Source organism: Synechococcus sp. MIT S9504 (assembly GCF_047497135.1).
Taxonomy (GTDB): Bacteria; Cyanobacteriota; Cyanobacteriia; order PCC-6307; family Cyanobiaceae; genus Synechococcus_C.
Map to the genome: position 1 here is coordinate 2,842,918 of NZ_CP138942.1, position 57,671 is coordinate 2,900,588.

At 52.9% G+C, this 57,671-nt stretch carries 29 protein-coding genes (1 of these 29 running past the window's edge); 12 read left to right on the plus strand and 17 right to left on the minus strand.

What is annotated here, in order from left to right; translation table 11 throughout:
* The first annotated feature begins 13 nt into the window (after window positions 1-13).
* The 4 genes from SIB58_RS15470 (at window position 14) to SIB58_RS15485 (ending at window position 6,439) form a co-directional block, all read left to right on the plus strand.
* On the plus strand, window positions 14-2,188 hold the full coding sequence (locus tag SIB58_RS15470; RefSeq protein ID WP_067326891.1) for a glycosyl transferase family protein: 2,175 nt from the start codon (window positions 14-16) through the stop codon (window positions 2,186-2,188).
* On the plus strand, window positions 2,188-4,734 hold the full coding sequence (locus SIB58_RS15475; RefSeq protein WP_082823408.1) for an NfrA family protein: 2,547 nt from the start codon (window positions 2,188-2,190) through the stop codon (window positions 4,732-4,734). The genes SIB58_RS15470 and SIB58_RS15475 overlap by 1 nt, the downstream gene beginning before the upstream one ends.
* The gene (locus SIB58_RS15480) at window positions 4,731-5,612 is read left to right on the plus strand and encodes a DUF4434 domain-containing protein (protein WP_074159368.1); all 882 of its coding nucleotides are present in this window, start codon (window positions 4,731-4,733) and stop codon (window positions 5,610-5,612) included. The genes SIB58_RS15475 and SIB58_RS15480 overlap by 4 nt, the downstream gene beginning before the upstream one ends.
* A 491-nt stretch (window positions 5,613-6,103) precedes the next feature.
* On the plus strand, window positions 6,104-6,439 hold the full coding sequence (locus SIB58_RS15485; RefSeq protein WP_067326894.1) for a hypothetical protein: 336 nt from the start codon (window positions 6,104-6,106) through the stop codon (window positions 6,437-6,439).
* Between the two features lie 140 nt (window positions 6,440-6,579).
* Here SIB58_RS15485 and SIB58_RS15490 read toward each other — a convergent pair whose 3' ends face one another.
* The gene (locus SIB58_RS15490; RefSeq protein WP_066910620.1) at window positions 6,580-8,961 is read right to left on the minus strand and encodes a putative bifunctional diguanylate cyclase/phosphodiesterase; all 2,382 of its coding nucleotides are present in this window, start codon (window positions 8,959-8,961) and stop codon (window positions 6,580-6,582) included.
* On the minus strand, window positions 8,958-9,875 hold the full coding sequence (locus SIB58_RS15495; RefSeq protein ID WP_197461176.1) for a phosphate/phosphite/phosphonate ABC transporter substrate-binding protein: 918 nt from the start codon (window positions 9,873-9,875) through the stop codon (window positions 8,958-8,960). Before SIB58_RS15495 ends, SIB58_RS15490 begins: the two co-directional genes overlap by 4 nt.
* A 233-nt stretch (window positions 9,876-10,108) precedes the next feature.
* Here SIB58_RS15495 and SIB58_RS15500 point away from each other — a divergent pair, with 233 nt between their 5' ends.
* From SIB58_RS15500 to SIB58_RS15510, 3 genes are read left to right on the plus strand one after another with little or no spacing between them, the layout of a single operon-like run.
* The gene (locus SIB58_RS15500; protein WP_067326912.1) at window positions 10,109-11,083 is read left to right on the plus strand and encodes an ATP-binding cassette domain-containing protein; all 975 of its coding nucleotides are present in this window, start codon (window positions 10,109-10,111) and stop codon (window positions 11,081-11,083) included.
* Window positions 11,083-11,880: an ABC transporter permease gene (locus tag SIB58_RS15505; RefSeq protein ID WP_066910616.1), complete on the plus strand. Its 798-nt coding sequence runs from the start codon at window positions 11,083-11,085 to the stop codon at window positions 11,878-11,880. The genes SIB58_RS15500 and SIB58_RS15505 overlap by 1 nt, the downstream gene beginning before the upstream one ends.
* A 1-nt stretch (window position 11,881) precedes the next feature.
* The gene (locus SIB58_RS15510) at window positions 11,882-12,670 is read left to right on the plus strand and encodes an ABC transporter permease (RefSeq protein WP_066910614.1); all 789 of its coding nucleotides are present in this window, start codon (window positions 11,882-11,884) and stop codon (window positions 12,668-12,670) included.
* Here the strand turns inward: SIB58_RS15510 and SIB58_RS15515 are convergent.
* The 3 genes from SIB58_RS15515 to SIB58_RS15525 form a co-directional block, all read right to left on the minus strand.
* Window positions 12,581-13,915, minus strand: coding sequence for a mechanosensitive ion channel family protein (locus tag SIB58_RS15515; protein ID WP_066910611.1), 1,335 nt, complete (start codon window positions 13,913-13,915; stop codon window positions 12,581-12,583). The genes SIB58_RS15510 and SIB58_RS15515 overlap by 90 nt on opposite strands.
* 5 nt (window positions 13,916-13,920) lie before the next feature.
* Window positions 13,921-15,156 (minus strand): ABC transporter substrate-binding protein, encoded by a 1,236-nt coding sequence (locus SIB58_RS15520; RefSeq protein ID WP_067326898.1) that lies wholly within the window; start codon window positions 15,154-15,156, stop codon window positions 13,921-13,923.
* A 210-nt stretch (window positions 15,157-15,366) separates the two neighbouring features.
* Window positions 15,367-16,155, minus strand: a complete 789-nt coding sequence (locus tag SIB58_RS15525; RefSeq protein ID WP_414494678.1) for a mechanosensitive ion channel family protein — start codon at window positions 16,153-16,155, stop codon at window positions 15,367-15,369.
* Between the two features lie 30 nt (window positions 16,156-16,185).
* On the opposite strand from SIB58_RS15525, the gene SIB58_RS15530 reads away from it, so the two are divergent.
* Window positions 16,186-16,470 (plus strand): hypothetical protein, encoded by a 285-nt coding sequence (locus SIB58_RS15530; protein WP_414494679.1) that lies wholly within the window; start codon window positions 16,186-16,188, stop codon window positions 16,468-16,470.
* Here the strand turns inward: SIB58_RS15530 and SIB58_RS15535 are convergent.
* Window positions 16,467-17,849 carry a mechanosensitive ion channel family protein gene (locus SIB58_RS15535; protein ID WP_066910602.1) on the minus strand — a complete coding sequence of 461 codons (1,383 nt, stop codon included), beginning with the start codon at window positions 17,847-17,849 and terminating at the stop codon, window positions 16,467-16,469. The two genes, SIB58_RS15530 and SIB58_RS15535, sit on opposite strands and share 4 nt — an antisense overlap.
* Window positions 17,846-19,114: an extracellular solute-binding protein gene (locus SIB58_RS15540; RefSeq protein WP_082823410.1), complete on the minus strand. Its 1,269-nt coding sequence runs from the start codon at window positions 19,112-19,114 to the stop codon at window positions 17,846-17,848. Before SIB58_RS15540 ends, SIB58_RS15535 begins: the two co-directional genes overlap by 4 nt.
* Before the next feature lie 224 nt (window positions 19,115-19,338).
* Between SIB58_RS15540 and SIB58_RS15545 the strand changes: the two genes are divergently transcribed.
* Window positions 19,339-19,980: a TVP38/TMEM64 family protein gene (locus tag SIB58_RS15545; RefSeq protein ID WP_066910599.1), complete on the plus strand. Its 642-nt coding sequence runs from the start codon at window positions 19,339-19,341 to the stop codon at window positions 19,978-19,980.
* On the opposite strand, the gene SIB58_RS15550 is transcribed toward SIB58_RS15545, so the two are convergent.
* The 4 genes from SIB58_RS15550 to SIB58_RS15565 all read right to left on the minus strand — a co-directional run bounded on the left by SIB58_RS15550 (window position 19,962) and on the right by SIB58_RS15565 (window position 23,939).
* The gene (locus SIB58_RS15550) at window positions 19,962-20,150 is read right to left on the minus strand and encodes a hypothetical protein (RefSeq protein WP_066910595.1); all 189 of its coding nucleotides are present in this window, start codon (window positions 20,148-20,150) and stop codon (window positions 19,962-19,964) included. The two genes, SIB58_RS15545 and SIB58_RS15550, sit on opposite strands and share 19 nt — an antisense overlap.
* The gene (locus SIB58_RS15555; RefSeq protein WP_066910592.1) at window positions 20,147-21,274 is read right to left on the minus strand and encodes a TIGR00341 family protein; all 1,128 of its coding nucleotides are present in this window, start codon (window positions 21,272-21,274) and stop codon (window positions 20,147-20,149) included. The genes SIB58_RS15550 and SIB58_RS15555 overlap by 4 nt, the downstream gene beginning before the upstream one ends.
* A 133-nt stretch (window positions 21,275-21,407) precedes the next feature.
* A complete protein-coding gene (gene ligA / locus SIB58_RS15560; RefSeq protein WP_066910589.1) occupies window positions 21,408-23,507 on the minus strand; it encodes an NAD-dependent DNA ligase LigA in 2,100 nt (699 codons plus the stop codon).
* A 12-nt stretch (window positions 23,508-23,519) separates the two neighbouring features.
* Complete coding sequence (locus SIB58_RS15565) at window positions 23,520-23,939, minus strand: hypothetical protein (RefSeq protein WP_066910724.1); 420 nt, start codon at window positions 23,937-23,939, stop codon at window positions 23,520-23,522.
* Between the two features lie 92 nt (window positions 23,940-24,031).
* On the opposite strand from SIB58_RS15565, the gene SIB58_RS15570 reads away from it, so the two are divergent.
* The 3 genes from SIB58_RS15570 to SIB58_RS15580 all read left to right on the plus strand — a co-directional run bounded on the left by SIB58_RS15570 (window position 24,032) and on the right by SIB58_RS15580 (window position 25,808).
* Complete coding sequence (locus SIB58_RS15570) at window positions 24,032-24,580, plus strand: SprT family zinc-dependent metalloprotease (RefSeq protein WP_066910586.1); 549 nt, start codon at window positions 24,032-24,034, stop codon at window positions 24,578-24,580.
* A gap of 110 nt (window positions 24,581-24,690) precedes the next feature.
* Window positions 24,691-25,242, plus strand: coding sequence for an RNA helicase (locus tag SIB58_RS15575; protein WP_066910584.1), 552 nt, complete (start codon window positions 24,691-24,693; stop codon window positions 25,240-25,242).
* 44 nt (window positions 25,243-25,286) lie between these two features.
* Window positions 25,287-25,808 carry a DUF1269 domain-containing protein gene (locus SIB58_RS15580; protein ID WP_066910582.1) on the plus strand — a complete coding sequence of 174 codons (522 nt, stop codon included), beginning with the start codon at window positions 25,287-25,289 and terminating at the stop codon, window positions 25,806-25,808.
* A gap of 10 nt (window positions 25,809-25,818) precedes the next feature.
* Here the strand turns inward: SIB58_RS15580 and SIB58_RS15585 are convergent, their stop codons facing one another.
* The 6 genes from SIB58_RS15585 to SIB58_RS15610 form a co-directional block, all read right to left on the minus strand.
* The gene (locus SIB58_RS15585) at window positions 25,819-26,250 is read right to left on the minus strand and encodes a hypothetical protein (RefSeq protein ID WP_066910579.1); all 432 of its coding nucleotides are present in this window, start codon (window positions 26,248-26,250) and stop codon (window positions 25,819-25,821) included.
* Between the two features lie 87 nt (window positions 26,251-26,337).
* Window positions 26,338-26,931: a chorismate lyase gene (locus tag SIB58_RS15590; protein ID WP_231884195.1), complete on the minus strand. Its 594-nt coding sequence runs from the start codon at window positions 26,929-26,931 to the stop codon at window positions 26,338-26,340.
* Between the two features lie 14 nt (window positions 26,932-26,945).
* Window positions 26,946-27,677 (minus strand): hypothetical protein, encoded by a 732-nt coding sequence (locus tag SIB58_RS15595; RefSeq protein WP_066910576.1) that lies wholly within the window; start codon window positions 27,675-27,677, stop codon window positions 26,946-26,948.
* Window positions 27,678-27,701: 24 nt separating this feature from the next.
* The gene (mnmG, locus tag SIB58_RS15600; RefSeq protein WP_066910718.1) at window positions 27,702-29,678 is read right to left on the minus strand and encodes a tRNA uridine-5-carboxymethylaminomethyl(34) synthesis enzyme MnmG; all 1,977 of its coding nucleotides are present in this window, start codon (window positions 29,676-29,678) and stop codon (window positions 27,702-27,704) included.
* Window positions 29,679-29,717: 39 nt separating this feature from the next.
* The gene (locus SIB58_RS15605) at window positions 29,718-38,696 is read right to left on the minus strand and encodes a cadherin domain-containing protein (protein ID WP_414494680.1); all 8,979 of its coding nucleotides are present in this window, start codon (window positions 38,694-38,696) and stop codon (window positions 29,718-29,720) included.
* A gap of 654 nt (window positions 38,697-39,350) precedes the next feature.
* Window positions 39,351-57,671, minus strand: partial view of a hypothetical protein gene (locus SIB58_RS15610; protein ID WP_414494681.1) — the 3' portion only. The gene runs 8,706 nt beyond the window's last position; the window shows 18,321 of its 27,027 coding nt (coding positions 8,707-27,027); the start codon falls outside the window, past its right edge — the gene reads right to left on this strand; the stop codon is at window positions 39,351-39,353.

Below are 57,671 nucleotides of genomic sequence, written 5' to 3' on the forward strand. Positions count from 1 at the left end.
TGATTTTAATTAAATGGCTGGAATTGATTTGTTTATAATTTATTTGTACGGCTTACGCATATTTGCCTTTTTGATAGCTTGTATATTACTTTTTTTGGGAATTGAAGACCTGATCGTAGACCTCATATATTGGATTCGATGGATTTGGCGAAAATGCTTCATTTATACTCGACACCGCTACGCTGACGAACAACTTCTCTTTTCTAAAAAAGAAAAACCTCTTGCGATTATGGTTCCTGCATGGAAAGAAGTTGGTGTCATAGCTCAAATGGTTAACGTTGCTGTCACTGAGCTTGACTATGAAAATTATCAATTTTTTATCGGAACATATCCCAACGATCCTGAGACTCAGTCAGATGCTATGGAAGCCTGTAGTCGTTTCGAAAATGTTCATCAGGTAATATGCGCGTTACCAGGGCCGACCAATAAAGCTGACTGTCTTAATAATATTCTTGCAGCTGTTTTAGCCTTTGAAAAGGCTGCTGCAGTCAAATTTTCTGGTTTTATTTTGCATGATGCAGAGGATGTGATCTCACCATTAGAGCTACGTTTGTTCAATCTTATGATTGAACAAAATGATTTAGTTCAAATACCGGTTTATCCATATCTTCGTCGTAATTGGTGGAGTTTTACAGCCAATCATTATGCTGATGAGTTCGCTGAATGGCATGGAAAAGAGGTTGTGATCCGTGAAGCACTTGCTGGCTTGGTTCCAAGTGCTGGAGTTGGAACTTGCTTTAGCCGAAGAGCTTTGACTTTGCTTCTTGATGAAGGTGATGGAATAGCTTTTTCAACACAAAGTCTTACTGAGGATTATGACATTGGAATTCGGTTGCGTCAGGCTGGTATGCGCGAAATATTTGTTCACTACAGCCCGCGGGATCCGTCTCTTGCGCCCTTGAGGGAGCGTCGACTTGGTGTTCAGAGGCGAGCAGGTCAAGTCATATGCGTTCGTGAAAATTTCCCAGACACAATATCAACTTCTGTCCGTCAAAAAGCTCGTTGGATAACAGGCATTGTTTTTCAAGGGTCTTTATCTTTCCCTTGGTCTGACGATTGGCTCATAAATTATTTTCTTTGGCGTGATAGAAGAGGTGGAATTAGTAACATGATTGGCTTTTTGGCGGTAATGCTTACATTGCAGCTTTTAATCATCTGGATGATTGGTTATCTCAACCTTGGAGGATGGGATTTTCCTTCTGTATTGGGAAATAGCCAAATCTTATCTACTCTTCTTCTTTTAAATGGATTACTACTATGCAACCGAATTATTCAAAGATTTTATTTTACTACGATTTTTTATGGTTTTTGGTCCGGCTTGATGGCGATTCCCAGAATGGTCTGGGCAAATTTGATAAACTTTCTTGCTAATTTAAAGGCCATTCGTCAAGCTCTGGCAATCGACAGCATTCGTAAAGTTGCTTGGGATAAAACAACTCATGTATTTCCAAGTATTGAATCTTCTACAAGACGTCGACAATTGGGTCAAATATTACTAGAGCAGGGAGTAATTACACCTACACAATTACAGAAGTGTCTTGAAAGTAGTGGACGCCGTCGAATTGGCAGAACCCTTCTTGATCTTAAAATGTTGACGACAGTGCAACTCGGCGTTGCTCTTGCCAAACAGCAGAACTTGAAATTCCACAATTTTAATCCTTTTCAAACAGATTTCTATTTACTAGAGCTTTTAGGTGAAGGATTAGCTTTTAAATATTCAATTTTGCCTCTATGTGTTGTCTCTGGTGTTTTGGTTTTTGCACGTGAGAGCGCTTTGAGCAAAGTCGCTCTAGGCGCCATTAGCCGGAAACTCAAATTGCCTACCCGACAAGTCATTGCGCCTCTTGGCCGTGTCCAAATTGGCCTTATTAATTCATATCGATCTGATGAATCGAATTTGTTGAATTCAAATTTACCTCGCTTAAAGTCATTGTTCGAACACGATATTATTGCATTTGATAATGTTTGTAGTCACTTGCTGCTTCTTGGTGATTTAGCTGTGGAAATGGGCTTGATTAGTCAGTCTGTTCTTGGTCAAGCGTTGATAAGTTTTGATCCTTTGTACCAAAAGCTAGGTAACCACCTAGTTGAATTAGATCTACTGAGTGTAGATAGTCTTCAGATTTTGCTTGAAGAGCAAAAACGTCAACGTTTATTAGGCCTATCAATTCTTGACGGAGTTTCTTGATGAGTTGGGCAAGTAGCAAGTCTAAAAGTTGGCTTAATTCGCTTGTTTTGGTGGTTTTTCTTTTTATTTGCATTGATTCAAATAAAACTGCTCAAGCAAATATTTTCACTAACTTGATTCGTGATTGGAAAGACTTCAGCAGTTACCCTTCTTTGGCAAGAGCTTCTCGAGCATTATCCCAAGGTCGATATTCTGATGCTGAACGTGAAGCTCGATTTGTTCTCAACCAAATTGACACTAATTCTCATCAAGCCAGGTTAATACTCGCTGAAGCACTTCTTGCTCAACGTCGTTATGGAAATGCGCTCGATGCCTTACAAATGTCCATAGAAGAGCCTCTTTATCGGCAAATTCAATTGATTTGGTTGAATCAATCAACTCCTGTACCTGAATACAGGGTTGAGCAATGGCTTCAACAGCACTCGTCGGGTCTGCACCGCGAGTCTTTGATTAAGGCGCGATCTGAGCAATTAAAACGATTGTATGGAGCGAAAAAAGCCTGGGATTGGCTTCGTAAACGTGGAGGCGATGTTGTTTATCGTAGTGGTCTTGCTGAATTAGCTCATGATTGGTTAGCTATTGTCGAAGAACTATCTCTTTTGGCGCAAAACGATTCTGAATTGTCACCTCTACTTCAACAACGTTTGAGTTTCGCTAGAGCAACTTTAAACCAACAACCTTTAAACTCTACTAATAGAAGGGAGTTGCCAATAAATAATTTGCCTACTCTTCCCCCTCCACCCACGCTTGATGAGCTGAGCTTCAATCTTGTTGCCTCCGGTAATCTTCAACAAGCATTGGAACTCTTGGAAAAACGTCTCGTTGAAGATTATTCGCCTGTGAGTTTAATTCCTAAAAGTTTAGCTAATCGTCTAATTAATCTTTACGCTCAACTTGGCGCACCAAAAGCTTCCTTCCTAAAACTTCTATCTACCCGCCTTCCTGTCTATGAACGTGGTGTATTGTTTGAACAACTCGCTTCTTCAGGCGACTGTGCCATATTGCCTGAGATGAGCATACTTTCTTCTGAAACAGCATCTGCAGGAGAATGGTTAGCGTATGGTCAGTGTGCAATTCAGCAAACACCAGGCGAAGCTTCTGTTTACTTGGATCAAGCGTTGTTATTGGGACGCGAGGATTCTCGCAGCCTTTTGGCATTTGCTCTCGCTGCTAGTGGTGAACCCGAGCGTGCCTATGAACTTTTTGAGAGCTTACCTTCTACTGAGAAGAATCAATCTTCAATACAAGCAGGAATGGCACAAGTTTCTCTGCAACTTAATCAATTGGAGAATGCAAACGAACATTGGCAACGTCTTACCGAAAAAAGTGTTGACAACTGGCGATTAGGAGCTTTAATTGCTGCCAAGCGTGGTGAGTTATTTTCTGCATATGAGCGTTATGAAATTGTTCTTTATGAAAGCCAGAATGCCTCAGACTTTTATCAGGGGGCTTTAATCGCTCGAGATATTGGTAATTCTGATAAAGCGCTAGAATGGTTTGGGAAAGCTAATGAATTAGATCCAAATAATTTTCGTTATCTTAGCGATTATGGTTTTACTTTAAGACAAGACCCTCGCCAAAAAATCCAAGATCAGGCACTTCCAGTCTTGTTGCGCGCAAGTCAGATTAGCGATGAAAAACCTGAGATCGAGGCTGAGATTGCGAAGCTCTTTAAAGAACGTCGTGATTACCATTCATCATTGAAACACTATAAACGTGCTATTCGGCTTGAGCAGGACGCGTTGAGTTCCACCGAACCTTTGACATTGCCTTCACAACATCAACGTCTTTACGGGCTCAAAAGAAATTTTGAATTTCTCTCTCGAAATGATCGATTACAAATTGATTTTACTATTTCCCCTTATGGTTCTGCTCAAAGTATTGATGATTTGCTTATTGACGATGTTCTTCTTGAGTATCAGCAAGGCATTGTCGGTACTTTAAAGTACGAGCGTCGTTTGTCTGATCAAGATATCTTTAGTTATACTAGATTCATAGCATCTTCTAGTTTGTCTCAGCCAGATTTCCAGTCATCTGGTGGCTTTGGTTTTAGATATAAACCATTCTACGATTTGAACATAAACTTATTTGCCGAATATTTCCAGTCGCGTTTGGCTGATTTGAGTTCGGATGACGCTTTACTCCGTATTAATGGTTCTGTTTTAGATCAAGGCGATTGGAGTGCCGAATGGAAAGCAGATCGGGATGTATGGAACGAGAGATTTTTCTATTTTGACTCTGCTTATTTTGTTCAGCAATCTCAGCTAATTGGCTTGTATCGTTATTCTCAGGGAAGAACTTGGAAACTCCCCGGGGACGTTGCTCAAACATTAAGCCCATACTTTTTTTCCCAGATGGCTCACCAAGACTATGAGTATGACCTTCGTATAGGAATTGGCTTGCGATGGCAGATCTGGCTGAACGAGGATGAGCTTCGTGCGTTTCGTCACAAACTAACGACTCGATTAGAGTATCAGCAACCCTTGTCTGGTGACCTATATCAGCAGACTCCTGGCGTGAGATTCAGCTTTCAGATTGACTTATGAAAACTTATCCGTTCCAATTTCACGTTCGACTTTTGCTGGCGATTGTAATTAGTTTTTTTTCACCTTCCATATCGAAGTCCAGTACGCTTTTTTACCAACCTCTCAACCGTGACCGTAACATCGATTCGGTCGAATGGGCTCATCTATGGCGTAAAGCCTATGAAAAAGATTTTAGGCAAATTGTTGTTCAGTGGACAGCCTTTGGCGATCAGCTTATTGATCCGGAGAACTGGTTATTAAATAGTCTCGAAATTGCTAGTCAAGAGGGATTGCAATTGATCATAGGATTGCATGCAGATCCAGATTTTTCTCAAACTATTCTGCAGGCTGGTTGGGAGAGTCGTTTTGAAGAATATTGGAATAGTCTCCAGCGTCAGTCTCTGGTTCAGCAAGAGAGATTATTGCCTTTGCTCTCTGCTCGTGATATTTCTATTGATGGTTGGTATTTTCCTTCAGAGCTATCTGATATCCTCTTTACTAATTCTTATCGCCGACAATTTGTTCGCAATCAACTGATTTTGATGGCTGAAAATTTAAATCGCCCATTGCATATAAGCGCTTACAATCTAGGCTACCTTTCGCCTCAGGGCAATGCGGCTTGGCTTTCTAGTCTTGAAAAGTCTGGTTTAAAGGTTTGGTGGCAGGACGGCTCTGGTGTTGGTGATCTTTCACCTTTGATTCTACAGGCCTATTATAAAGCTCTTCCTTGTGCGGTAGGAGTAGTTAGCGAGGCATTTGTCAGAATTCCAAATCAGGGTGGTTCTTTTAGTGCTAAGTATGCACCACCAGCGGATTACGATCCTTGTCATCCAGCTTCTACTTTTTCACTTCGCTACTTGCCTTGGGCTCAGTCAATATTGAAGCTCCAATTTAATTAGTCTTTTTGGATTAAGCCATCATGTTGTTTAGTTTAGGCGACGGATGAAGGTCAATGTTTTTATCAATTATTTTGCCTCCATCTGCCTTGTATTCATTGTTTTCGGCAGTGTTTAAGTTATTCAAAGTTTTGTCAGTGTTAATTTGATTTCTATCTGGGGCTCTATGTGTTCACTTGGAACGATGTTGTCGATTGGTATTTCGAGCTGAGCATCCGCAGGTTGAATTCAGGTGAGAATATAATGGTTAGAGCACGCTCTTATCAATAAACTGACCTGCTTGTTCAGGCTATGGTGGTTTAGGTGATCAGTCAGATGAACCTGAACCTGAGGCTGAATCTGCTGATATCGCATCTCACTAAGGTGTTGTCGTGGAGCCTTACAGTCAAGACTGTGACGACGTTTTTGGCGTTTCAGGGCTGGCCTATGCGTCATCAAGTAGGCCTCGATGGCAAACTTGACTCACGCTCGCGGAGTTGATTGCTGCAATTCATTTGGTGCGCAATCTCCGGACAGTTGCTGGCCTGAAACCGTCCCAGATCGCTTTTGTTCGTTTTGTGAGTAACCTTGGCAATTTGGCGCACTCGCTGAAGCAGCGGATGGCCGAGATCATGTTGCTCATCAAAGCTGAAACGGTTCAGTTCATGATGCCGTCTGAGGTGGATGCAGCATCGGTGTTAATAGCCTTGATAGACGCCCGTGGTGAGTTTCCGGTGCTGCTTTCGATCGATGGCTTGGTGGTCTTCGATGACTTGAAGGCACGTTTGGAGAAGGCCATCCTCTATAACGAATGGGAGATTCAGGGTCATTTAGAACAATTTTGCTGGTAAGGTGCCGTTCAAGGTGGTGGCTTAATGCAAGGACTACTTCGTTTTGAAGCCGGCACCGGCAGATTTGGCTCTGATGAGAATCTCCTATTTACTTGATCATGAACCAGAGATTTATCAAATGTCGATTTAAAAACTTATAATTATAAGTTTTTGCGGTCATTGCCATTTTGGTCAAAAAGAAACCCCTGTGCATATTCACATCCGAGAGCGTTAAGAGTGTTTTTTTGTCCAATAGTTTCCACTCCTTCGCCGACAAGTGTCATGTTAAAAGCTTTTGCCATGCTTATGATGGATTTAACCAGCTCGATTCCTGAATCTTGATGAATATTTTGGATGTAAGACCGGTCAATTTTTATTGATGTGAATGGCAGTTTCCTGAGTAACTCGATGGATGCATAGCCAGTTCCAAAATCATCAAGAGAAAAACGAATGCCCTCCATTTTCAAGGAATTCATACGTTCTAAAGCACCGGCTGTGTTTTCCAGGACGGCTGTTTCTGTGATTTCAATATAGATTCTTTTTGTGTCTATTTGTCTTTTACGAAGCTGATGCAAAAGTTTTTTGGGGAAGTCAAATTCTAAGAATTGAACAGGACTTATGTTGATTGATATATAGGTATTTTTGTTGTGACTGTGTTTATTGAATTCCGCTTCTATGCCATCTAGTATTGATTCTGTGATTAAGTGTATCATTCCTGCTTCTTCTGCGCAGGATATCAAGTATTGCACGCTTTTATTGAGGTTTTTGCATCGAAAAAGTGCCTCGTATCCAACAACTTTTTGATTATCACCTTTAAGTTTTTGAGAGTTGTCGAGTCTGACAATTGGCTGTAGGTAGACAGTGCTTTCGCCTGTTTCAATTGATTTTTTCAGGTCTTCTGCAGTTGTGGCTTTAGAAATTACTTCGGATGCCATTCCCGTTTGGTAGACAAAAAGGCAATTACGGCCTATGTCTTTGGCTTTGTAGAGTGCTATATCAGCTTTATCTAAAAGTGTTGCTGTTGATTTTAGGTCAATACTGTCAATGCAAATTCCTATGCTACAAGTATTATGAGTGGTGCAATTCTTTAGATTATATACCTTGGATAATTCGATTAGAAGTTTTCCTGCTATTTTTTTTGCCAAAGCTTCGGTCTCGCTATTGCTCCTAACTGGGAGTCTGTAAATGATGACAAATTCATCTCCTCCAAGACGTGCAACAAAATCATTTTTGCGAGTGCAGGATTGAATCCGATTAGCAGCCTCAATTAAAAATTGATCGCCTGAAGCGTGTCCATGAGAATCATTTAGAAATTTAAAATTGTCTACATCAATCGCAAAAATAGCTAGTCTGAATTCATTTCTTTTTAAACCATTTTCAGCATTTTTGAGCTCTTCTGAAAAGGAGAATCTGTTGCGTAATCCAGTCAGTGTGTCATAAAAGGCTAGATGATTAATTCGTTCTTGTTGTTCTTTGTCATGTGTGACGTTGTTGGCGACAATTGCTACTACTGAACTCTGGCCGTCAACTGATTCTGTGACTACAGCTTCAATTTTTAGAGTTAGTATTTTCTTGGATTCATCCGGATTAACACGCAACTCAATTCCAGAAACTTTAATTGATTGAGTTTTACAATCTGTTTGTTTGAATTTATCTAAAAATAATTTTAATTTCTCTTGGTCTTCTTTGATGACCCAGCGTTTCCATACTTTCTCAAGCTTACAGGTTTGTTTTTTCGTTTTTTTAAGGTCCGTGTGAAAACCTAAAAGCTGTCGCAATTTTTGTGACGGAATACATTCATCTGTTTGTACATTCCATTCAAGCCAGCCGTCATTGGTTCCTTCGAACGCTGCGCGTGTTCGGCCCTGTGCTTCTTTCAGCTGACTGATTAATGCGGAAACACGTCCTGTCTTTTCTTGTTCGAGTTCAAGCTGGCGGTTGCTGGACCAACTGAGAACTCCAAAAGCTGGTAGAAAAGCAACTCCAAAAGCCCCAAAAAGGATAAGTTCAATAGATCGGATTAGTGCTAAGCCATGCTCATCATTAACAGCATGTCCGGTAATACTTCCTAAAATTAAATTGTTATTTTTGATTTTGCTGCTCGCGTAAAAATTGCCATTAGAAATAGTTTGCGTTGATCTGTTTTCTACATTATCTCTGCAGTTTTTTGGTGGCAATCCATACCTGACTGAGGCTTTAGAGCCTGGCTTTTCTCGGCTTACTATTGATAAAAATTTGCCATTATTGTCTGCAACTGCCAGGCAAGTTATGTGAATGTCTTCGTCAAGAATTCTCAAGAGAAGAGTGTCAATATTGTTGTAACTTGAAAGTAGGACATTTTCACTTAATTGCAGTGAAATGTTGCTCACTACTTGTCTAAAATTAAGGTCTCTTTGCTCTTCTAGGTTGCGAAGGATCCATCGGTCTGCGCCGAATAAAGTGATCAGGCCACAGGAAGCAACAACTGCAAGTGGAATGCTGCTGTGACGAACTATTCTAAGAGCCCTTTTGAGGTTGATTTTGTTTTTCAGATGTTTAATCATTGCACGAATTTTTCTAACCCGAGATGTTGGAGACGTGCGTAATCTTTTGCATAATTTGCTTCGATTGGGATTTTAATCTGCACTTTATCGAAAAGACTGCTCAGTTCAGGCTCCTTTGCTATTTCAAGCCATATGGTTTGAACATTTTGAATTTCTTTAAGAGGGAGTTCTCTGCGTGCAGAAAATGGATGTGCTGGATATCCTTGCGTTTCGAACAAAATGTCAAGATTGGAGCGTAGTTCGTTGTTTTCGCGATTGAAGGTATTGTTAACGCCTCCACCCATGAAGTCCGAGTTCCTTGCTACTCCGCGATAAACATTTTGATGTGTTTTAACGTATTTTGGTTTAAAAGAAATATTCTTTTTGTCAAGATATGCGCGAGTAAGTAGTGACGCGGCAAACGCGTTCGGCGCTGGAAGTAATAATGTTTTTCCGTTAAGTTGCTTTATCGAAGAGATATCGCTTTGTCTGTTAGTGACAATTATTCCCGTGAGCAAGCGTTTCTTGTCTCTTATGATAGGCTGGTATTTAGTATTTACCATTACTTGGTGATATGGATTCATGAAGGCGTAATCTATTGATCCTTCTTTTAATGCTCTTTCAAACGACGGTATTGATTGTTGTTGATCGAGTTTGAAGCAGATATTTGCTCGCTTCCCGATTTCTGTGAGGAGGGGCCAGTAATCGCTATGAATTCTCGATGCAGAGAATTGAGGCACGATTGATAACGTGCGTAGCTTCGCTTTTGCTGAATTGCTTCCTGCGCAGTTACCTATGACAGTGCCTTGATTCTTCTTAAGGTCAAATTCAGTTTCTTGTTGCGTCGTAATCCGCTGGCCGCAACCACCTGCTAAAAAAATCAGGGAAAGAATAATTGTCTTTTTTACTACAATTTTGAGTAAATTCTCCTCCATGTTTAGCATGTCAGTTGATTGATTGGTTGTCTGTGTTTACTATCTTTTGCCAAGGTCTTAGTCCAATGGAAGTTTTGCAATTTATATTCTAGTCTGCCAATGCCATTGGTTTTGGCAAATATCTCCTCCATTGATTTGTTTTGCAGGTTGTGCAATTCCCATGGGATTTCACTGAGCATAATTGGTTAGATTGCTTTTTATATGGGTCCTGGACTTTAGTGTTGGCGTCTAAGCTGATTACGGTTGAAAAGCTCAGCAAGACGTACCGCGTCGCTGACAAACAGCCTGGCCTGACGGGAACCCTGCAGCATTTTCTGCGTCGCCGGCAGCGTGACGTGTCGGCGGTGCGGGATGTGTCGTTCGCGATCGCTCCCGGCGAGATGGTGGGCTTTCTTGGGGCCAATGGCGCTGGCAAGACGACTACGCTCAAAATGCTGTGTGGCCTGATCTATCCCAGTTCCGGTCAGGTGTTGGTGGCCGGTCATCAACCCCAGCGTCGGCACCCCGATTTTCTGCGGCGCATCACGTTGGTGATGGGCCAGAAGCAACAGCTCATCTGGGACCTGCCGCCCATGGACTCCTTGCGTGTCAATGCGGCGGTCTATGGCATTCCTGATCGCGTTGCCAGCAGACGCATCGCCGACTTGTCGGATCTGCTGGAGCTTGGTGAGGAACTGACCCGTCCGGTGCGCAAGTTGTCGCTGGGTCAGCGCATGAAGGCTGAGCTGCTGGCTGCTTTGCTGCACGAACCCGAGGTGTTGTTTCTGGATGAACCGACCTTGGGGCTTGATGTGAATGCCCAGCTGCGGGTGCGCCAGTTTCTGGCTGAGTACAACCGCCGCACCGGTGCGACCATCCTGCTCACCAGTCATTACATGGCTGACATCACAGCGCTGTGCCCTCGGGTGCTGTTGATTCATCAGGGACAGTTGTTTCACGACGGTGCCCTGGATCGCCTCGCCAGTCGTCTGGCGCCGGAGCGCCATGTGCGCCTTGAACTGAAACAGCCCGCTCCTGCAGAAGCCTTCACCGGGTTAGGTTGCCTCGACAGCCTCGAGAACTGTGAGGTGAACCTGCGGGTGGACCCGGCCTCACTCACCAGGGTGCTGGCAGAGCTGCTGGACCGTTTTGAGGTGCGCGACCTGGAGGTGAATGATCCACCCATTGATCAGCTGATCGGCGAGTTGTTCCGCCAGGGAAGCCTCTGATGCGCGTTTTTGGGCTCAACCGCCGCATCGTGAGTGCTCTGCTGGGCAGTCAGTACGCCCACATGCTCGAGTACCGCGCTGAGATCGCACTCTGGGCGCTGTCGGGAGTGTTGCCGTTCATCATGCTCAGCCTCTGGAGCGGCAGTGATGCCCGTTCCCAGCTGGGTTTGGACGGGGTTGCTCTCGATCGCTACTTCCTCAGCGCCTTTCTGGTGCGTCAGTTTTCGGTGGTCTGGATGGTCTACGCCTTCGAGGAAGATGCCCTACTGGGCAGGCTGTCGCCCTATCTGCTGCAACCGTTGCATCCCCTCTGGCGCTATGTGGCCTCGCATCTCGGCGAGCAGCTCACGCGGCTGCCCTTTGCGGCAGGGATCGCTGGGATTTTCTTTCTGATTCAGCCGCAGGCCTTCTGGATTCCATCCCTTGGTGGCTTTCTGCTGGCCTGGCTCGCCACCTGGATGGCCTTTGCCATCACCTTTCTGCTGCAGAGCCTGATTGCTTCATTGTGTTTCTGGAGCGAGAAGGCCACCGCGCTGGAGCGTTTGCTGTTTCTGCCTTTCCTGTTCCTCTCTGGATTGCTGGCTCCGTTGACGGCCTTTCCGCCCGCTGTGCAGGAGTGGGTGCGCTGGACTCCCTTCCCCTATCTGATTGATTTTCCGGCCCGGGTCCTGTCCGGTGATCCCGTGAATCTGGCAGCAGGTTTCGCCGCACAGCTGGCCTGGGTGGCGTTGCTGCTGCCGTTGGTGCTCGTGCTCTGGCGAGCCGGTGTGCGGCGCTACAGCGCCATGGGGGCCTGAAATGGGGCGCTACTGGCGAACCTTGCGCCGTTTCTGGGGCACCGCTCTGGCCACCCAGCTGGAGTATCAGCTGAATGTGGTGGTGGAGCTGCTGGCGGTGGCTCTCAGCCTGGGCGGCAGCCTGTTGCTGCTCTCACTGTTTTTCGGCCCCGGTCGGGAGCTGGGGGGATGGAACTGGAATCAGGCCCTGATCGTGCAGGGCTTCTACATTGTCTTCGATGGCATGACGTCCGCCTGGCTGAGGCCCAACCTGGGAGCGATCGTCACCTATGTGCGCGAGGGCACGCTTGATTTCGTGCTGCTCAAACCGATCGATAGTCAGTTCTGGGTGTCACTGCGCACCTTCGCTCCGGCGGGTCTTTCGGAGGTTGTTCTGGGCCTTGGCCTGGCCGCCTGGGGCGGGCATCAATCCGGTGTGGTGTTGACCCCAGCTGTGCTGGTCACGGTGTTGCTGATGCTGATGGTCGCTGCGCTGATTCTTTATTCACTGTGGTTTCTGATCGCTGCCACCAGCATCTGGTTCGTGAAAACCTGGAACGCCACGGAAGTGCTGAGGGCGTTGCTGGCTTCAGGGCGCTATCCGCTTGAGGCTTATCCCGCGCCGCTGAGGCTGCTGTTCACCCTTGTCCTTCCCGTCGCTTTCCTCACCACAGTGCCAGCTGAGGTGCTCTTGGGGAGGGCATCACTGCCGTTGTTGGCTTTAGGACTCGTCCTGGCCACTGGATTTTTCGCGGCCGCCCGTGGCTTCTGGTTGTTCGCGCTCCGCCATTACACTTCGGCCTCCAGTTAAATGAAGACTGTTCTCATCCTTCGGTGGCCATTCCATGGGATACACCTGGCGCTGAGGGAAGGGGATGGTGATGTTGTTCTTTTCGAAAGCGCTCCAGATCTGCTGACGAAGTTCGCTGCCTACATCTAAGGCCTCAAGGGGATTGCGTACAGAAAATTTCAGCTTGTAGGTGATGGATGAGTCGGCAAAATCAATTGCAAACGCCCGGGCCGCTGGCTTGTTCAACACGCGTTTGTGGGACTGCGCAATCTGTTCCAGTAATGCAATGACTTGCTGGGGGTCGTGATGGTAAGCAGCGCCAACCACAACTGACTCTCTTCTGTAATTCTCTCCAGCTGTGAATGATTCTGCTTGCGTCGCGAACAATATTTGATTGGGAATCAGCAGTTCAGCTTCGTCACGTTTTCTTCTTAAAACGGTTGCTCTTAGGCCCAGGCTTATAACTTGACTCGGTTCTTTGTCGATCATCAGTATTTCGCCAGGTTTGATTTTTCCTTCAAGAAGCAGCCATATTCCGGTGAAAAGATTAGCAAGTGTATCTTTAAGGCTAAATCCCAAGCCTATGCCTATGGAGCCTGAGATCACCAAAAAGGCATTTCCATTAACACCTGCTGCGAGTGCAAGAGCTAGAAATCCAATGGCAACGATGCAATAACGGAACAGAGGTTCAAGTATTTGGCGACTCTGATCGCTAGTTTTAAGTATGAATTGCATTAAGTATGCTGTAAACGCTGAGAGAGTTTGGCTAGTGACTAAAATCAAGTAAAGACCTACAATTAGCAGGAATGCACCTCCAACGACAAAATCAGTATTGAAAAAATTTCCTAAACTAATTAAGCTTATAGTTGCAAGGCTGCTTAGCCTCTCGATAAAATAGATAATGGCATATATTATGATAGCTGGCCTCACAATCCTGCCAAGCCAGAAGGCAAGTTGATTTTTAGAATTTCTGATTTTGAGTCTTAATTCAATCCAATTAATAAGACTGAGGAGTGCCCAGTACCACCCAACTTGAATGATAATTCCCGACGGAATTGTTATGAGCCCAAGCAGCATGCCCGGGCCTAGCAGGGCTAGTGGGCCGAACAGAATGGCAAGAATTTTATTGTTGTTGGAGGTTTGTGTGTACCGGCGTGTGATGGCTGTTGCAATCGCAACACAGAAGATGAAAGCCACCTGCCAGCTCACAGCCCATCGGTCTAGATAACCCAGCCAACCAGTGAATTCAGTCTGTAAAGCCTCCATAATGATCAGTCTGTTGTTGAGGTGATTATTTTGAATGCTTCATTAACGCTCAGGTAGCCATCTAAGAGTTCGCTGAAAGTACTGATTAATTGTTTAGAACCTAGGGCGACAAACCAACTATATATTCCCGGCCATTCTTTTGAATAGAATTTGTTTTGTTCATTTAGAGCCGTATTGAGAGCGTTGAGTTCCTTGGAGCTTTTGGGAGGAATCGATACATTCTGGTTGGCTGCCAAGAATCCGGTATTGCTCAGTTGAAATTTTCTCTGGGCGATCGTGTTCACGTTTGTTTTGATAAATTTTAATGCCATTCGTCGTTGGGATGGGCTGGAGTTTTTCCCTAGTGCGAAGCCATAAGTCTCTATAACTGGAGCTGCTTTTGCCTTGGATCCGTTTGGTAACGCTGCGATGCTGAGAGTATTCCCCATTTTTTCCCTGAGATTTCCGATTTGGTAACTCTTGCATGTAATCCAGTCCAGCTTGTCATTCTTAAGGTCCTCAAATAGGAGATCTTCGGGTTCGAAGTAAATATTCTGATAAAGTGCAGCCCTGCGTAGCCATTCTAACCATCCCCGTATGGCTGGATATCTCTGTTCGTCGCCCCCAAATTGCCTGCCTATAGAACTTAGTTCAGTAATTGCTCCTTGAGTTCCAGCAGACCAAATTAAATTACCGGGTCTAGAATCAAGCCCAACTTTGTAACCACTGGCGCTGAGCTCTTCGAGTTCTTGAATTGTATTCGGAGACTTTTTTATTTTTGTGTTATTGAAGCATGCAAGTTGTGTGCTGACAATCCATGGCGCAAAGGTGTAATCACCATTTTCCTTGGCTGTGGATTGAATTTGATAATTATAAATCGCATCAAAGTATTTTTTATCTGGAAGTATTGATATCAGATTGTCAGTCTGCAGCTCAGGTGGTCTGATTCCAGAAATTCCGCTTACTATGATTAGATCCGGCCCTAGGTTAAGTTTGCTGTCTAGTGAGATTTGTTCAACAATTTTACTAAGTGGGTAGATGATGTAAATGATTCGAGTTTCTGGGTTTGAGCGTTGGAATGCTGCTGTGTTTGTTTCTATAAACAATTCAACTTGTGACTTATCGTTTTTTATGTTGTTGTCGTTTACTCCGAAAGTAATGAATAGTGTATTTGGCGCTTTTAAGCTGCTGCAGCTGCTTAGTGAGAACGCCAAGGTGCCCGCGATTGCACTGCTGAAAGTCCTAAGCCAATGTGCAGACATTATGCGGGCAGGGCTTCAATGTTTCAATATTAGTCTGATTTACCGTTATTGCATCTCGGTTGAGTGGCAAAGGGATTTCTTCCTGGAAGCTCTTGGTCGGCATCGATTGGCTGGTGGCTGGTGGCTGGTTGCTGGTTGCTGGTTCTGGAAGTATGGATGTTTGCTCGATTGGTGATCGTGTCTCCCATCTTGATTGGCCAGCTATTGGGCTCAGGTTTTTGAATCTGTGCCTGGTGACTGATAAAGAGTCATGCAGTCAAAGGCAAAATCAGCACCGCTTTGTTGAACGATTCCGGCGATGTCTAGGAAAATGGATTGCTGGATGTCGAGCCAGTCTTTCCATACGGTTGTTTTGGTGAAGCAATAAATCATCATGTTGATGGACGATGCATCCCATTCGTTGAAGTTCACAAGAATTGTCTGGCTTTGATCGATATCTGGGTGTTGCTGAAGATGATTGCGAACTTCCTTGGTAATGCCGTTGATTTTGCCTAAATCTTCATAGCGCAAGCTGATATTTGCACGGATTCTGCGGTTGTACATTTCACCTGGATTTTCGATCGGGTTCGTAGCAAATACGGAATTCGGGATATAAAGCGGCCTGCGGTCAAAAGTGCGAATTCGTGTGTAATACCAGCCGATGGATTCAACAGTTCCCTCGAGGCTATTGGCGTTAATCCAGTCGCCTTCTCGGAATGGGCGGTTGAAAAACAGCATGAAGCCTGAGAGGAAGTTCTGGCTGATCTGCTGGGTCGCGAATGAGAGGCCGATTCCTGCTCCGCCGAGCATGGTCGCGATGGCTCCCGATGGAACCCCAAAGGTCACCATCAGTGCTGCAGTGGCGACCAGCAGCACTGCAATGGTGAAGAGCCTGCTCATCACATTGATCAGCATGGATTCATCCTGTTGATCCTCGATCTGGATCCATCGCCTCACGGATGCAGACCCCAGTACGGTCTGGCCGATGTTCATCACAGCCCAGGTGATGCTGGCGATCACCAGAGTTGTGGAGATTCTGTTCACTTCAGCTTGAGCGAGCAGTCCCAGTTCAAGTACCTCGTTCACCTGATGGATGATCCAGCTGGCATACAGCGAGATGCCGAGGCCAAACAGCACCGGCCGGCGGAGTGCGGCCGCGAGATGGCTGCCCATGTTGCGGCCATGGCGGCTCAGGAACTGAAGCAGGAGCCAGGCCGCCACAAGCGCCAGGGTGCCCACCAGCAATCCTGTATTGGTCTGCAGGAATTGCAGGTGGAACCTCACACCCGCATGCGGCTCAGTCATGAGACTCGTGTGTCGCAGTCGCGAACCTAGCCCATGTCCTCTGTGGCTTCCGGTTCAATCACCTGCTCGGCTTGTAACTGCGGCGTGAGGCCTTTGCCTGTGCTGGGCGGCCACTCCATCGAGTAGATCTGGCGCTGAGGGAAGGGAATGGTGATGTTGTCTTTCTCAAAGCGCTTCCAGATCGCGCGACGAAGATCACTGCCCACGTTGAATGCATCAAGAGGATCTGCAACCCAGAACGACATCTTGTAGATGATTGAGGATTCTGCGAAATCCATCACAAAAGCCGCTGGTGGCGGATACTTTTTCACTTTGGAATGCTCTGCCGCAATCTCCAGCAGAATGTCGATGATCTGGTCTGGGTCGTGTTGATAGGCAGCTCCAACCAACAGGCTGTCGCGCCTTGAGGTTTCTGTCGCTGTGTACGACGCGGCCTCCTGAGTGAAGAAGTTCTGATTCGGAATCAGCAATTCGGCGCCATCGCGACCTCGTCTCAGCTGGGTGGCGCGCAGCCCCAGTTTTCGCACGGTGCATGGATCACCGTTGATCATCAGGATCTCGCCTGGTCGGACTGATCCTTCGAACAGCAGCCAGATGCTGCTGATGAAGTTGGAGATGATTTCCTTGGTGCCGAAACCAATCCCCACTGACAATCCACCGGCAATGGCTACAAACGCGTTTCCGTTGATGCCGATGTAGTAAGCCACACCGATGATGCCGATTCCGATCACGCTGTAGCGGAACAGCAACTCAAGGCCTCGTTGATTGCGTTTCTGTACTCCGAAAATCACACCGCTGAGCCAGGCCATCAGTGCCGCCGGTCTGGAGGCAATGGTCACGATGAGGTAAATCGCCACGATGGCGGTGTACATCTTGCCGAGAGTGATCTCAACTCCAAAGAGATTGGCAACTCCGATCCTCGACAGGTTTTCTCGACTACCCAGCAGGCTCAGCAGCGACAAAGTGGCTGTGAACACATAGATGGGCTTGAACAGCGTGGTCTCCACTTCTCCGATCGGGAAGCGGGGATTGGTTTTTTCCACCAATGTTTTCAAAGGTGTGAACAGATTCCAGCCCAGCCAGAGCAGTCCGAAGTAACGCAGCAGACCGTAGGGAACCTGGATCAGTGCAAAGACCCCTGCCATCAGCAGCACCAGGGCGGGTCCCAGCAAGACGCGGATTGAATCAGGCAAGCGTTGATGCAGGCCTGCTCGGTTGAGAAGGCGCTGGAGACGTTGGTTGCGCTTGAGAAGGATGCTGCGTGTGCGTGCAATCAGAAGCACGATCAACACCAACATCAATTGGATGAGAACAGGCCAGCGCTGCACAAATGACAGCCAGCTGAGCATTTCGACCAGGATGTCTCCAGGCGCCACCGTGATCAGCAGATCGGAGAGGGTGGTCGTCATGAGGATTGGCTCAACACGGTCTGCAGTCGCTCAGCTGCCTTGGCGGGAGTTTTCGCCCCGAAGATCACATCATTGAGGATCTGTTGGATGGCTCGAGCGAGTTTTGGCTGGGCATCGATGGCACCAACAATTTCATCGCCAATTTGAATTTCTTCCTTGCCTTTGAATAAGTAGAGATTCTCGATACCAGGGATTTGCCGGTTGATAATCGTGGCGGCTGCGGGATTCACTGGGTAGTTGGTGCGGTAGCGCAGTGACCAGGTCTTCTGGGCCCATGGTTGAACGATGAACTGCATCAGTTCTTCGGCGGTATCCCGCTGGCGCGCACTGGAGTTGCGGCCCAATCCCCACACCTGGAGTTTGGTGATGGGCATGGCAGGGGCTGCGGGTCCAGCCGGCAACGAGGCAACGCCGAGATTGTTTTTCAAGGCTTCTCTCAGTTGGGGTAACTGTGAGGTCCAGCAGCTGATCCAGTGGAGTTTTCCACCAATCAGCTGCTTGCGCAGTGTGGCCTGATCCCTCCAGAACATCACGTTCTGCTGATAGCTGGCATCCCGTAGCCAGCTCAGCCAGCTGACTAATCGTTGGGTCTGTTGTGCAGTGGGTTGTTTGCCGCGCAGGGAACTCGCCAGTGCGCTGCCGGCTTTGAATCCGCTCATGCTCCAGTACAGGTCTTCAAAGTTCTGGGTGATGCCAAACACCTGACCTTCGCTGCTCTGTTTGGCCATGAGTGCGAGCGTTGTTGGCGGCTCCTTGAGTTTGCTTTTGTCGTAACAGGCGAGCTGGATGTACTGGGAGACCGGAAGACCTGTGACTTCTCCACGGGAATTGGTGACGCGTTGCAGCAGGCCTGGTGCGATGGCGCTGCGTTGCTCTGGCGTGATGGGCACTGGGTCCAGCAGATTTGCGACGGAGAGTTCCTGGATCACGCGGGCATCGCCCATCACCAGATCCGGCCCAAGCCCGCTGTAGGTCTGGCGTTCCAGTTCAGATTCGACAGCCGCTTCTGAATAGAGAGCGGGTTGGATGCGCAGCCCTGGAACCACATCCCAAAGGTTGTTTTGAAAACTGCGCAGACGCTGACGGTCCCTGGAACTGTCAGCCGGGGTGACTTTTTCATTGGTCGGCAGGATGCGGGCCACACGCAGCAATTTGATCGGGGTTCGACCGTTGCTGCTGCAGGCGCTCAGCAGCCCAGCTGTGCAGAGAAGACCAAGTAGCACCAGGCGATGACGGACTGGTTGTCCTGAGAGGGGAAGGGTCATGAGCCGTTCATCTCACCGGTCGGTTTCGGATTAGACGGGGAGGCATTGCTTCAGCCGGCCAGAAACTCATCAATCAGTTGACTGGTATCCCGCTCGATACCACGACGCTAGAGCCTGATAAGGATTTGGTCAGGGTTCTGATTCCATCAGCGGCCTACCTCTCGCTGTTGCAGTTGCGTTGTTGTTGTGGTCCATGGAACGGTGATGGCACCGATGGATGAAGGATGGACGCGATCGCTCATCTGATTGACACCGAAGCGGTTCTGGCATGGCTGGAGTCGCCCGCGGGAGTTCTGCTTTTTGTGCCCCTTTACGCCATCTGGGTGACCCTGCTGTTGCCAGGGATCTGGGCTTCGATGCTGGCGGGTGCGCTGTATGGAACCTGGTGGGGCAGCCTGATCGTGTTTGCCGGGGCAACCCTTGGAGCTGAGGCCGCATTTTTGCTGGGCAGGCACTGGCTCAGGGGCTGGGCGCAGCAGCGCCTTAGCCGTTTTCCCAAGCTGCTGGCGATTGAGAAGGCCGTCAGTCGGGAGGGGTTTCGCTTGGTGTTGCTGACGCGTCTCTCACCAGCGTTCCCCTTCTCTTTGCTGAACCTGGCCTATGGACTGAGTGAGGTGAGTCTGCGGGATTACAACCTCGGCTTGATTGGGATCATTCCTGGAACGATTCTGTTCTGCGCTCTTGGTGCTCTGGCCGGCAGTGCTGCCAGATTTGGCGAAGTGTTGGCCGGGGAGACCTCCGCGCAGGCCTGGGTGCTTCGGGTCGTGGGAGTGCTGGCCACGGTGGGAGTGGTCTGGCTGGTGGGACGTTCCGCTCGCAAAGCCCTACAGGAAGCAGGCGCTGATGCTCAGGATTCTGAGCTCTGATCAGGATCCGGCAGGCGCCAGTCACGCACAGCGGCGATCACAACAAACCAACCCAGCCTGGCTTTGGCTGTGAAGCCACTGCGGTTGCTGAGGTCGGCATATTTGGCCCGACCGCACTCTGTTTTGATCCAGCGGAAGATGGGCGGATGATCTCTCTTTAGGTTGCTCATTGCGAGGCCGGAAGTGCTGAGGTGTCGCTGAATTTGTTGATCTGATTGGGAATCACGCTGATCGTGATCTTGATGTCATCAAGTTGGAACTCCTGTTTCGCATTGTTCATAAGTGTTTCGGAGATTTCATTGGCCAGGTCTTCGTTGAGAACCCCCCGTGGTGCGCTCAAGACCAGATCCACGCTGGCCTTGCTGTTGAGCACCCGCACATTGCTGAACAGCAGCCGCACCCTTTGCCACAAATAGGCGTTCTTGCTGGTGATCTTGAGCTGATTGACCTGACCTGCCTTGAAGGTGTCGAACTTGCTGACGATCTTCTGCTTGACATTGAAGTCATGCAGAGCCGAAGACAGGGGAATGCACAACAGTCCCAGCAGCGCCAGCCACAACAGCAGATTGCGCCAGCACTGAACGACGCTGCCGTAACGCTGCACGAGGAAGATGAACAGGCTTGCAACCGTGATCCCAATCAGGTTGACCAGGAACAGCAGGAAGGAGCCTTCGGAGATCTGATTGGTGATGCCGGCCACCGTGCCGCGACCAAACACCGCCACCACCTCATTGCCCATGCTCAGGCCGATGCCGCAGACGCACAGTGGTGGAACCAGAGCCACAGCGATGGCGACGCCGGCCAGGGAATTGGACAGACGTTCGCGGGTCATGCTGAAGGATCCGGCGACAGCGGCCGCCACTGCCACTCCCAGGTCAATCAGATTGGGCGCTGTGCGAGACGTCATCTCGCGATTCACCTCACTCACATCCAGCAGTGACGCCAGCAGTGCTGCGGTGGCAACCACAGCGATCACACCGATCACCACCGTCAGCAGTGAGCGTTTCGCCAGCTTGTTGTTGCTGATGGAGAGAGCAAACGCGAGGCTGAGGATCGGATCCATCAGTGGCGCCACGATCATGGCTCCGATCACGACTGCCGGGCTGTTGGAGATCAGTCCCAGAGTGGCGATCACCGCCGCGCACAGCAGCAGCACGAAAAAACCAAGTGAGGGCTTGGATGATGCGATTCGGGCCTGGTAAAGCTCCTTGCGCGGTATCCGGTTCTCGAGGTTGATCTGCCATTCGCCGGACAGATTGTTCAGAACGCTTCGAAAGGGAGAGGCAGAGTCCACTTGGTTTGGATGCTGGACATGAATGCTTGTTCAGTCTCTGCCATCACTCCAAGCGAGCAGATGCTTCGGGCAGTAGACGCATCTCTGCGTCATCGCCTCTGCGAACCGGTCCAAGAATGGCTGGCCAGGCTTTTTAGCTTTGGCTTGATTGGAGCAAGGCGACCAGTCCCGCTTCATCGATCACGCTGATCCCCAGTTTGTTGGCCTTCTCCAGCTTGCTGCCGGCCTCTTCTCCAGCGAGCAGGAAGGTCGTTTTTTTGCTCACGGATCCACTGACCTTGCCACCTGCGGCTTCGATCAGCTCTTTTGCCTGAGTGCGGCTCATGGAGGGAAGCGTGCCTGTGAGGACGACGGTTTGACCGGAGAGCACTCCATTCGTGCTGCTGCGGCTTGCCAACTCCTGGCGCTCCTGCTCACTGCTGGCGAGGGAGAGGCCGACGTCCTGAAGCTGCTTAATCAGCGTCTGATTGGCAGGGGTGTTGAACCATTGCTGCAGGCTCTGGGTGATCTCCGGACCAATGCCGTGCAGCTCGCTGATCGCTTCAGGGTGATCAACGGCAGTGCGGGTAAGCGTGTCGATGTCTGGAAAGGCTGCTGCGAGGCCTTTGGCGTTGACCTCGCCCACATGATGGATGCCAAGTCCATAGAGCTGGCGTGCCCAGGGCTGGGAACGGGAAGCCTCCATTGCTGAAATGAGATTCTCAGCACTTTTCTCACCCATCCGTTCCAGGCTGCTCAGCAGCGCGGCATCAAGGCCATACAGGTCGGAGATTGAACGTACGAGCCCCCTCTCAACCAGCTGTTCGATTAATTTCCCGCCCATTCCCTCCACGTCGAGGGCTGCTTTGCTGACCCAGTGACGTAAAGCGCCTCGCAGAATTGCCGGGCAGCTGCTGTTCACGCAGCGGGTTGCGGCTTCACCGCTTTCGCGAACAAGCTCCGAGGCGCAGCTGGGGCACTGATGGGGAAGATCAAGCGGTCGAGCGCCTTCAGGCCTGAGTTCGGAAAGCACGCGGAGTACCTCAGGGATGATTTCTCCGGCCTTGCGCACCACAATCGTGTCGCCGCTGTGGAGATCCAGTTCCGCCAGTCGGTCGGCGTTGTGCAGGGTGGCGCGACTGACGCTGGTGCCAGCCAGAGCGACCGGTTCGAATTCGGCCACCGGGGTGATCACGCCGGTTCGGCCCACCTGGCAGGTGATGCGGAGCAGCCGGCTCGGAGCTTCCTCGGCTGGGTATTTCAGCGCGATGGCCCAGCGTGGTGCTTTCTGCGTGAAGCCTGCGCTGTCTTGAAGACGCAGATCGTTCAGTTTCACCACGACTCCGTCAGTGGCGTAATCAAGGTCGTGACGTTGGCTGTCCCAGCTGTTGAAGAAGGTCTCCACCGCAGCAAGATCCGGCAGCAGGGCTGCGTTGGGATTCACCCGGAAGCCTGCGTTGCTCAGCCAGCTGAGGCACTCCCACTGGCTGATCGGGCGTGGCCCATCCCAGTTGTCCGGTAGGTGCAGTGTGTAGGCGAAGAAATCCAGTCGACGTGCCGCCACCACTTTCGGATCGAGCTGGCGCAGGGTGCCGGCACAGGCATTGCGTGGATTGGCGAACAGCGGTTCATCCCGCGCTGCCCGGTCGGCATTGATGGCAGCGAAGGTGCGATCGGGAATCAGAGCCTCGCCACGAACTTCCACCCAGGCCGGTGGGGGGTCGAGCTGCAGGCGCAGAGGGATCGACGCGATGGTGCGCACATTGGTGGTGATCTCTTCTCCCTGTTCCCCGTCACCGCGGGTGGTGCCTCGGATTAGGACTCCGTTTTCGTAGCTGAGAGCGAGGGCATTGCCATCGATCTTGAGTTCCCCGACCATGGCCAGTGCCGGCAGGGGTTCACCCGCCTGCGGCTCTCTGTCGAGCACCTTCAGCAGGCGTGCGTACCAGCTGCGCAACTCTTCGGCGCTGAATGCATTGTCGAGACTGAACAGCGGGATGCGGTGGGCGACGCTGGCGAATCCCTCGGAGGGCTTCCCACCCACCCGTTGGGTGGGGCTGTCGGCGCACACCAGCTCGGGGTGAGCCGTCTCCAGATCCAGCAGTTCCCGGTAAAGCTGGTCGTAGACAGCATCCTCCAGCTCGGGAGCATCCAATACGTAGTACGCGTGGGCGGCCCGGGTGAGGAGCTGTCTCAGTTCAGCGGCGCGCTCGCTGAACTGATTCCACGCGTTGTCGGGAGCTGGCGCTGTCACGGGCAGGACGACTCAACTCTTGATGGTGGCTATGCGCTCGATTTTCCAGGTGTCTTCCACCTTGGTGAAGGTGAAGTCGAGTGGCATTTCCTCTTTGTTTTCTGCGATCAGCTTCACGGTGAGGATCATGCTTCCTTCCTGCAGGCGTGGTCGGCCCGATTTGAGGTTGCGAAAGCGATTGAGCTTCAGACCTGCGAGGAAGCGGATGAACTGCTGTCGATTGACATGCTGCCGGTAGGACTTGGTGGTGAGCAGATAGGCCGCATCCACACGGCCCGCTGCCACCTGAGTGAAAAATTGCTTGATCAGCGGGTTGATGCCGCGGGCGCTGAGCACCAGCTTCACGGCGGTGACTGTCCAATAAAGAAGCAGGGCTCCACCACCGGCCAGCAGGGCCTTGCTCCCGATCTCCCGCACCAGACCCAGATCCATCAGCTGTTTCCAAGTGAGTGCTGAGTCTGACTGACGAACTGCGAGATGGAGGCAGACTGGGCCGACGTCATTGTTCAAGGCCTCCGCCATTTATGCCGCTCGAGCCGCTGCTCCCTTTGTTTCATCGCCTGAATCGGGAGCATTTCGAGGGAGCTCTCTGCCGAGGACATCAACCACTGCTTGCGTTGCGTTGGAGTGATGGTCGCCTGCGTCGAACGGCTGGTCTCTACCGGCGAGGGCCTGCGGTGGCTCCGCCGTTCGGGCGTGAAATTGTTCTCTCCAAACCGTTGCTGGATCCTTTGCCGAGAGAGGCCACTGAAAGCACCCTTTGTCACGAGATGATCCATGCCTGGGTGGATCTGGTGCTGAAGCGTGAGGAGGGTCACGGACCCTGCTTTCGGCAGCGCATGGAGGTCATCAACGCGGCCCAGACACGCTTCGAGGTCAGCGTTCGCCATCGTTTTCCCGTTCCGCAGAGTTCCCCGCGCTGGATCGCGATCTGTCCTCGTTGCGGACGCCAGACTCCCTATCGCCGCAGGATGCGTCAAGCGGCCTGTCGATTGTGCTGCGATCGGCATCATGGGGGTCGCTGGAATGCCAGTTGTCTGCTTCGCTACGAACCTGCAGCGGAGGACAGCTGAGCGGGATGGAGGTTTTTCTCTGGGTGTTGGAAGCAGGTGGAGTTTCGATCGTTTTGATTGGTCTGCAACGGGAGCGTTGGTTGCAGCACAGACGTCGGTAACGTCGGGTCATGGATTCACGTCGACAACGCTCGCAGCGCAGTCCTGACCCCTTGGACCGGCGGCTTGACCGCTGGTTAGACACGGGACGTCAGCTGGTGGATGGTGTCTCCGGAGCCAGACCAGGCCGACGCGGTCATGACCGTCTGGATGGGTCTTCCAGATTGGATGCAATGGGTCGTTGGGTTGGTGACCGAATCGACTGGCTGTTGGATGAAGAGGATGACTGGCGTGAGTTGTCTGAGCGGCCGCAGAGTTTTCAGTCCGCACGCCCTGCGCGTGCCGACGTCTCAACACCAGTGGAACGATCAACGCCTTCACCACGTAAACGTCCACTCCAGGCTCTCTCCCGTCGCCAGCCGGTGTTGCCTCCGCCAGTGGTCTCAAAATCGTCTGTGAGGTCGTCCGATGACGATGATGTCTGGCCGGAAGACGATAGTTTCCGGGTGGAGCGCTGGAAGCGTTCCGCCAGTCGTGATGTCGAGGCGGATTCCGGCTCTTCGTCAACCTCTCGGGCGTCGTCCCGTCGACCTTTGCCGCGTTCCAGTCGCCGGCGGGATTGAGCGACAGCATTTCTACCTATGATTAGGGTCGTTGCATCAACAACATGAGCAATCTTGTGGTGATTGGTTTCCCCAAGGTTGAGGAAGCTGAGCAGGTTCGTCTTGAGCTGGTTGCGATCCAGGAAGAGCATCTGATCACCCTCGAGGACGCTGTGGTTCTCGAACATGGCAGTGACGGTCACGTGCATCTTCGCCAGGCCATCAACATGACCGCCGCAGGTGCCATGGGCGGAAGCTTCTGGGGACTGCTGATCGGACTGATCTTCGCCAACCCGCTGCTTGGCGTGGCAGCGGGTGCCGGTGCCGGTGCGGCTTCGGGAGCCCTCAGCGACATTGGCATCAACGACAAGTTCCTCAAGGAGCTGACCGAAACCCTGCCTCAGGGAAGTGCAGCACTGGCTCTGCTTGTGCGGGATTCAACGCCTGATCGTGTGATTGAGCGCTTGCGTCGTCATCTGCCCAATGCCCGCTTGATACATACCAGCCTCAGCCATACGGATGAGGAGAAGCTCAAGCAACAGCTGGAGCAGGCCCGCAAGCAAGCCGAAGCGCTGCGGATGGCCTGACCTGATCAGCTCAGTGCCGGTTGCTCAATGGCCGGCACACCTGATATCGACAGCCGCGCTGGCTGAGCTGGCGGTTCACGTCTTCCACCAGATCGGCTGGTAGCTCTTCGGCCATCTGATCCGCTGTGGTGGAGATCGACGGGGAGCCGGCATTCATGGCTTCGAGCAGATCTGTCCATTGGCCGATGTGCTGAGAGCGGGATACCGGCTGGTACCCCTGTCGCTCCAGTAACTCTGCGCACAGATCTGCGTTCCAGAGCACCGAACGTCCACTCATGTGTGGCATGTGTTGATCAACCGCACCCGCTGAGAGTGCCGCTTCTGTGGGGCGCCCATGCCTGTCCCGCCATCCCTGATGTTCGAGGGCTCGTCCGCAGTGGAACGAGGAGATACCGAAGTTGCGGCCCAGATCGTTGAGGGTTACCCAGGTGGAAGTCGCCATGGAACCATTGCCGATGTGGCCATGATTGCTTCAGCACAAGAGCAGGCAAGTTGTCAAGTGAAAATCCGCATCAAACGCTGGCTTTCTTCATGACGTTGCATGAAGCGGTCGTCGTGGCGCTTCACCCAGCCAGCGTTCGAGAGCTGGGCTGAACACTTCTCGGATCACGGTGAGCTCCCTGCCTTGGCGGAAGAAGCGGTAGTGGCGGCTCCAGAACGGCCCTCGTTCGCCAAATCCTTGCTCCAGCCAAGGCTCTGTGACGAGTGCCAGTCCATCCACTTCACGAAACAGTTCCGATCGTCCCTGGGTGAGGCTGAGCCAGATCGGCTGTTCTCGATTGCTCAGACTGCGCTCCGCTTCATCCTGGTTCCACCAGCTTTCGGCCCAGGCCAGCGTGGTTTCGCCACAGTTAAGCCAGACCTGGCGGCGAAGCAGGGGTGGCTCCAGTTCCTGGACTTCCGCTGGCCGTTGTCCTCCGGTTGCATTGCTGAGGTTGGCGTCCGCGTCCATCGCGATCAGACGCACTTGCACGCTGTGGCCAGTGAGCAAGCGCAGGTGTCTGGTGGGACTGCCATCTCCCAGCAGCATCAGTCGCCATGGGCCTGGCAGCCAGCCTGGTTCCTCTCCCGCCAGCACGGAGGATGTGGGGGCTTCCCACAGCACGCAAGGAGAAGGGATCAGGGAGCTCACAGTGTTTAGAAAGCACCTCCAACACTGAGTGATTGGCTTGCACCTGATCGCTCAATCACGGCGCCATGGGCGCTAACGCTTTGCAGCGTCCAACCGCTGTTGCCGATCGATTCACCGGGAACAGTGGAGAGGGAGAGCCCGCCGAGTTGAAAGATGGCTGAGCCTTCGCCGTTACCGGCGTGAACCACACCGACTAGCTGAGGTTGCGCAGTGACTGCTGATCCCTGATCGGCAATTGAGGGATTGCTGTTGGCCTCGGCTGTCGGCAGTGGAATCGTGATCGGCTCCAGTTGTGTTGCCGATGCGTTGGGTAATGCAGTGATGTCCAGTGCGTTTGCTGTTGTGGATTGATCGGTCAATGTCTCAGCAGCTGTCTGCGATGTGGTCTCTGGAGCAGGCTTGCTTGATGCGTTCTTGCGTTCAGATGGTTGGTTGTTGCGCAGTCGTTCGATTAAGGCGAGGTTCCCTTCCCGTTCCAGCGCCTGCTGAGTCAGCCTCCAATGGAGTGTCAGTCCGCTGCTGCCGAGAACAGCAATTAGGCCTAGCGCAGCCAAGCCGACCTGTGGCCAGGACAAACCTGCTTGATTTTGATCACTCGCTTCTTTTTGTTTTGACGGCGGATTGACCTGCAGCTGCACGGTTTTGAGGATGTTGTCGTCATCGTTGAAAACGCGGTCGAGAATTTGCTCGGCGCGCAGGTTCCAGTACGCACTGGACGTGGGGATGCGAGAGGGCAATGCAGACCAGTGAGTGCGCCAACGCTATCGAGCGTTGGCGCTTGAGGCGAGGGATGTGCGCTTCTGGTCGCGACGCTGCTGCAGCTCCAGCCACACCAGCAGGGAGCTGAGATCAGCCTGGCTGACGCCGGGGATCTGGCTGGCCTGGCCCAGTGTGAGCGGCCGCAGATCGCTCAGTTTTTCGCGGGCTTCACGCGACAACGTGCTGATGTTGGCGTAATCGATCCCGGCGGGCAGCTTGCGTTTGCCCTGGCGTCTCACCTGATCGATCTGCTGCTGTTGCCTCTGCAGATAGCCGCTGTATTTGATGTCGATCTCAGCGCCTTCTCTTACCGGTAGGGGCAGATCGGCATCAGCCAGGCCGTGGCGTACCAGGTCTGCTGTGTGCATGCCTGGCCGGCGCAGCAGGTCGGCCAGGGTGATGGATCCTTTGATCGGTGCGCCGGTCTCCGCTTCCACAGCTGCTGCCACAGGGTCGCTCACCTTGAGCCGTTGGCACTGCAGCCGTTGTTTTTCGTTCTCCATGGCAGCGAGCTTCTGCTCGAACAATTGCCAGCGGCGGTCATCGATCAGACCGATTTGCCGGCCAAGAGGGGTCAGGCGTCGATCGGCGTTGTCACCGCGAAGCACGAGCCGGTATTCACTGCGGCTGGTAAGCACCCTGTAGGGCTCACGCAGATCCTTGCTCACCAGGTCATCGATCATCGTGCCGATGTAGCTGCTCTCCCGGGAGAAGTGCACCGCTTCCTGACTGCGGACGCGCCGAACCGCGTTGAGTCCGGCGACCAGGCCCTGAGCAGCGGCCTCTTCATAGCCAGTGGTGCCGTTGAGCTGGCCTGCGCTGAACAGCCCCTCCACCCGCTTGGTTTCCAGTGATGGCAGCAGCTGTGTGGCTGGTAGGTAGTCGTAATCGACTGAGTAAGCGGGTCTCAGCATCACGCACTGTTCCAGTCCTGGAAGGCTGCGCAGCAATTGCAGCTGGATGGGCTCAGGGAGCCCGGTGGAGAATCCCTGCACGTAGATCTCCGGAGTGTCGCGACCTTCAGGTTCCAGAAAGATCTGGTGGCTGTCTTTGTCGGCAAAGCGAACGATCTTGTCTTCGATTGAGGGGCAGTAGCGAGGCCCCTTGCTGTCGATCACGCCGCCGTAGATCGCCGTGAGGTGCAGGTTGTCCTTGATCAGTTGATGGGTTGCAGCGGTGGTGCGGGTGATGTGACAGCTCATCTGTTCACCGCTGCTCCAGGAACCTGGGTCAAAGGAAAAGAAGCGGTCTGCAGCGTCGCTGGGCTGTTCCTCCAGTTGATCAAGGGCAATGCTGCGCCGGTCGACACGTGCTGGAGTGCCGGTTTTGAGCCGGTCGGTGTGGAATCCGAGCTGCTGCAGGGCTTCAGTGAGCCCCTCGGCAGCCTGCTCCCCTGCGCGTCCAGCGGCCATCGACTGGTGCCCGACCCAGATGCGCCCACCCAGAAATGTGCCGGCGGTGAGCACCACGGCTTTAGCCCCATACATGCTGCCGAAATAGGTGCGTACGCCGCTGATGCGTGCCTTGGGTCCCTGGCTTGGGTCCCAGGATTCGCCGCCGCCGTTCGGATCACCGTCGATCTCCAGACCGGTGACCATGGCTTCGCGCAGAGCCAGGTTGGGAGTGTGCTGTAGCAGTTGCAGCATCTGACGCGAGTACTGCCGTTTGTCGGTCTGGGCACGCAGGGCCCAGACGGCAGGGCCGCGGCTGGCGTTGAGGATGCGCTTCTGGATGGCTGTGGCATCGGCGAGGCGCCCAATCACGCCGCCAAGAGCATCCACTTCATGCACCAGCTGGCTTTTTGCCGGTCCGCCCACGGCCGGATTGCAGGGTTGCCAGGCGATGCGGTCGAGATTGAGGGTGAAGAGTGCTGTGTTCAGCCCCAGGCGTGCAGCCGTGATGGCCGCTTCACAGCCTGCATGGCCTCCTCCCACGACGATCACGTCGAAGACTTCAGTGGGAGCTTTGGAGGCCGTCATCTCTTCATTCTCCAATGCCACCGGGTTGGCTCCAAAGGCTCAGATCATTTCCACCAACATGGTGATGTCGTTGAAGTCCCAGTCCGAGCTTGGCGATGAGATTTTGTCTTCGTATCCGAAAAAGTTGCTGCCCAGGTTTTTGATGGAGCCCTGGCTGTCCGACGTGTTGGTGATGCCGAATGCAAACAAACGATCTGTTTCCTGATTGATAAAAACAGGAGCATAAAAACCTTCATCAGCTTGATCAAATGTCCAATCGATTTGCATTGTCTTGTCTCCGCTCATCAGGATCTCTGTGTTGTTCGGGTTGATCAGGCTGTCACGAACAGCTGCTTCAAAGGCGTTTTCGTCTGACGAAGCAATTCCGTCAACGGTGAATCCGTTGACATCGTCAGCAGTGAGTTTGACAAAAGCCACTCGATTGGTGTCGCCGCAGTCGCTTTTGAATGTCAAACGAAGTTTGGTTGCACCTGGATTGAGATCCGTCATGTTCAGGATTGAATCGTTGACGTGATCTTGCTCTGAGGCGAGTTTGAAAGCGTTGATGTTCTGGGACTGTTGAGAGGTGGTGATTTTTAAGGATAAATCGTCGTAATCCCTTTCTTGATTGTCAGTGTCTTCAAGATGGAGCATGAAGCTGTTGTCGAGCTGTGAATCGATTTGTAGATCTGGGGACTGAATGAGTTTCTGATTATGGCTTGATTGATGGAATTTGATCTCACTACCGCCGCTGAGAAAGAGTTCAGTTTGTCCCATGTTGGTGGAATCTCTGGTGGCGCCAATGGATCCAATAGCTTCTCCATCAGCATTCACGATTTGCAGGCTGTTCTGCCAGTCAGAGTCGTTTCTGAGAACTTCCAGCTGGACCCAAACACCGCTTTCTCCTGTGACACGGAAGCCAGTGTCATCGGTGTTTCTGACCAGTTCACTGGGAGTTGCAAGTGGCTGAGCAGTGTTGATGTTGTTTTGGCTGTTGCTGTCGCTATAACGACCACCACTGTCACTGCCACCACCACTTCCTCCTCGGCCACCGCTAACGGCATCGTTGGCGCCGGTGATGTTGACCTGGAAGGATCTCGTCGCTGTAAGGCTGCCGTCCGAAACGAACAGTTCGAAGGAATCGGAAACGCTTTCACCTTGATTGAGGGCTTCAATCACAGCGGTGGTGGGTATGTATTCATAGGCTCCAGTTGTGCGATTGAGGCTCAATGTGCCGTAATTACCTGATGCGGTTGAACCACTGTTGCCATTGATTCCGTAGCTCAAAACCGCAGATGCATCGGCATCCGTTGCTGACAATTGACCTGAGATGTTGCTGCTTGTCAGAGCTGATGAATTGGTTTGATCAGTAATGGTCCCCGCTGTGACGGCAGCTAAGACGGGTGCATCGTTGATGCCCGTCACCTCAATCGCCATTTCAGCGCTGTCATCGCTGCCGAGATCGGTGAGCGTGTAGGTGAAGCGGTCGATTTCTCTGTCACCACTATCAAGAGCATCAGCCAGGTTGGCTGTGTAGCGATATGACCCATCTTGGTTAACAGTTAAATTGCCATAGGTTCCTTGTATTTCTGTGCCGAGGCTAGTGGTGCTTAGATTTTGGTTTGTAACCGTAATTTGCCTGTTTTGAGTGGCTGTATTTGATTGATTACTTAGAGCCTCATTCGCAGAATTGTTGTTTTTCTCTACCGCGTTTGTCTCAATGCTCTGAGGTTTAATGTTTGCACCGCTAATTTGAGATGCGTCTGTTTTTTTGAGGTTCTGAGTTTTTGGATCTGGTGTGTTGCTCTTGTTTTTGGTATTGATTTGGCTGTCTGTGTTTATCCCACTTCTTTGAGTTCTTGTTGTAGGTTGATTGCTTTGTGTTTCATGCTCAGAATTGTTGTTTTGTTCTCCTGCATTTAGGTCAATACTCTGAGTTTTAGTGCTTGCACTGGTGATTTGGGCACTGTCTGTCGATTTGAGGCTTCGATTCTTCAGGTCTGATGAATTATTCTGATTTTCTGAATGGACTTGATTGTCCTGGACTCCGGCCTCTGTTGGATTGCTTTGAGTTTGTAGGGGTGTTGCAATGACGTGTGCAGTAGAGACTGTTTTTCGTCCTGCTCTGACAGCCTTGATGTAGAGTGGATCTCCATCAATATCAGTATCATTAGACAGCAAACCGATGACTCTTGGCCTGAACTTAGAGCTGTTTTCTTCGATCTGAAACACGTCATTGTTTGCTTTTGGCTTGTCATTAATTCCTCTAATGGTGATTTCGATTTCTCCAGTATCGACTGCTTGTGAATCAGAAATAGTGTAGGTGAATGTTTCTGTGCGGGTCTGATCAATGAGTAATCTTTTGGAGGCTATTTGGTCTGCTGTATAGACGTATGATCCATTGGCCTCAATGGTTATCTTCCCGTATGTACCGGTCAGCGTGCTTCCTGCTAGGAATTCAACATTGCTTTGTTGCTCTTTCCCAAGTCGGAATGATTGAATCGTGAGGGTATCTCCTTCTGGATCAGCATCATTGGCTAGAAGGTTTGATTTAGTTGCTGCACTGATGCTTGAACCCGCATCGACTTCTTCTGCTTCATCGACACTTGTTGGCGAGTCGTTTCTGCCACCAACGTCGAGTTGTGAGTTTACAGCAATTGAGTTTGTTTCACCATCGTTGACCAACCATTCGATGGTTCTTAACCCGATGACAGGGTTGATGTCATCGCTATTTTTATAGGTGACTGTTTGCAGAGCATTGATATAGTTGGATAGTGTTGCTGAGCCTGTGAGTGACAAGGTGCCATTGGATGAGTTCCAGGCTCCTGTGATTCCAAAAGCATCGTTAAACCCAAGAACGTCTTCACTTGACTCGTAAGTTCCTTGGGTGAAGGATACGGAAGCGCTTTCGATATTGGTGTCATCGGCATCAATAATGTCTAGGCTGCCATCGATTACAGTGATATTTCCTTGGCCTTCGATGTATTTCTTGGTTCTGATTGCATCCACAAGAAAGGGAGCATCGTTGACCCCAGTGATTTCAAATTCAAAGTTGGCTGTGCTATCTAGTTTTCCGTCACTCAGGATATAGTGAAACGAATCGAGTCCTGTTTCAGCTGTTGCCAGCTCGTCGGAATGATTGGCAACGTATTGATAAGAACCATCTTCTTCTAAAGTCAGCTCCCCCAGATCTCCCTGAATGGACTGACCGAAGAATCCCCTTTTTTTGCTACTATCTTCTTTACTTCCAGTGAAAAATTTAAAGATTTTGAGTGGGTCATTTTGGACATCACTGTCATTAGTCTGAATCAGCCCGTTGCTTTTATTGGCATTAGCCGTGCCACCCTCCATGAGAGTGATTGTGTCTTCAACAGCAGTTGGAGCGGTGTTTGAATCCTGAACATTGATCGTTATTTTGGCTGTGTCAGCTATGACGCCGTCTGTGGCCTTAATCTCGAGAATATGCAGGTCTGACTTATTGAAATTAAGTCTTTTGTTTGGCTTTAGTTTGACTTTGCCGCTGCTTTCATTGATGGTAAAAATATTTTTGTCGTTTCCTCCTGTGATGGAGTACTGAATCGAGCTTCCTTCAGCGTCTTGATCAGTCTTGGTGTTGTCATCATTGAGATCCGTGATCTCCTTTGCGCTTGTAATGGAGTCTTGAACATCAATGGAGACGTCCTTCAGCTCTGGTCCGAGGTCATTCACATCGACGACGTTGACGGTGAACTGCTTGGAGACGGTTTTGGTGTTGCTGTTGGAGTCTGTTGAGGTGGCAACAACGGTGAAGGAATGGGAGGTATTGGATTCGTAATCGAGAGCTTTGCCTGAGGCGAGGGAGACAACGCCTGTTGAAGAGTTGATGGCAAAGAGGTCGTTTGGGTTTCCAGAACCGGAGAAGGCGTAGGAGAAGGAGGTATTGGCATCGGCATCAGCTGCGAGGGCGGTCACGCCAACGGAGGTTCCAGCGGCAGCATTTTCAGCAATGGAGTTAGCTGCTGAATTGTTATCGGAGAGAGAGGGATCGAACTCATCAACATCAACGACGTTGACGGTGAACTGCTTGGAGACGGTTTTGGTGTTGCTGTTGGAGTCTGTTGAGGTGGCAACAACGGTGAAGGAATGGGAGGTATTGGATTCGTAATCAAGAGCTTTGCCTGAGGCGAGGGAGACAACGCCTGTTGAAGAGTTGATGGCAAAGAGGTCGTTTGGGTTTCCAGAACCGGAGAAGGCGTAGGAGAAGGAGGTATTGGCATCGGCATCAGCTGCGAGGGCGGTCACGCCAACGGAGGTTCCAGCGGCAGCATTTTCAGCAATGGAGTTGTCTGCTGAATTCTTATCAGAGAGAGAGGGATCGAACTCATCAACATCGACGACGTTGACGGTGAACTGCTTGGAGACGGTTTTGGTGTTGCTGTTGGAGTCTGTTGAGGTGGCAACAACGGTGAAGGAATGGGAGGTATTGGATTCGTAATCGAGAGCTTTGCCTGAGGCGAGGGAGACAACGCCTGTTGAAGAGTTGATGGCAAAGAGGTCGTTTGGGTTTCCAGAACCGGAGAAGGCGTAGGAGAAGGAGGTATTGGCATCGGCATCAGCTGCGAGGGCGGTCACGCCAACGGAGGTTCCAGCGGCAGCATTTTCAGCAATGGAGTTAGCTGCTGAATTGTTATCGGAGAGAGAGGGATCGAACTCATCAACATCAACGACGTTGACGGTGAACTGCTTGGAGACGGTTTTGGTGTTGCTGTTGGAGTCTGTTGAGGTGGCAACAACGGTGAAGGAATGGGAGGTATTGGATTCGTAATCAAGAGCTTTGCCTGAGGCGAGGGAGACAACGCCTGTTGAAGAGTTGATGGCAAAGAGGTCGTTTGGGTTTCCAGAACCGGAGAAGGCGTAGGAGAAGGAGGTATTGGCATCGGCATCAGCTGCGAGGGCGGTCACGCCAACGGAGGTTCCAGCGGCAGCATTTTCAGCAATGGAGTTGTCTGCTGAATTCTTATCAGAGAGAGAGGGATCGAACTCATCAACATCGACGACGTTGATATTGATGAGAGCAGTATCCGATTTACTGCCATCACTGGCTAAGACAGTAACGCTATGGCTTTGTTTGCTTTCATAGTCAAGTTTCTTTCCGCTGGCAATTGAGAGATGACCAGTGGATGAATTAATTGTAAATAATCCATCTGGATTGCCATTTGTCGCGAAGCTGTATGAGATGGCATCGCCGTCATTGTCGGTATCAGTGCCGTTGTCATCATTGATATCAATGATTGTGATGCCTTCGGCCTGGCTTTCAAGGACATTTTTGCTGGTGTTGTTGATGGATGGAGCATTGATATCAACGTTGCCAACGCTGATGGTGACGCTGGCTGTATCAGGAGATCCACCATCAGCTGCGGTGGCGGAGATGGTGAGCGAGTGTGAAGACTTGGATTCGTAATCGAGAGCTTGCCCAGAAGCGAGGGTGATGGATCCTGTTGTTTTATTGATGGCAAAGAGGCCATCACCATTCCCACCTGTGATGGTGTAGGAGAGAGCACTGCCATCGGCGTCGGTATCACCACCGGAGGCATCACTCAGGTTAGTGATTTCAGAGCCAGCAGGGATGTTTTCATCTTTGGCAACAGTGACATCAGCAACGTTGGGATTGTTGTCATTGACGTTGTCGACGTTGATGGTGACGCTGGCTGTATCAGGAGATCCACCATCAGCTGCGGTGGCGGAGATGGTGAGCGAGTGTGAAGACTTGGATTCGTAATCGAGAGCTTGCCCAGAAGCGAGGGTGATGGATCCTGTTGTTTTATTGATGGCAAAGAGGCCATCACCATTCCCACCTGTGATGGTGTAGGAGAGAGCACTGCCATCGGCGTCGGTATCACCACCGGAGGCATCACTCAGGTCAGTGATTTCAGAGCCAGCAGGGATGTTTTCATCTTTGGCAACAGTGACATCAGCAACGTTGGGATTGTTGTCATTGACGTTGTCGACGTTGATGGTGACGCTGGCTGTATCAGGAGATCCACCATCAGCTGCGGTGGCGGAGATGGTGAGCGAGTGTGAAGACTTGGATTCGTAATCGAGAGCTTGCCCAGAAGCGAGGGTGATGGATCCTGTTGTTTTATTGATGGCAAAGAGGCCATCACCATTCCCACCTGTGATGGTGTAGGAGAGAGCACTGCCATCGGCGTCGGTATCACCACCGGAGGCATCACTCAGGTTAGTGATTTCAGAGCCAGCGGGGATGTTTTCATCTTTGGCAACAGTGACATCAGCAACGTTGGGATTGTTGTCATTGACGTTGTCGACGTTGATGGTGACGCTGGCTGTATCAGGAGATCCACCATCAGCTGCGGTGGCGGAGATGGTGAGCGAGTGTGAAGACTTGGATTCGTAATCGAGAGCTTGCCCAGAAGCGAGGGTGATGGATCCTGTTGTTTTATTGATGGCAAAGAGGCCATCACCATTCCCACCTGTGATGGTGTAGGAGAGAGCACTGCCATCGGCGTCGGTATCACCACCGGAGGCATCACTCAGGTTAGTGATTTCAGAGCCAGCGGGGATGTTTTCATCTTTGGCAACAGTGACATCAGCAACGTTGGGATTGTTGTCATTGACGTTGTCGACGTTGATGGTGACGCTGGCTGTATCAGGAGATCCACCATCAGCTGCGGTGGCGGAGATGGTGAGCGAGTGTGAAGACTTGGATTCGTAATCGAGAGCTTGCCCAGAAGCGAGGGTGATGGATCCTGTTGTTTTATTGATGGCAAAGAGGCCATCACCATTCCCACCTGTGATGGTGTAGGAGAGAGCACTGCCATCGGCGTCGGTATCACCACCGGAGGCATCACTCAGGTTAGTGATTTCAGAGCCAGCAGGGATGTTTTCATCTTTGGCAATAGTGACATCAGCAATATCAGGATCACTAGGCTGAGCAATCGTTATCGATAAAGATTGCCAAACATCAACGCTATTGATATTTCTCTTTAGGTCGAAATCATTGAGTGTTTTTGGGCTATGTGTGGCATGAACATTGACTTCATAGATGCCATCTCCATTGGTATCTGTCTTGTTGGCGTAGGTCGGAGCTGATGAGAACTCTAATAAGCCAGTTGATCGGTCGATGGTGAACTTGTCTGCGTCATCACCGCCTCTGATGAACCAATAGGTTGTTTTGTTTCTGTTTTTGGATGCAACATTAGGTCCAAAGTAATCGGACGATGCATTGGTGTAGGTATGAACTTGCTGAGTATTTTCTAGGAGATTGAGTGCAACAGCATGATCCCCTGCTCTGCCGGAAGGTCCTTGTATCAGGACTGGAGCTTTTTGTAAGGCATATGTATTGTCAGTCAATTTCTTATCGAGATCCTCAGGGTCTGAGCCATTGAGAGTGTCGAATTGAATAACAAGAAAGTTTGTATTTTTCCTGTCAAAAAAGTTGGTTGATTGCGCGTTGTATAGAGTAAGGTAGGAAATGTGACCATTTCCGATGCCTGTGGTGAACGTCCCATGAACAGTGGGATTGATTTTTGATTGAAATGTATCTCTTGAGTAAGATCCTTGGATAAAGTAATTATCGCCAATAGTGAGGCTGGAAAGAGAATCGCCTGCCGACAGGACATTGTATGAATTATTCGGTAAATAGAGCTTGTGTTTTCGATGGTTGAATTTGTAGATAACATCAACGCCGTTGTTGAATTCAATGGTCGATCCGAGTGAAAGTGTTGGACTGGTCTCTAAGCCGCCCGCATTCGTCCAGATATGAGAATCGCCATCATTTTGAAAAATGTGGGCATATGGGTTGAGGCCATGCGGTCCTTTGCCGGAAACCGTCCCACCGGAAAGGGAATCAGCTCCAGGTCCACCATGGAGTCGGTCTTGCCCAGCCCCTGCCTCTAAGACGTCATTGCCAATTCCGCCAGTCAGCAGATCATTTCCTTTGTTGCCTCTGATCCAATCGCTGCCCTTGTTGCGCGAGTTCTCCCTTGCTTGGTTATCGCCATCTCCTCGAAGAATGTCTGCTTTATTGCCTCCGATAAAGATGTCATTTCCATCGCCGCCAAACATATGGTTTGACTTATTATCTCGGCTGTTGGTTGATTTATCGACAAGGTAATCATTGCCATCTTCACCAAATAATTGATCCTTGTGTGACCCACCGATCAGTTTGTCGTCGCCCTTTCCTGCGTAAATCCAGTCTTCACCCCAGCCAGCATTGATGCTGTCCCTGCCGGCAGTTCCAACGATTTTCGTTGCACTGTTGTTGTCATCTATATAAACTATTCCAGCCTTCACCCATTTTGTTCTTTTTCCATTCCAGGCTGAGAATTCAACTTCTTGGTGTTTACCGTCCTGGATGATCACTCCATGGTCATCGTCGCTTTGTATTTCATCCCGGACTAAATCATCAATTGGTTGGTCTTGATCGCTTCGCGCAAGCAATTCAGCGAAATATTCCCCTTCGTCGCCTTTTGTATCTTTGCTGTTCAGTATTTGATCAAAGTGGTGGCCAAGCTCTTCATTCAGCACTCTGGTGGTATCTTTAAATGACGCCGTTTTGAGCCAGTCTTGGTTCAGAAAAATCTTGCCATTTGTCGAAGAATACGCGCCTCTACGGCCGTACATCTTTTGGCTTGGAAGTAGAGCAATCTCAGGAAGTAATGAATAGTTCTTTTCCGTTAGCTGGGCGTTGATTTCTTGAAGATTTGTGGGTACCTCTAGTAGTTCTAAGGCTGTTTTGCTTGAGAAAATTAGATCGCCATTTTTTGCTGCTCTGTGCAGGCTGCTTTGCCATGCGTTTTCATGTTCAGAAAGGGTGTGGCCTATTCCGCTGTCAACATCAATGGGGTGGGTTGTCTGCTCTGAGATCTGCTGGGGGGAATTCTGGGTAGCTCTTGGTGGAGTGGCTTCTGCTGGGTTGAGCTGAATTCCGGTCGGTTGGTAAGGATACGCACAGTCTTCGTTAATTGTGTTTTCTGTTTTGCTTCTCCCAGTCGCAACTTCTGGCTTCTCGCCTGATGACGCATCGCTTGGATTTCTCATTGCACCTTCCCTCTGTTAAGGCGCAGCAAGCTCCTCATGATCACGACGTAACCAGCTGCAGCTATGGGCATCCTCGATCGTCTCATCAATCACTCACCTAATTTTTAGCTATTTCTAAGCATTGCCAACGTCTGTATGGGCCTGATCGTGCGAGAAATTCATGTGCAGATTTGTTCAGGTCGCCTTGTCGTTGCTGGGATCGCTCTGCCCGATGGCCCACGACCGGTGATCCCTGTGGGGGCGATTGATCTCAACTTTGTAGGTTTCAGCCCCAGATCTCGCCCTGGATTAAGCGGTTTGTGGGTGCTGGTTTGCTGTGTTGTTCACACCCTTAGGCAGGCATTCGATACTGGCTTGGTGGAGGTTTTTCCGTCTGCCAATGGTCATGCTTTGTCTGTTTTGAGTTTCTCAGCAGCAAACAAAGTATTGGTGAGCTGATCGGGTTTTTCTGCTTTCCAGCCTGCCTATTCTCTCTCACCCGTATCGTTGAGTTGCTGATACAGGCAGCATCGCGGTTCTGGCTCAACTGCCCAGCGGATTGATGCTTTTCAAGCGCTCCAGGCTTCTATTGCTTCTCCTGGCGCGCAAAATCGTTGAAGTGAAGCAGGCTTATGGCTGTTCCATCTTTAATGAATAATTTGGATTTAATGCGAATTAAATTACAGAAATTTGAACTGTTAGATCATTGTAGTCCCAGTCACTGCTTCCACTTTGCTGATTGTCTTCGAAGCCGAAGTGATTCATACCTAAAATCTTGAGATTGTTTGGCGTGCTGTTAGCGGAAGCATTGTTAGCTGTATAGATCAATCCATCGCTGGTAATCAGGACAGGGGCGTAAAGACCGTATTCGTTGGATTTGATGGTCCATTCCAGACTGGTTGTTTCGTTTCCAGTGAGATCAATTTGTTCTTCGTTGGGATTGATGAGTGATTGTCGAACCATATTCTGGAAGGCATCACTTCCATCAGCCTTGATTCCGTTGACACTCAAGACGTCGCTATCCTCATCGAAGCGTACGAAGGCGAGTCGGTTTTGTGATTCGGATTCGCTGCTTGCTTCGACTCTCAGAGTCACCATATCTTGGTGTAGAGCCTGCAGGTTAAAAACGCCAGTTTGTAGAGAGTTTTGCGAGCCAGCTATCAGGTAGTTGTCAAGGTTTTCCGGCGTCAGATGGCCGCTGATGGAGATTTCCAGTTTGTTGGGCTCCTGGTTCGAAAATCCAGATTCTTTATTGAGTAGTAACGACCAAGTTCCATTCTCAGTGCTCTCTTGAAGCTTGACCGCAAGAGAGGTTTGGTCTGTGTTCTCGTTGCTTGAGTTCTGGAATCGCAGTTCTTCTCCAGCCTGTAAGTAGATCTCACTACGACCGAGATTTTGATGATCAATGGTTGCTCCGATTTCACCAATTCGGTTTCGTTCATTGCTGATCAATAGGAGGCTGTCTTGCCATTCTTCGTCAGCACTTTCAGTGTTAAGTCTGACCCAGAGGCCCAGCCCCTCCGGTCCTTCAACGGTGAGGCCAAGTCCATCTGCTGTGGTGGTCAGCCTGGGCGGACTTTGCAGCTCAGCCGCCCCGATCGGGTCTTCGATGATGAATGGGTCGGGGTTGAGGTCTCCGGGGGCGTTGTCTCGAAGGAACAGTGTTGCCCCATCTGGCCTGCCATCGCCATCTCGATCCATGAGGATCCCTCCGAGGCCTGTGATCGGGTCGAAACCAAAGAAGCGAAGTTGACCGGAGGCATCCGGTTTGATCAGTGCGTTCCATAGGGATTCATCGTTGTCGAAGCGATAATCAACGCGATGAATGGCATTTGCAAATTGTTGGTTAGCGGTATCTCTGTAGGCGGCACTTTCAGATTTGGGAACGTCCCCATCGATGATCACTTCAGGGACGAGTCGGAATCCCACTTGATCGGTTGTATTCAGGACTGAGTTCGTTCTTTCTTGCGTTTGACTGTTGTTGTTTCTTCGGGTGAGCTGATTCAGAGCGTTGATGCTATCTCCTTTAATGCGCTCTGCTTCTCTTTTGATTCCCTGGAAGCGAAGTGCGATGCGTGAGATTAGTGCTCCACCAGCTTTTGTCGCTTGATCAAGCAGTGTGTTCTTGATCAAATTTAGGCTTGATCTCCCATTGTTAGAGGATGGGAAGGTGGCGACATCACTTTGTCTGAAGTCTGGAATGTCGTCATCATTATGGTCCCAGGGCTGTTGACTCACGGGGTCGATTTCGCGTTCAATTACATCTTCGACGCCGTCGTTATCTGAATCGAGTGTGCTTTGTAAAGATTCCAGGTCAGCCGAGTCAGTTCTTTTCCCCGAGGTTCCTGGGTTGGCTCCTTTTCTTGAAGCGCTTGTGTTGTCTGGCTCTGTGGGTTCTGATTGTTCGTCAGTGGCTATGGTGTTAACTGAAAACACGAGAACGTTGTCTGTTTCTGATCCATCTCGATTGAAGTTGCCGAATGAATTGCAGAATTTATTCGACTCAACACAGATAATTCCATCGTCTGTGCTGTCGATGGCTGGTGTGAATATGGCGCTGTAATTTGCTTCAGAGCCGGAGAAGTTTGAGATAGAGCCGCCCGAATAGGTGAGATCAGATTCGGTGAAATCACTCGATGGACTTGAGAGGGTAAAGATGACCTTGGCTGTCTGTCCTCGCTTGAGTGATCTCACCGCCGATGACAGTGCAATAGAAGGTGTACGAGTTTCTGCGTCCTTGCTGAGATTGCTGATGCTGTCTGATGCGTAGCATGTTGCGATATCACTTTCGCTACCAGTGAGTTCACTGATAGTGCTGGCATTGATGATGCCCGTCGTATGTCCATCTAATGTGTTGAGGATTGACGCTGCAAGGCTGGTGTCAATGAGAGTCACTGCTTCATCGCCGAGATTGCTGATGCCCGACGAGGTATAGGCTGCGTTGAGATCTGCGGCTGTGCCGCTGAGTGTATTAATGGTTCCGGCATCGATGCTGCTGCTTGTGTTGCCATCGAGTGTGTTGAGAATTGACGCACCGAGCGATGTATCGGTAAGGGTGATCATTTCACTGCCGAGATTGCTGAAGCCCGAGGAGGCATAGAGGGTGATGAGGTCTGCCGCAGTTCCAGTAAGTTTGTTGATATCGGTGGCATTGATGGCGACTGTGGTTTTGTCGCCAATACTGTTTAACGCAGAACTTGAAACGGATGAATCGGTAACGGAGATGGAGTAAGCATTTCCGGTTTCATTAAGTCCAGCGAGTGTCGCCATATCGCCATCTGAGATGGTTGCTGTGACCACACCGGTTGTGGCAGCCGCGAGAGTGTTGGCTTCCGAGGTGGTTGCTGTTCCTGTGCTTACGTTGAGATTTTCATCACCGAGATTGCTGATGCCTGAGGAGGCGTAGGCGGTGTTGAGCTCTGCTGCAGCACCTGAGAGTGTGTTGACCGAGCTGGCGTTCACGCTTCCTGATGTGTTGCCGTTGAGCGTGTTGAGAACTGAGGCAGCGAGGGTTGTATCGGTGAGGGTGACGGCCTCGTCACCGAGATTGCTGATGCCTGAGGAGGCGTAGGTGGTGTTGAGCTCTGCTGCAGCACCTGAGAGCGTTTTGATCGAGTTGGCATCGATGCCGCCGGATGTCTTGCCATCGAGCGTGTTGAGAACGGAGGCAGTGAGGGAGGTGTCGGTGAGGGTGACGGCCTCATCACCGAGGTTGCTGATGCCGGAGGAGGCGTAGGCGGTGTTCAGGTCAGCGGCAGCACCTGAGAGCGTGTTGATGGAGCCTGCATTGATGCTGCCGGATGTGTTGCCGTCGAGCGTGTTGAGGACCGAAGCGGTGAGTGAGGTATCGGTGAGGGTGATGGCCTCGTCACCGAGATTGCTGATGCCGGAGGAGGCGTAGGCGGTGTTGAGGTCAGCGGCCGTGCCTGAGAGTGTGTTGACGGAACTGGCATTGACGCTGCCGGAAGTGTTGCCATCGAGCGTGTTGAGAACGGTCGCTGTGAGGGAGGTGTCAGTGAGGGTGACGGCCTCATCACCGAGGTTGCTGATGCCGGAGGAGGCGTAGGCGGTGTTGAGGTCAGCGGCCGTGCCTGAGAGTGTGTTGACGGAACTGGCGTTCACGCTGCCGGATGTGTTGCCGTCGAGCGTGTTGAGAACTGAGGCAGCGAGGGTTGTATCGGTGAGGGTGACGGCCTCATTACCGAGATTGCTGATCCCAGTGGAGGCGTAAGCGGTGTTCAGATCTGCCGCTGTGCCTGAGAGTGTGTTGATGGAGTTGGCATCGATGGTGCCGGATGTGTTGCCGTTGAGCGTGTTGAGAACTGAGGCAGCGAGGGTTGTATCGGTGAGGGTGACGGCCTCGTCACCGAGATTGCTGATGCCGGAGGAGGCGTAGGCGGTGTTCAGTTCAGCGGCAGCACCTGAGAGCGTTTTGATCGAGTTGGCATCGATGCTGCCGGATGTGTTGCCGTCGAGCGTGTTGAGAATGCTGGCTGTGAGTGAGGTGTCGGTGAGGGTGACGGCCTCATCACCGAGGTTGCTGATGCCGGAGGAGGCGTAGGCGGTGTTCAGGTCAGCGGTCGTGCCGGAGAGTGTGTTGATCGAGTTGGCATCGACGCTGCCGGATGTGTTGCCGTCGAGCGTGTTGAGAACGGTCGCTGTGAGGGAGGTGTCGGTGAGGGTGACGGCCTCATTACCGAGATTGCTGATGCCTGAGGAGGCATAGGCGGTGTTCAGGTCAGTGGCAGCACCTGAGAGCGTTTTGATCGAGTTGGCATCGATGCCGCCGGATGTGTTGTCATCGAGCGTGTTGAGAACGGTCGCTGTGAGGGAGGTGTCGGTGAGGGTGACGGCTTCGTTGCCGAGGTTGCTGATGCCTGAGGAGGCGTAGGTGGTGTTGAGCTCTGCTGCAGCACCTGAGAGCGTTTTGATCGAGTTGGCATCGATGCCGCCGGATGTGTTGCCATCGAGCGTGTTGAGGATGCTGGCCGTGAGGGAGGTATCGGTGAGGGTGACGGCTTCGTTGCCGAGGTTGCTGATGCCGGAGGAGGCGTAGGCGGTGTTGAGATCAGCGGCCGTGCCGGACAGTGTGTTGATCGAGTTGGCATTGATGGTGCCGGATGTGTTGCCGTTGAGCGTGTTGAGAACTGAGGCAGCGAGGGTTGTATCGGTGAGGGTGACGGCCTCATTGCCGAGATTGCTGATGCCGGAGGAGGCGTAGGCGCTGTTCAGGTCAGTGGCAGCACCTGAGAGCGTGTTGATGGAGTTGGCATTGATGCTGCCGGATGTGTTGCCATCGAGCGTGTTGAGGATGCTGGCCGTGAGGGAGGTATCGGTGAGGGTGACGGCTTCGTTGCCGAGGTTGCTGATGCCGGAGGAGGCGTAGGCGGTGTTGAGATCAGCGGCCGTGCCGGACAGTGTGTTGATCGAGTTGGCATTGATGGTGCCGGATGTGTTGCCGTTGAGCGTGTTGAGAACTGAGGCAGCGAGGGTTGTATCGGTGAGGGTGACGGCCTCATTGCCGAGATTGCTGATGCCGGAGGAGGCGTAGGCGCTGTTCAGGTCAGTGGCAGCACCTGAGAGCGTGTTGATGGAGTTGGCATTGATGCTGCCGGATGTGTTGCCATCGAGCGTGTTGAGGATGCTGGCCGTGAGGGAGGTATCGGTGAGGGTGACGGCTTCGTTGCCGAGGTTGCTGATGCCTGAGGAGGCGTAGGCGGTGTTGAGCTCTGCTGCAGCACCTGAGAGTGTGTTGACCGAGCTGGCGTTCACGCTTCCTGATGTGTTTCCGTCGAGTGTGTTGAGAACGGTCGCTGTGAGGGAGGTGTCAGTGAGGGTGACGGCCTCGTTGCCGAGATTGCTGATGCCTGAGGAGGCGTAGGCGATGTTCAGATCTGCCGCTGTGCCCGTCAGGGTGTTGATGGAGTTGGCATTGATGGTGCCTGAGGTGCGCCCGTCGAGGGTATTGAGAATGGAGGCTGTGAGGGAGGTGTCGGTGAGGGTGACGGCTTCATCGCCGAGATTGCTGATGCCGGTGGAGGTGTAAGCGGTGTTCAGATCTGCCGCTGTGCCTGAGAGTGTGTTGATGGAGTTGGCATTGATGCTGCCTGAGGTGCGTCCATCGATCGTGTTGAGTGCTGATGCGGCGAGTGAGGTATCGGTGAGGGTGACGGCCTCATCACCGAGATTGTTGATGCCTGAGGAGGCGTAGGCGGTGTTCAGGTCAGCGGCCGTGCCGGTGAGTGTGTTGATGTTGCTGGCATCGATGGTGCCTGAGGTGTGTCCGTCGAGCGTGTTGAGAACGGAGGCAGTGAGGGAGGTGTCGGTGAGGGTGATGGCCTCGTCACCGAGATTGCTGATGCCGGAGGAGGCGTAGGCGGTGTTCAGATCTGCCGCTGTGCCCGACAGAGTGTTGATGGAGTTGGCATCGATGGTGCCTGAGGTGCGTCCGTCGAGGGTGTTGAGGATCGAAGCGGTGAGTGAGGTATCGGTGAGGGTGATGGCCTCGTCACCGAGATTGCTGATGCCGGAGGAGGCGTAGGCGGTGTTGAGCTCTGCTGCAGCACCCGTGAGCGTGTTGACGGAGCTGGCATTGACGCTGCCGGAAGTGTTGCCATCGAGCGTGTTGAGGACATCAGCTGTGAGTGAGGTGTCGGTGAGGGTGACGGCCTCATCACCGAGATTGCTGATGCCGGAGGAGGCGTAGGTGGTGTTCAGGTCAGTGGCATTGCCTGAGAGTGTGTTGATCGAGCTGGCATTGACGCTGCCTGAGGTGTGTCCGTCGAGCGTGTTGAGAACGGAGGCAGTGAGGGAGGTGTCGGTGAGGGTGACGGCTTCGTTGCCGAGGTTGCTGATGCCGGATGAGGCGTAGGCGGTGTTGAGCTCTGCTGCAGCACCTGAGAGCGTGTTGATGATGAACGCGTTGATGTTGCCTGAGGTTTTTGAGGCGAGGTTGTTGAGAACGGATGCAGACAGCGAGGTGTCGATGAGGGTGATTGCCTCATCGCCAAGTGTGTTGATCCCGGAGGAGGAGTAGGCGCTGATCAGGTCTGAGGCCGAGCCTATGAGGGTGTTGATGGAGGCAGCATTGATGACTCCCGTGGTGTGTCCATCAAGGCTGTTGAGGATTGAAGCGGTAAATGAAGCCCCGGAAAGGGTGAGCGCCTCGTCGTTGAGGCCTGAAATGCCGGATGAGCTGTAGGCGTTGATCAGGTCTGCGGCCGTTCCGGTGAGTGAGTTGATGGAGTTGGCATTGATGCTGCCTGATGTGTTGCCGTCGAGCGTGTTGAGGACGGATGCAGCGAGTGAGGTGTCGGTGAGGGTGACGGCCTCGTTGCCGAGGTTGCTGATGCCTGAGGAGGCGTAGGCGATGTTCAGATCTGCCGCTGTGCCCGTCAGGGTGTTGATGGAGTTGGCATTGATGGTGCCTGAGGTGCGCCCGCCGAGGGTATTGAGAACGGAGGCTGTGAGGGAGGTTTCGGTAAGGGTGACGGCTTCATCGCCGAGATTGCTGATGCCGGAGGAGGTGTAAGCGGTGTTCAGATCTGCCGCTGTGCCTGAGAGTGTGTTGATGGAGTTGGCATTGATGCTGCCTGAGGTGCGTCCATCGATCGTGTTGAGTGCTGATGCGGCGAGTGAGGTATCGGTGAGGGTGATGGCTTCATCGCCGAGATTGCTGATGCCTGAGGAGGCGTAGGCGGTGTTCAGATCTGCCGCTGTGCCCGACAGAGTGTTGATGGAATTGGCATTGATGCTGCCTGAGGTGCGTCCGTCGAGGGTATTGAGAACGGAAGCGGTGAGAGAGGTATCGCTGAGGGTGACGGCTTCATCGCCGAGATTGCTGATGCCGGAGGAGGCGTAGGCGGTGTTCAGATCTGCCGCTATGCCCGACAGAGTGTTGATGGAGTTGGCATCGATGCCGCCGGATGTGTTGTCATCGAGCGTGTTGAGAACGGTCGCTGTGAGGGAGGTGTCGGTGAGGGTGACGGCCTCATCACCGAGGTTGCTGATGCCGGAGGAGGCGTAGGCGGTGTTGAGCTCTGCTGCAGCACCTGAGAGCGTGTTGATGGAGCCTGCATTGATGCTGCCGGATGTGTTGCCGTCGAGGGTGTTGAGGACCGAAGCGGTGAGTGAGGTATCGGTGAGGGTGATGGCCTCATTACCGAGATTGCTGATGCCTGAGGAGGCGTAGGCGGTGTTCAGGTCAGCGGCCGTGCCTGAGAGTGTGTTGACGGAACTGGCGTTCACGCTGCCGGATGTGTTGCCGTCGAGCGTGTTGAGAACGGTCGCTGTGAGGGAGGTGTCGGTGAGGGTGACGGCCTCATTACCGAGATTGCTGATGCCTGAGGAGGCGTAGGCGGTGTTCAGGTCAGCGGCCGTGCCTGAGAGTGTGTTGATGTTGCTGGCATCGATGGTGCCTGAGGTGTGTCCGTCGAGCGTGTTGAGGATGGATGCGGCGAGTGAGGTATCGGTGAGGGTGACGGCTTCATCACCGAGATTGCTGATGCCGGAGGAGGCGTAGGCGGTGTTGAGATCAGCGGCCGTGCCGGACAGTGTGTTGATGGAGTTGGCATCGATGGTGCCTGAGGTGCGTCCATCGAGGGCGTTGAGAACGGATGCAGTGAGAGAGGTATCAGTGAGGGTGACGGCCTCATTGTCCAGTCCAGAGATGCCGCTTGACGTGTAGGCCGTGTTGAGGTCCGCGGCTGTACCTGTGAGTGTGTTGATGGATGAGGCATTGATGGTGCCTGAGGTGCGTCCATCGAGGGCGTTGAGAACGGATGCGGTGAGAGAGGTGTCAGTGAGGGTGATTGCCTCGTTGTTCAGGCCAGAGATGCCAGTTGAGGTGTAGGCGGTGTTGAGGTCCGCGGCAGTGCCGGAGAGTGTGTTGATGGATGAGGCATTGACAGTGCCTGAAGTGTTGCCGTCGAGGTTGTTGAGAACGGTCGCGGTGAGGGAGGTGTCGGTGAGGGTGACGGCCTCATTGCCGAGGTTGCTGATACCACCTGCCGCATTCGAGGCATAGGCGGTGTTGAGGTCCGTGGCCGTACCGGTGAGGGTGTTGATGGAGCTGGCATCGATGGTGCCGGATGTGTTGCCATCGAGTGTGTTGAGGACCGATGCGGACAGAGAGCTGTCAGTGAGCGTGACGGGCTCATTGCCAAGGCCTGAAACACCGCTGGAGGCGTAGGCGGTGTTGAGATCTGATGCACTGCCCGTTAGAGAGGCAACGCCTGATGCATTGATCACCCTGCTGTTGGCCGCATCAATAGCGTTTAAAAGATCTGCCTGGATGTTGGCGAACGTAAAGATGATTTCTTCGTCACCTAGACCGGTAAAACCTCCAGATGTGTAAGCAGTTGCGATATCACTAATTGCACCAACGATTTGGGTGATATTTTCGCAGTCAATATTGACGGTTGTTTTGCTGTTTAAAGTATTTAATTCATCCGCATTGACGCGTGTATCGGTGATGGTGACGGCGTAGGTGTTGCTGGTTTCGGTAAGACCGGCAAGGGTGGCCATGTCTCCTTCGGAGATGGTGGCGGTGACGACACCGGATGTGTCGGCGGCAAGGCTGTTCGCCTGGGACGTGGAAGCAGTGCCGCTACTAACGTTGATCGCCTCATTGCCAAGGCCTGAGATGCCGGAGCCGTTGGCGGCGTAGGCGCTGATCAGGTCTGCAGCCGTTCCGGAGAGCGTGTTGATGGAGTTGGCATTGATGGAGCCTGAGGTGTGGCCATCCAGGGTGTTGAGAACGGAGACGGCGAGGGTCGTGTCGGTGAGGGTGACAGCCTCGTTGGCCAGGCCGGAGATGCCACCGGAGTCGTAGGCGGTGATCAGATCAGCTGCGCTGCCGGAGAGCGAGGTGATGTTGGAGGCATCGATGGCGCCGGAAGTATTGCTATCGAGAGTGTTGAGAACGGAGACAGCGAGGCTGGTGTCGGAAAGAGTGACGGCCTCGTTGTTGAGACCAGAGATGGAGCCGTTGCCGTTGGCGGAGTAAGCGGTGATCAGGTCAGCTGCTGCACCCGTGAGGGTGGTGATGTTGCTGGCGTTGATGGCAACAGTTGTTTTGCCATCGAGTGTGTTGAGAGCAGCGGCAGCAACGGATGTGTCGGTGATGGCGATGGTGTAAGCGTTGCCGGTTTCGCTGAGCCCGGCGAGTGTGTCCATGTCGCCATCGGAGATGGTGGCGGTGACCACACCAGACGTGGCGGCGGCGAGGTCGTTGGCCTGTGAGGTGGAGGCAGTGCCGCTGTTGACGTTGACGGCAGTAGCGCCAAGGTTGTGGATGCCACCTGATGCGAAGGCGGAGATGAGGTCTGTTGCTGCACCGGTGAGGGTGTTGATGGAGTTGGCATTGATGGTGCCTGAGGTGCGACCGTCGAGGGCATTGAGAACGGAGACGGCGAGGGTCGTGTCGGTGAGGGTGACAGCCTCGTTGGCCAGGCCGGAGATGCCACCGGAGTCGTAGGCGGTGATCAGATCAGCTGCGCTGCCGGAGAGCGAGGTGATGTTGGAGGCATCGATGGCGCCGGAAGTATTGCTATCGAGAGTGTTGAGAACAGAGACGGCGAGGGAAGTGTCGGAGAGTGTGGCTGCTTCATTGCCGAGGCCTGTGATGGAGCCGTTGCCGTAGGCGGAGTAAGCGGTGATCAGGTCAGCTGCTGCACCTGTGAGGGTGGTGATGTTGCTGGCGTTGATGGCAACAGTTGTTTTGCCATCGAGTGTGTTGAGAGCAGCGGCAGCAACGGATGTGTCGGTGATGGCGATGGTGTAAGCGTTGCCGGTTTCGCTGAGCCCGGCGAGCGTGACCATGTCGCCATCGGAGATGGTTGCGGTGACCACGGCGGAAGTGGCAGCTGAGAGAGTGTTGGCCTGGGAAGTGTCGGCAGTGCCGCTGCTGACGTTGACGGTTTCGTCACCGAGGCCTGTGATGGAGCCGTTGTCGTATGCGGTGTAGACGGTGATCAGATCAGCTGCGCTGCCGGAGAGCGAGGTGATGTTGGAGGCATTGATGGTGCCGGAAGTATTGCTATCGAGAGTGTTGAGAACGGAGACGGCGAGGGAAGTGTCGGAGAGTGTGGCTGCTTCATTGCCGAGGCCTGTGATGCCGGAAGAGGCATAAGCGGTGTTGAGGTCAGCTGCTGCGCCAGTGAGGGTGGTGATGGAATTGGCATTGATGGTGCCTGAGGTGCGTCCATCGAGGTCGTTGAGAACGGAGACGGCGAGGGTCGTGTCGGAGAGAGTGACGGCCTCGTTGTTCAGGCCAGAGATGCCGCTTGATGTGTAGGCCGTGTTGAGGTCAGCGGCTGTGCCTGTGAGTGTGTTGATGGAACCAGCATTGATGGTGCCGGAAGTATTGCTATCGAGAGTGTTGAGAACAGAGACGGCGAGGGAGGTGTCGGAGAGTGTGGCTGCTTCATTGCCGAGGCCAGAGATGCCGGAAGAGGCGTAAGCGGTATTGAGATCAGCTGCGCTGCCGGAGAGTGAGGTGATGTTGGAGGCATCGATGGCGCCGGAAGTATTGCTATCGAGAGTGTTGAGAACGGAGACGGCGAGGGAGGTGTCGGAGAGTGTGGCTGCTTCATTGCCGAGGCCTGTGATGGAGCCGCCGCCGTAGGCGGAGTAAGCGGTGATCAGGTCAGCTGCTGCACCTGTGAGGGTGGTGATGTTGCTGGCGTTGATGGCAACAGTTGTTTTGCCATCGAGTGTGTTGAGAGCAGCTGCAGCAACGGATGTGTCGGTGATGGCGATGGTGTAAGCGTTGCCGGTTTCGCTGAGCCCGGCGAGTGTGCTCATGTCGCCATCGGAGATGGTGGCGGTGACCACGGCGGAAGTGGCCGCTGAGAGAGTGTTGGCCTGGGAAGTGTCGGCAGTGCCGCTGCTGACGTTGACGGTTTCGTCACTGAGGCCTGTGATGGAGCCGTTGTCGTAGGCGGTGTAAGCGGTGATCAGATCAGCTGCGCTGCCGGAGAGTGAGGTGATGTTGGAGGCATCGATGGCGCCGGAAGTATTGCTATCGAGAGTGTTGAGAACGGAGACGGCGAGGGAAGTGTCGGAGAGTGTGGCTGCTTCATTGCCGAGGCCTGTGATGGAGCCGTTGCCGTAGGCGGTGTAAGCGGTGATCAGATCAGCTGCTGCACCTGTGAGGGTGGTGATGTTGCTGGCATTGATGGCAACAGTTGTTTTGCCATCGAGTGTGTTGAGAGCAGCTGCAGCAACGGATGTGTCGGTGATGGCGATGGTGTAAGCGTTGCCGGTTTCGCTGAGCCCGGCGAGTGTGCTCATGTCGCCATCGGAGATGGTGGCGGTGACCACGGCGGAAGTGGCGGCAGCGAGGGCATTGGCCTGTGAGGTGGAAGCGCTGCCACTGCTGACGTTGATGGTTTCGTCACCGAGGCCTGTGATGGAGCCGTTGCCGTAGGCGGTGTAAGCGGTGATCAGATCAGCTGCTGCACCTGTGAGGGTGGTGATGTTGCTGGCATTGATGGCAACAGTTGTTTTGCCATCGAGTGTGTTGAGAGCAGCGGCAGTAACGGATGTGTCGGTGATGGCGATGGTGTAAGCGTTGCCGGTTTCGCTGAGCCCAGCGAGTGTGCTCATGTCGCCATCGGAGATGGTGGCGGTGACCACGGCGGAAGTGGCAGCTGAGAGAGTGTTGGCCTGGGAAGTGTCGGCAGTGCCACTGCTGACGTTGACGGTTTCGTCACCGAGGCCTGTGATGGAGCCGTTGTCGTATGCGGTGTAGGCGGTGATCAGATCAGCTGCGCTGCCGGAGAGCGAGGTGATGTTGGAGGCATCGATGGCGCCGGAAGTATTGCTATCGAGAGTGTTGAGAACGGAGACGGCGAGGGAAGTGTCGGAGAGTGTGGCTGCTTCATTGCCGAGGCCAGAGATGCCGCTTGATGTGTAGGCCGTGTTGAGGTCAGCGGCTGTGCCTGTGAGTGTGTTGATGGAACCAGCATTGATGGTGCCGGAAGTATTGCTATCGAGAGTGTTGAGAACAGAGACGGCGAGGGAAGTGTCGGAGAGTGTGGCTGCTTCATTGCCGAGGCCAGAGATGCCGGAAGAGGCGTAAGCGGTATTGAGATCAGCTGCGCTGCCGGAGAGTGAGGTGATGTTGGAGGCATCGATGGCGCCGGAAGTATTGCTATCGAGAGTGTTGAGAACGGAGACGGCGAGGGAAGTGTCGGAGAGTGTGGCTGCTTCATTGCCGAGGCCTGTGATGGAGCCGTTGCCGTAGGCGGTGTAAGCGGTGATCAGATCAGCTGCTGCACCTGTGAGGGTGGTGATGTTGCTGGCGTTGATGGCAACAGTTGTTTTGCCATCGAGTGTGTTGAGAGCAGCTGCAGCAACGGATGTGTCGGTGATGGCGATGGTGTAAGCGTTGCCGGTTTCGCTGAGCCCGGCGAGTGTGCTCATGTCGCCATCGGAGATGGTGGCGGTGACCACGGCGGAAGTGGCGGCAGCGAGGGCATTGGCCTGTGAGGTGGAAGCGCTGCCACTGCTGACGTTGACGGTTTCGTCACCGAGGCCTGTGATGGAGCCGTTGCCGTAGGCGGTGTAAGCGGTGATCAGATCAGCTGCTGCACCTGTGAGGGTGGTGATGTTGCTGGCATTGATGGCAACAGTTGTTTTGCCATCGAGTGTGTTGAGAGCAGCTGCAGCAACGGATGTGTCGGTGATGGCGATGGTGTAAGCGTTGCCGGTTTCGCTGAGCCCGGCGAGTGTGCTCATGTCGCCATCGGAGATGGTGGCGGTGACCACGGCGGAAGTGGCGGCAGCGAGGGCATTGGCCTGTGAGGTGGAAGCGCTGCCACTGCTGACGTTGATGGTTTCGTCACCGAGGCCTGTGATGGAGCCGTTGCCGTAGGCGGTGTAAGCGGTGATCAGATCAGCTGCTGCACCTGTGAGGGTGGTGATGTTGCTGGCATTGATGGCAACAGTTGTTTTGCCATCGAGTGTGTTGAGAGCAGCGGCAGTAACGGATGTGTCGGTGATGGCGATGGTGTAAGCGTTGCCGGTTTCGCTGAGCCCGGCGAGTGTGCTCATGTCGCCATCGGAGATGGTGGCGGTGACCACGGCGGAAGTGGCGGCAGCGAGGGCATTGGCCTGTGAGGTGGAAGCGCTGCCACTGCTGACGTTGACGGTTTCGTCACCGAGGCCTGTGATGGAGCCGTTGTCGTATGCGGTGTAGGCGGTGATCAGATCAGCTGCGCTGCCGGAGAGCGAGGTGATGTTGGAGGCATCGATGGCGCCGGAAGTATTGCTATCGAGAGTGTTGAGAACAGAGACGGCGAGGGAAGTGTCGGAGAGTGTGGCTGCTTCATTGCCGAGGCCTGTGATGGAGCCGTTGCCGTAGGCGGAGTAAGCGGTGATCAGGTCAGCTGCTGCACCTGTGAGGGTGGTGATGTTGCTGGCGTTGATGGCAACAGTTGTTTTGCCATCGAGTGTGTTGAGAGCAGCGGCAGCAACGGATGTGTCGGTGATGGCGATGGTGTAAGCGTTGCCGGTTTCGCTGAGCCCGGCGAGCGTGACCATGTCGCCATCGGAGATGGTTGCGGTGACCACGGCGGAAGTGGCAGCTGAGAGAGTGTTGGCCTGGGAAGTGTCGGCAGTGCCGCTGCTGACGTTGACGGTTTCGTCACCGAGGCCTGTGATGGAGCCGTTGTCGTATGCGGTGTAGACGGTGATCAGATCAGCTGCGCTGCCGGAGAGCGAGGTGATGTTGGAGGCATTGATGGTGCCGGAAGTATTGCTATCGAGAGTGTTGAGAACGGAGACGGCGAGGGAAGTGTCGGAGAGTGTGGCTGCTTCATTGCCGAGGCCTGTGATGCCGGAAGAGGCATAAGCGGTGTTGAGGTCAGCTGCTGCGCCAGTGAGGGTGGTGATGGAATTGGCATTGATGGTGCCTGAGGTGCGTCCATCGAGGTCGTTGAGAACGGAGACGGCGAGGGTCGTGTCGGAGAGAGTGACGGCCTCGTTGTTCAGGCCAGAGATGCCGCTTGATGTGTAGGCCGTGTTGAGGTCAGCGGCTGTGCCTGTGAGTGTGTTGATGGAACCAGCATTGATGGTGCCGGAAGTATTGCTATCGAGAGTGTTGAGAACAGAGACGGCGAGGGAGGTGTCGGAGAGTGTGGCTGCTTCATTGCCGAGGCCAGAGATGCCGGAAGAGGCGTAAGCGGTATTGAGATCAGCTGCGCTGCCGGAGAGTGAGGTGATGTTGGAGGCATCGATGGCGCCGGAAGTATTGCTATCGAGAGTGTTGAGAACGGAGACGGCGAGGGAGGTGTCGGAGAGTGTGGCTGCTTCATTGCCGAGGCCTGTGATGGAGCCGCCGCCGTAGGCGGAGTAAGCGGTGATCAGGTCAGCTGCTGCACCTGTGAGGGTGGTGATGTTGCTGGCGTTGATGGCAACAGTTGTTTTGCCATCGAGTGTGTTGAGAGCAGCTGCAGCAACGGATGTGTCGGTGATGGCGATGGTGTAAGCGTTGCCGGTTTCGCTGAGCCCGGCGAGTGTGCTCATGTCGCCATCGGAGATGGTGGCGGTGACCACGGCGGAAGTGGCCGCTGAGAGAGTGTTGGCCTGGGAAGTGTCGGCAGTGCCGCTGCTGACGTTGACGGTTTCGTCACTGAGGCCTGTGATGGAGCCGTTGTCGTAGGCGGTGTAAGCGGTGATCAGATCAGCTGCGCTGCCGGAGAGTGAGGTGATGTTGGAGGCATCGATGGCGCCGGAAGTATTGCTATCGAGAGTGTTGAGAACGGAGACGGCGAGGGAAGTGTCGGAGAGTGTGGCTGCTTCATTGCCGAGGCCTGTGATGGAGCCGTTGCCGTAGGCGGTGTAAGCGGTGATCAGATCAGCTGCTGCACCTGTGAGGGTGGTGATGTTGCTGGCATTGATGGCAACAGTTGTTTTGCCATCGAGTGTGTTGAGAGCAGCTGCAGCAACGGATGTGTCGGTGATGGCGATGGTGTAAGCGTTGCCGGTTTCGCTGAGCCCGGCGAGTGTGCTCATGTCGCCATCGGAGATGGTGGCGGTGACCACGGCGGAAGTGGCGGCAGCGAGGGCATTGGCCTGTGAGGTGGAAGCGCTGCCACTGCTGACGTTGATGGTTTCGTCACCGAGGCCTGTGATGGAGCCGTTGCCGTAGGCGGTGTAAGCGGTGATCAGATCAGCTGCTGCACCTGTGAGGGTGGTGATGTTGCTGGCATTGATGGCAACAGTTGTTTTGCCATCGAGTGTGTTGAGAGCAGCGGCAGTAACGGATGTGTCGGTGATGGCGATGGTGTAAGCGTTGCCGGTTTCGCTGAGCCCAGCGAGTGTGCTCATGTCGCCATCGGAGATGGTGGCGGTGACCACGGCGGAAGTGGCAGCTGAGAGAGTGTTGGCCTGGGAAGTGTCGGCAGTGCCACTGCTGACGTTGACGGTTTCGTCACCGAGGCCTGTGATGGAGCCGTTGTCGTATGCGGTGTAGGCGGTGATCAGATCAGCTGCGCTGCCGGAGAGCGAGGTGATGTTGGAGGCATCGATGGCGCCGGAAGTATTGCTATCGAGAGTGTTGAGAACGGAGACGGCGAGGGAAGTGTCGGAGAGTGTGGCTGCTTCATTGCCGAGGCCAGAGATGCCGCTTGATGTGTAGGCCGTGTTGAGGTCAGCGGCTGTGCCTGTGAGTGTGTTGATGGAACCAGCATTGATGGTGCCGGAAGTATTGCTATCGAGAGTGTTGAGAACAGAGACGGCGAGGGAAGTGTCGGAGAGTGTGGCTGCTTCATTGCCGAGGCCAGAGATGCCGGAAGAGGCGTAAGCGGTATTGAGATCAGCTGCGCTGCCGGAGAGTGAGGTGATGTTGGAGGCATCGATGGCGCCGGAAGTATTGCTATCGAGAGTGTTGAGAACGGAGACGGCGAGGGAAGTGTCGGAGAGTGTGGCTGCTTCATTGCCGAGGCCTGTGATGGAGCCGTTGCCGTAGGCGGTGTAAGCGGTGATCAGATCAGCTGCTGCACCTGTGAGGGTGGTGATGTTGCTGGCATTGATGGCAACAGTTGTTTTGCCATCGAGTGTGTTGAGAGCAGCTGCAGCAACGGATGTGTCGGTGATGGCGATGGTGTAAGCGTTGCCGGTTTCGCTGAGCCCGGCGAGTGTGCTCATGTCGCCATCGGAGATGGTGGCGGTGACCACGGCGGAAGTGGCGGCAGCGAGGGCATTGGCCTGTGAGGTGGAAGCGCTGCCACTGCTGACGTTGATGGTTTCGTCACCGAGGCCTGTGATGGAGCCGTTGCCGTAGGCGGTGTAAGCGGTGATCAGATCAGCTGCTGCACCTGTGAGGGTGGTGATGTTGCTGGCATTGATGGCAACAGTTGTTTTGCCATCGAGTGTGTTGAGAGCAGCGGCAGTAACGGATGTGTCGGTGATGGCGATGGTGTAAGCGTTGCCGGTTTCGCTGAGCCCGGCGAGTGTGCTCATGTCGCCATCGGAGATGGTGGCGGTGACCACGGCGGAAGTGGCGGCAGCGAGGGCATTGGCCTGTGAGGTGGAAGCGCTGCCACTGCTGACGTTGATGGTTTCGTCACCGAGGCCTGTGATGGAGCCGTTGCCGTAGGCGGTGTAAGCGGTGATCAGATCAGCTGCTGCACCTGTGAGGGTGGTGATGTTGCTGGCATTGATGGCAACAGTTGTTTTGCCATCGAGTGTGTTGAGAGCAGCGGCAGTAACGGATGTGTCGGTGATGGCGATGGTGTAAGCGTTGCCGGTTTCGCTGAGCCCGGCGAGTGTGCTCATGTCGCCATCGGAGATGGTGGCGGTGACCACGGCGGAAGTGGCGGCAGCGAGGGCATTGGCCTGTGAGGTGGAAGCGCTGCCACTGCTGACGTTGACGGTTTCGTCACCGAGGCCTGTGATGGAGCCGTTGTCGTATGCGGTGTAGGCGGTGATCAGATCAGCTGCGCTGCCGGAGAGCGAGGTGATGTTGGAGGCATCGATGGCGCCGGAAGTATTGCTATCGAGAGTGTTGAGAACAGAGACGGCGAGGGTCGTGTCGGAGAGAGTGACGGCCTCGTTGTTCAGGCCAGAGATGCCGCTTGATGTGTAGGCCGTGTTGAGGTCAGCGGCTGTGCCTGTGAGTGTGTTGATGGAACCAGCATTGATGGTGCCGGAAGTATTGCTATCGAGAGTGTTGAGAACAGAGACGGCGAGGGAAGTGTCGGAGAGTGTGGCTGCTTCATTGCCGAGGCCAGAGATGCCGGAAGAGGCGTAAGCGGTATTGAGATCAGCTGCGCTGCCGGAGAGTGAGGTGATGTTGGAGGCATCGATGGCGCCGGAAGTATTGCTATCGAGAGTGTTGAGAACGGAGACGGCGAGGGAAGTGTCGGAGAGTGTGGCTGCTTCATTGCCGAGGCCTGTGATGGAGCCGTTGCCGTAGGCGGTGTAAGCGGTGATCAGATCAGCTGCTGCACCTGTGAGGGTGGTGATGTTGCTGGCATTGATGGCAACAGTTGTTTTGCCATCGAGTGTGTTGAGAGCAGCGGCAGCGACGGATGTGTCGGTGATGGCGATGGTGTAAGCGTTGCCGGTTTCGCTGAGCCCGGCGAGTGTGTCCATGTCGCCATCGGAGATGGTGGCGGTGACCACGGCGGAAGTGGCAGCCGAGAGCGTGTTGGCTTGCGCTGTGGTGATGGTCCCACTGCTGACGTTGATGGTTTCGTCACCGAGGCCTGTGATGGAGCCGTTGCCGTAGGCGGTGTAAGCAGTGATTAGATCAGCTGCTGTACCTGAGAGGGAATTGATGGAGCCGGCATTGATGGTGCCTGAGGTGTGTCCGTCGAGCGCGTTGAGAATGGATGCAGCGAGGGATGTATCTGTGAGTGTGATGGCCTCGTCGCTGAGGCCAGAAATTCCGGCTGAGGTGTAGGCGGTGTTGAGGTCAGCTGCTGCACCGCTGAGGGTGTCGATGGAGCTGGCATTGATGGTGCCGGAGGTGTTGCTGTCGAGCGT

Coding starts and splice junctions, on each gene's coding strand:
- SIB58_RS15470 (WP_067326891.1), top strand. CDS start 14: ATGGCTGGAATTGATTTGTTTATAATTTATTTGTACGGCTTACGCATA.
- SIB58_RS15475 (WP_082823408.1), top strand. CDS start 2,188: ATGAGTTGGGCAAGTAGCAAGTCTAAAAGTTGGCTTAATTCGCTTGTT.
- SIB58_RS15480 (WP_074159368.1), top strand. CDS start 4,731: ATGAAAACTTATCCGTTCCAATTTCACGTTCGACTTTTGCTGGCGATT.
- SIB58_RS15490 (WP_066910620.1), bottom strand. CDS start 8,961: ATGATTAAACATCTGAAAAACAAAATCAACCTCAAAAGGGCTCTTAGA.
- SIB58_RS15495 (WP_197461176.1), bottom strand. CDS start 9,875: ATGGAGGAGAATTTACTCAAAATTGTAGTAAAAAAGACAATTATTCTT.
- SIB58_RS15505 (WP_066910616.1), top strand. CDS start 11,083: ATGCGCGTTTTTGGGCTCAACCGCCGCATCGTGAGTGCTCTGCTGGGC.
- SIB58_RS15510 (WP_066910614.1), top strand. CDS start 11,882: ATGGGGCGCTACTGGCGAACCTTGCGCCGTTTCTGGGGCACCGCTCTG.
- SIB58_RS15515 (WP_066910611.1), bottom strand. CDS start 13,915: ATGGAGGCTTTACAGACTGAATTCACTGGTTGGCTGGGTTATCTAGAC.
- SIB58_RS15520 (WP_067326898.1), bottom strand. CDS start 15,156: ATGTCTGCACATTGGCTTAGGACTTTCAGCAGTGCAATCGCGGGCACC.
- SIB58_RS15535 (WP_066910602.1), bottom strand. CDS start 17,849: ATGACGACCACCCTCTCCGATCTGCTGATCACGGTGGCGCCTGGAGAC.
- SIB58_RS15540 (WP_082823410.1), bottom strand. CDS start 19,114: ATGACCCTTCCCCTCTCAGGACAACCAGTCCGTCATCGCCTGGTGCTA.
- SIB58_RS15545 (WP_066910599.1), top strand. CDS start 19,339: ATGGACGCGATCGCTCATCTGATTGACACCGAAGCGGTTCTGGCATGG.
- SIB58_RS15550 (WP_066910595.1), bottom strand. CDS start 20,150: ATGAGCAACCTAAAGAGAGATCATCCGCCCATCTTCCGCTGGATCAAA.
- SIB58_RS15565 (WP_066910724.1), bottom strand. CDS start 23,939: ATGGATCTGGGTCTGGTGCGGGAGATCGGGAGCAAGGCCCTGCTGGCC.
- SIB58_RS15570 (WP_066910586.1), top strand. CDS start 24,032: ATGCCGCTCGAGCCGCTGCTCCCTTTGTTTCATCGCCTGAATCGGGAG.
- SIB58_RS15575 (WP_066910584.1), top strand. CDS start 24,691: ATGGATTCACGTCGACAACGCTCGCAGCGCAGTCCTGACCCCTTGGAC.
- SIB58_RS15580 (WP_066910582.1), top strand. CDS start 25,287: ATGAGCAATCTTGTGGTGATTGGTTTCCCCAAGGTTGAGGAAGCTGAG.
- SIB58_RS15585 (WP_066910579.1), bottom strand. CDS start 26,250: ATGGCGACTTCCACCTGGGTAACCCTCAACGATCTGGGCCGCAACTTC.
- mnmG (WP_066910718.1), bottom strand. CDS start 29,678: ATGACGGCCTCCAAAGCTCCCACTGAAGTCTTCGACGTGATCGTCGTG.
- SIB58_RS15605 (WP_414494680.1), bottom strand. CDS start 38,696: ATGAGAAATCCAAGCGATGCGTCATCAGGCGAGAAGCCAGAAGTTGCG.